General features: G+C 57.7%; 55 protein-coding genes, 2 tRNA genes and 1 riboswitch (2 of these 58 only partly in view). Of the genes, 23 read left to right on the top strand and 34 right to left on the bottom strand.

Going from position 1 to position 56,900, the window contains the following annotated elements; all coding sequences use genetic code 11:
• From AC2FLU_RS17535 to AC2FLU_RS17525, 3 genes are all read left to right on the top strand, one after another.
• Positions 1–1,172, top strand: the 3' portion of a protein-coding gene (locus AC2FLU_RS17535) for an AMP nucleosidase (RefSeq protein ID WP_480606033.1). The gene continues 292 nt to the left of window position 1, outside the view; only the last 1,172 of its 1,464 coding nucleotides appear in the window; the start codon falls outside the window, past its left edge; the stop codon is at positions 1,170–1,172.
• Between the two features lie 130 nt (positions 1,173–1,302).
• Positions 1,303–1,590 (top strand): HU family DNA-binding protein, encoded by a 288-nt coding sequence (locus AC2FLU_RS17530; protein WP_117871130.1) that lies wholly within the window; start codon positions 1,303–1,305, stop codon positions 1,588–1,590.
• 216 nt (positions 1,591–1,806) lie between these two features.
• Positions 1,807–2,280 (top strand): GNAT family N-acetyltransferase, encoded by a 474-nt coding sequence (locus AC2FLU_RS17525; RefSeq protein ID WP_496808141.1) that lies wholly within the window; start codon positions 1,807–1,809, stop codon positions 2,278–2,280.
• A gap of 80 nt (positions 2,281–2,360) precedes the next feature.
• Here AC2FLU_RS17525 and AC2FLU_RS17520 read toward each other — a convergent pair whose 3' ends face one another.
• Positions 2,361–3,557, bottom strand: a complete 1,197-nt coding sequence (locus AC2FLU_RS17520; RefSeq protein ID WP_496716181.1) for a BCCT family transporter — start codon at positions 3,555–3,557, stop codon at positions 2,361–2,363.
• Between the two features lie 182 nt (positions 3,558–3,739).
• Between AC2FLU_RS17520 and AC2FLU_RS17515 the strand changes: the two genes are divergently transcribed.
• From AC2FLU_RS17515 to msrA, 3 genes are all read left to right on the top strand, one after another.
• Positions 3,740–4,624, top strand: coding sequence for a DMT family transporter (locus AC2FLU_RS17515; RefSeq protein WP_496716173.1), 885 nt, complete (start codon positions 3,740–3,742; stop codon positions 4,622–4,624).
• A gap of 125 nt (positions 4,625–4,749) precedes the next feature.
• Positions 4,750–5,199, top strand: a complete 450-nt coding sequence (msrB, locus tag AC2FLU_RS17510) for a peptide-methionine (R)-S-oxide reductase MsrB (RefSeq protein ID WP_480474611.1) — start codon at positions 4,750–4,752, stop codon at positions 5,197–5,199.
• Positions 5,196–5,708 (top strand): peptide-methionine (S)-S-oxide reductase MsrA, encoded by a 513-nt coding sequence (gene msrA / locus AC2FLU_RS17505; RefSeq protein ID WP_496808140.1) that lies wholly within the window; start codon positions 5,196–5,198, stop codon positions 5,706–5,708. The genes msrB and msrA overlap by 4 nt, the downstream gene beginning before the upstream one ends.
• 39 nt (positions 5,709–5,747) lie before the next feature.
• On the opposite strand, the gene AC2FLU_RS17500 is transcribed toward msrA, so the two are convergent.
• The 8 genes from AC2FLU_RS17500 to AC2FLU_RS17465 all read right to left on the bottom strand — a co-directional run bounded on the left by AC2FLU_RS17500 (position 5,748) and on the right by AC2FLU_RS17465 (position 17,953).
• Entirely contained in the window at positions 5,748–7,751 is a 2,004-nt protein-coding gene (locus AC2FLU_RS17500) for a hydantoinase/oxoprolinase family protein (protein WP_496808139.1), read from the bottom strand.
• A gap of 72 nt (positions 7,752–7,823) precedes the next feature.
• Positions 7,824–8,861: a tRNA epoxyqueuosine(34) reductase QueG gene (queG, locus tag AC2FLU_RS17495; protein WP_480474605.1), complete on the bottom strand. Its 1,038-nt coding sequence runs from the start codon at positions 8,859–8,861 to the stop codon at positions 7,824–7,826.
• Between the two features lie 73 nt (positions 8,862–8,934).
• On the bottom strand, positions 8,935–9,600 hold the full coding sequence (fzlA, locus tag AC2FLU_RS17490; protein ID WP_480474603.1) for an FtsZ-binding protein FzlA: 666 nt from the start codon (positions 9,598–9,600) through the stop codon (positions 8,935–8,937).
• A 58-nt stretch (positions 9,601–9,658) separates the two neighbouring features.
• Complete coding sequence (mtgA, locus tag AC2FLU_RS17485; RefSeq protein ID WP_480519711.1) at positions 9,659–10,393, bottom strand: monofunctional biosynthetic peptidoglycan transglycosylase; 735 nt, start codon at positions 10,391–10,393, stop codon at positions 9,659–9,661.
• 39 nt (positions 10,394–10,432) lie between these two features.
• A complete protein-coding gene (locus tag AC2FLU_RS17480; RefSeq protein ID WP_480519709.1) occupies positions 10,433–11,347 on the bottom strand; it encodes a Hint domain-containing protein in 915 nt (304 codons plus the stop codon).
• Positions 11,348–11,528: 181 nt separating this feature from the next.
• On the bottom strand, positions 11,529–16,061 hold the full coding sequence (gene gltB / locus AC2FLU_RS17475) for a glutamate synthase large subunit (protein ID WP_496808138.1): 4,533 nt from the start codon (positions 16,059–16,061) through the stop codon (positions 11,529–11,531).
• Entirely contained in the window at positions 16,058–16,495 is a 438-nt protein-coding gene (locus AC2FLU_RS17470) for a GFA family protein (protein WP_480474595.1), read from the bottom strand. Before AC2FLU_RS17470 ends, gltB begins: the two co-directional genes overlap by 4 nt.
• 24 nt (positions 16,496–16,519) lie before the next feature.
• A complete protein-coding gene (locus tag AC2FLU_RS17465; protein ID WP_496716409.1) occupies positions 16,520–17,953 on the bottom strand; it encodes an NAD(P)-dependent oxidoreductase in 1,434 nt (477 codons plus the stop codon).
• Positions 17,954–18,184: 231 nt separating this feature from the next.
• On the opposite strand from AC2FLU_RS17465, the gene AC2FLU_RS17460 reads away from it, so the two are divergent.
• Positions 18,185–18,988 (top strand): undecaprenyl-diphosphate phosphatase, encoded by an 804-nt coding sequence (locus tag AC2FLU_RS17460; RefSeq protein WP_496812060.1) that lies wholly within the window; start codon positions 18,185–18,187, stop codon positions 18,986–18,988.
• Here AC2FLU_RS17460 and AC2FLU_RS17455 read toward each other — a convergent pair whose 3' ends face one another.
• Positions 18,989–19,972 carry a complex I NDUFA9 subunit family protein gene (locus AC2FLU_RS17455; protein WP_480519699.1) on the bottom strand — a complete coding sequence of 328 codons (984 nt, stop codon included), beginning with the start codon at positions 19,970–19,972 and terminating at the stop codon, positions 18,989–18,991.
• 201 nt (positions 19,973–20,173) lie between these two features.
• On the opposite strand from AC2FLU_RS17455, the gene AC2FLU_RS17450 reads away from it, so the two are divergent.
• Positions 20,174–20,260 (top strand) — tRNA-Leu (locus AC2FLU_RS17450).
• Positions 20,261–20,488: 228 nt separating this feature from the next.
• Here AC2FLU_RS17450 and dxs read toward each other — a convergent pair.
• From dxs to AC2FLU_RS17420, 6 genes are all read right to left on the bottom strand, one after another.
• The gene (gene dxs / locus AC2FLU_RS17445; protein WP_480606059.1) at positions 20,489–22,417 is read right to left on the bottom strand and encodes a 1-deoxy-D-xylulose-5-phosphate synthase; all 1,929 of its coding nucleotides are present in this window, start codon (positions 22,415–22,417) and stop codon (positions 20,489–20,491) included.
• 16 nt (positions 22,418–22,433) lie between these two features.
• Positions 22,434–23,300, bottom strand: coding sequence for a polyprenyl synthetase family protein (locus AC2FLU_RS17440; RefSeq protein WP_480555083.1), 867 nt, complete (start codon positions 23,298–23,300; stop codon positions 22,434–22,436).
• Positions 23,301–23,543 (bottom strand): exodeoxyribonuclease VII small subunit, encoded by a 243-nt coding sequence (locus AC2FLU_RS17435; RefSeq protein WP_120634800.1) that lies wholly within the window; start codon positions 23,541–23,543, stop codon positions 23,301–23,303. It abuts the gene before it with no gap.
• Positions 23,540–24,466, bottom strand: coding sequence for a histone deacetylase family protein (locus AC2FLU_RS17430; RefSeq protein WP_480474583.1), 927 nt, complete (start codon positions 24,464–24,466; stop codon positions 23,540–23,542). Before AC2FLU_RS17430 ends, AC2FLU_RS17435 begins: the two co-directional genes overlap by 4 nt.
• Before the next feature lie 67 nt (positions 24,467–24,533).
• Entirely contained in the window at positions 24,534–25,235 is a 702-nt protein-coding gene (locus tag AC2FLU_RS17425) for a response regulator (protein WP_480474581.1), read from the bottom strand.
• Positions 25,232–25,744: a MarR family winged helix-turn-helix transcriptional regulator gene (locus AC2FLU_RS17420; protein ID WP_480474579.1), complete on the bottom strand. Its 513-nt coding sequence runs from the start codon at positions 25,742–25,744 to the stop codon at positions 25,232–25,234. Before AC2FLU_RS17420 ends, AC2FLU_RS17425 begins: the two co-directional genes overlap by 4 nt.
• A gap of 159 nt (positions 25,745–25,903) precedes the next feature.
• Here AC2FLU_RS17420 and AC2FLU_RS17415 point away from each other — a divergent pair, with 159 nt between their 5' ends.
• From AC2FLU_RS17415 to AC2FLU_RS17400, 4 genes are all read left to right on the top strand, one after another.
• Positions 25,904–26,770: a branched-chain amino acid aminotransferase gene (locus tag AC2FLU_RS17415; protein ID WP_480474578.1), complete on the top strand. Its 867-nt coding sequence runs from the start codon at positions 25,904–25,906 to the stop codon at positions 26,768–26,770.
• A 109-nt stretch (positions 26,771–26,879) separates the two neighbouring features.
• On the top strand, positions 26,880–27,830 hold the full coding sequence (locus AC2FLU_RS17410; protein ID WP_209598922.1) for an AraC family transcriptional regulator: 951 nt from the start codon (positions 26,880–26,882) through the stop codon (positions 27,828–27,830).
• Positions 27,831–27,941: 111 nt separating this feature from the next.
• The gene (locus AC2FLU_RS17405; RefSeq protein WP_050604526.1) at positions 27,942–28,307 is read left to right on the top strand and encodes an SPW repeat domain-containing protein; all 366 of its coding nucleotides are present in this window, start codon (positions 27,942–27,944) and stop codon (positions 28,305–28,307) included.
• A gap of 172 nt (positions 28,308–28,479) precedes the next feature.
• A complete protein-coding gene (locus AC2FLU_RS17400) occupies positions 28,480–28,686 on the top strand; it encodes a hypothetical protein (protein ID WP_480474574.1) in 207 nt (68 codons plus the stop codon).
• A gap of 34 nt (positions 28,687–28,720) precedes the next feature.
• Here AC2FLU_RS17400 and cobO read toward each other — a convergent pair whose 3' ends face one another.
• The 5 genes from cobO to AC2FLU_RS17375 form a co-directional block, all read right to left on the bottom strand.
• The gene (gene cobO, locus AC2FLU_RS17395; RefSeq protein WP_480606073.1) at positions 28,721–29,320 is read right to left on the bottom strand and encodes a cob(I)yrinic acid a,c-diamide adenosyltransferase; all 600 of its coding nucleotides are present in this window, start codon (positions 29,318–29,320) and stop codon (positions 28,721–28,723) included.
• A 56-nt stretch (positions 29,321–29,376) separates the two neighbouring features.
• Positions 29,377–30,312, bottom strand: coding sequence for a DMT family transporter (locus tag AC2FLU_RS17390; RefSeq protein ID WP_480474571.1), 936 nt, complete (start codon positions 30,310–30,312; stop codon positions 29,377–29,379).
• Positions 30,313–30,357: 45 nt separating this feature from the next.
• Positions 30,358–31,020, bottom strand: coding sequence for an HD domain-containing protein (locus AC2FLU_RS17385; protein ID WP_480519682.1), 663 nt, complete (start codon positions 31,018–31,020; stop codon positions 30,358–30,360).
• The gene (aroC, locus tag AC2FLU_RS17380) at positions 31,004–32,104 is read right to left on the bottom strand and encodes a chorismate synthase (protein ID WP_480474567.1); all 1,101 of its coding nucleotides are present in this window, start codon (positions 32,102–32,104) and stop codon (positions 31,004–31,006) included. The genes AC2FLU_RS17385 and aroC overlap by 17 nt, the downstream gene beginning before the upstream one ends.
• Before the next feature lie 127 nt (positions 32,105–32,231).
• The gene (locus AC2FLU_RS17375) at positions 32,232–32,672 is read right to left on the bottom strand and encodes a 6,7-dimethyl-8-ribityllumazine synthase (protein WP_496812059.1); all 441 of its coding nucleotides are present in this window, start codon (positions 32,670–32,672) and stop codon (positions 32,232–32,234) included.
• Positions 32,673–32,800: 128 nt separating this feature from the next.
• Positions 32,801–32,948, bottom strand: a riboswitch (FMN riboswitch).
• A 54-nt stretch (positions 32,949–33,002) separates the two neighbouring features.
• Here AC2FLU_RS17375 and AC2FLU_RS17370 point away from each other — a divergent pair.
• Positions 33,003–33,614, top strand: a complete 612-nt coding sequence (locus AC2FLU_RS17370) for an FMN-binding negative transcriptional regulator (RefSeq protein ID WP_496714629.1) — start codon at positions 33,003–33,005, stop codon at positions 33,612–33,614.
• Between the two features lie 19 nt (positions 33,615–33,633).
• On the opposite strand, the gene AC2FLU_RS17365 is transcribed toward AC2FLU_RS17370, so the two are convergent.
• Positions 33,634–34,080, bottom strand: coding sequence for a c-type cytochrome (locus AC2FLU_RS17365; RefSeq protein ID WP_480474561.1), 447 nt, complete (start codon positions 34,078–34,080; stop codon positions 33,634–33,636).
• A gap of 460 nt (positions 34,081–34,540) precedes the next feature.
• Here AC2FLU_RS17365 and petA point away from each other — a divergent pair, with 460 nt between their 5' ends.
• From petA to AC2FLU_RS17335, 6 genes are all read left to right on the top strand, one after another.
• Entirely contained in the window at positions 34,541–35,125 is a 585-nt protein-coding gene (gene petA / locus AC2FLU_RS17360; RefSeq protein ID WP_267363183.1) for a ubiquinol-cytochrome c reductase iron-sulfur subunit, read from the top strand.
• A gap of 15 nt (positions 35,126–35,140) precedes the next feature.
• Positions 35,141–36,472, top strand: coding sequence for a cytochrome b (gene petB / locus AC2FLU_RS17355; protein ID WP_209506969.1), 1,332 nt, complete (start codon positions 35,141–35,143; stop codon positions 36,470–36,472).
• A gap of 17 nt (positions 36,473–36,489) precedes the next feature.
• Positions 36,490–37,281 carry a cytochrome c1 gene (locus AC2FLU_RS17350; protein ID WP_480474560.1) on the top strand — a complete coding sequence of 264 codons (792 nt, stop codon included), beginning with the start codon at positions 36,490–36,492 and terminating at the stop codon, positions 37,279–37,281.
• Between the two features lie 200 nt (positions 37,282–37,481).
• Positions 37,482–37,733 carry a PepSY domain-containing protein gene (locus AC2FLU_RS17345; RefSeq protein ID WP_480519674.1) on the top strand — a complete coding sequence of 84 codons (252 nt, stop codon included), beginning with the start codon at positions 37,482–37,484 and terminating at the stop codon, positions 37,731–37,733.
• 5 nt (positions 37,734–37,738) lie between these two features.
• Positions 37,739–38,314, top strand: coding sequence for a cytochrome b/b6 domain-containing protein (locus tag AC2FLU_RS17340; RefSeq protein ID WP_496808134.1), 576 nt, complete (start codon positions 37,739–37,741; stop codon positions 38,312–38,314).
• Entirely contained in the window at positions 38,311–38,856 is a 546-nt protein-coding gene (locus AC2FLU_RS17335) for a helix-turn-helix transcriptional regulator (protein WP_480519670.1), read from the top strand. The genes AC2FLU_RS17340 and AC2FLU_RS17335 overlap by 4 nt, the downstream gene beginning before the upstream one ends.
• Here the strand turns inward: AC2FLU_RS17335 and mtaB are convergent.
• Positions 38,838–40,094, bottom strand: a complete 1,257-nt coding sequence (gene mtaB, locus AC2FLU_RS17330; protein ID WP_496808133.1) for a tRNA (N(6)-L-threonylcarbamoyladenosine(37)-C(2))-methylthiotransferase MtaB — start codon at positions 40,092–40,094, stop codon at positions 38,838–38,840. The genes AC2FLU_RS17335 and mtaB overlap by 19 nt on opposite strands.
• Entirely contained in the window at positions 40,091–40,924 is an 834-nt protein-coding gene (dapF, locus tag AC2FLU_RS17325) for a diaminopimelate epimerase (RefSeq protein ID WP_480519666.1), read from the bottom strand. Before dapF ends, mtaB begins: the two co-directional genes overlap by 4 nt.
• Before the next feature lie 220 nt (positions 40,925–41,144).
• On the opposite strand from dapF, the gene AC2FLU_RS17320 reads away from it, so the two are divergent.
• Positions 41,145–41,220: transfer RNA gene (locus AC2FLU_RS17320), tRNA-Lys, on the top strand.
• A 444-nt stretch (positions 41,221–41,664) separates the two neighbouring features.
• On the opposite strand, the gene AC2FLU_RS17315 is transcribed toward AC2FLU_RS17320, so the two are convergent.
• Genes AC2FLU_RS17315 through AC2FLU_RS17300 form a run of 4 tightly spaced genes read right to left on the bottom strand, consistent with a single transcriptional unit; the run spans position 41,665 to position 46,503 of the window.
• Positions 41,665–43,116 carry an aldehyde dehydrogenase family protein gene (locus AC2FLU_RS17315; RefSeq protein WP_496808132.1) on the bottom strand — a complete coding sequence of 484 codons (1,452 nt, stop codon included), beginning with the start codon at positions 43,114–43,116 and terminating at the stop codon, positions 41,665–41,667.
• Positions 43,117–43,148: 32 nt separating this feature from the next.
• Positions 43,149–44,747: an ABC transporter ATP-binding protein gene (locus AC2FLU_RS17310; RefSeq protein ID WP_496808131.1), complete on the bottom strand. Its 1,599-nt coding sequence runs from the start codon at positions 44,745–44,747 to the stop codon at positions 43,149–43,151.
• Positions 44,744–45,559: an ABC transporter permease gene (locus tag AC2FLU_RS17305; RefSeq protein ID WP_480606098.1), complete on the bottom strand. Its 816-nt coding sequence runs from the start codon at positions 45,557–45,559 to the stop codon at positions 44,744–44,746. The genes AC2FLU_RS17310 and AC2FLU_RS17305 overlap by 4 nt, the downstream gene beginning before the upstream one ends.
• Positions 45,556–46,503: an ABC transporter permease gene (locus AC2FLU_RS17300; protein WP_480560124.1), complete on the bottom strand. Its 948-nt coding sequence runs from the start codon at positions 46,501–46,503 to the stop codon at positions 45,556–45,558. Before AC2FLU_RS17300 ends, AC2FLU_RS17305 begins: the two co-directional genes overlap by 4 nt.
• A gap of 263 nt (positions 46,504–46,766) precedes the next feature.
• On the opposite strand from AC2FLU_RS17300, the gene AC2FLU_RS17295 reads away from it, so the two are divergent.
• Positions 46,767–47,771: a GlxA family transcriptional regulator gene (locus AC2FLU_RS17295; protein WP_496714624.1), complete on the top strand. Its 1,005-nt coding sequence runs from the start codon at positions 46,767–46,769 to the stop codon at positions 47,769–47,771.
• 8 nt (positions 47,772–47,779) lie between these two features.
• On the opposite strand, the gene AC2FLU_RS17290 is transcribed toward AC2FLU_RS17295, so the two are convergent.
• From AC2FLU_RS17290 to AC2FLU_RS17265, 6 genes are all read right to left on the bottom strand, one after another.
• On the bottom strand, positions 47,780–48,340 hold the full coding sequence (locus AC2FLU_RS17290) for a sarcosine oxidase subunit gamma (RefSeq protein ID WP_496714623.1): 561 nt from the start codon (positions 48,338–48,340) through the stop codon (positions 47,780–47,782).
• Positions 48,333–51,278, bottom strand: a complete 2,946-nt coding sequence (locus AC2FLU_RS17285) for a sarcosine oxidase subunit alpha family protein (RefSeq protein WP_496808130.1) — start codon at positions 51,276–51,278, stop codon at positions 48,333–48,335. The genes AC2FLU_RS17290 and AC2FLU_RS17285 overlap by 8 nt, the downstream gene beginning before the upstream one ends.
• Positions 51,275–51,562: a sarcosine oxidase subunit delta gene (locus AC2FLU_RS17280; RefSeq protein ID WP_480474536.1), complete on the bottom strand. Its 288-nt coding sequence runs from the start codon at positions 51,560–51,562 to the stop codon at positions 51,275–51,277. The genes AC2FLU_RS17285 and AC2FLU_RS17280 overlap by 4 nt, the downstream gene beginning before the upstream one ends.
• Before the next feature lie 13 nt (positions 51,563–51,575).
• Positions 51,576–52,826: a sarcosine oxidase subunit beta family protein gene (locus AC2FLU_RS17275; RefSeq protein WP_480519599.1), complete on the bottom strand. Its 1,251-nt coding sequence runs from the start codon at positions 52,824–52,826 to the stop codon at positions 51,576–51,578.
• Positions 52,827–53,070: 244 nt separating this feature from the next.
• Positions 53,071–54,150 carry a ligand-gated ion channel gene (locus AC2FLU_RS17270; RefSeq protein ID WP_496808129.1) on the bottom strand — a complete coding sequence of 360 codons (1,080 nt, stop codon included), beginning with the start codon at positions 54,148–54,150 and terminating at the stop codon, positions 53,071–53,073.
• Positions 54,151–54,198: 48 nt separating this feature from the next.
• Positions 54,199–55,686: an ABC transporter substrate-binding protein gene (locus AC2FLU_RS17265; protein WP_480519595.1), complete on the bottom strand. Its 1,488-nt coding sequence runs from the start codon at positions 55,684–55,686 to the stop codon at positions 54,199–54,201.
• Between the two features lie 168 nt (positions 55,687–55,854).
• On the opposite strand from AC2FLU_RS17265, the gene panB reads away from it, so the two are divergent.
• Complete coding sequence (gene panB / locus AC2FLU_RS17260; RefSeq protein ID WP_496808128.1) at positions 55,855–56,694, top strand: 3-methyl-2-oxobutanoate hydroxymethyltransferase; 840 nt, start codon at positions 55,855–55,857, stop codon at positions 56,692–56,694.
• Positions 56,691–56,900, top strand: the start of a protein-coding gene (gene panC, locus AC2FLU_RS17255) for a pantoate--beta-alanine ligase (RefSeq protein ID WP_496808127.1). Its footprint extends 642 nt past the window's final position; the window shows 210 of its 852 coding nt (coding positions 1–210); the start codon lies at positions 56,691–56,693; the stop codon falls past the right edge of the window. Before panB ends, panC begins: the two co-directional genes overlap by 4 nt.

Raw genomic sequence — 56,900 nt, 5'->3', positions numbered from 1 at the left:
ACCTGACCCAGCAGATTGCCCTGTTGATCAAGAATCACGACCAACCGGTGACGATTGCAGCGTCGGACACACCTATTCCGGTGCATTTTGCCGTGGCGAATACGTCAGGTCTGGTTGTGCCGCATCAGGGGGCGGCTGCTTTCACCCTGCGCGATGTGTTTGACGTGCCGGATCTGACCACCACGAATGACGACATCGTTAACGGCGTGCACGATCATGAAGACGCCGTCGGGCCCTTGTCATTGTTTACTGCCCAGCGCGTCGATTATTCACTTGCGCGACTGGCACATTACACAGCGACAGATGCCCGGCATTTTCAGAACCACGTTCTGTTCACGAACTATCAGTTCTATGTTTCGGAATTCGAGAACTACGCCCGTGAGCAGTTGGCTGATCCCAGCAGCGGGTATACCAGCTTTGTCTCGACCGGGAATGTTGAGATCACGGAGCCGGACGCAGAAATCGAGCAACCGCTGAAACTGCCGCAAATGCCAACCTATCATCTGAAGCGTGAAGATGGTTCGGGTCTTACTTTGGTGAACATCGGTGTCGGCCCCTCGAATGCGAAAACTGCGACCGACCATATCGCGGTTCTGCGCCCGCACGCGTGGTTGATGGTTGGCCATTGCGCCGGATTGCGCAACACGCAGGCATTGGGCGATTTCGTTCTGGCCCATGCATATCTACGTGATGACAAGGTTCTGGATGATGACCTGCCGGTCTGGGTGCCCATCCCGCCCCTGGCCGAAGTTCAGGTCGCGCTGGAACGCGCCGTGGCCGAGGTGACCGAGCTGGAAGGGTATGAACTGAAGCGGATCATGCGGACGGGAACAGTTGCATCGGTCGACAATCGCAACTGGGAACTGCGCGATCAATCCGGGCCGGTTCAGCGCCTCAGCCAGTCGCGGGCCATCGCGCTGGATATGGAAAGCGCCACCATCGCCGCGAACGGCTATCGCTTCCGCGTTCCTTACGGCACATTGTTGTGCGTTTCGGACAAACCCCTGCACGGCGAACTAAAGCTGCCGGGCATGGCGTCGTCCTTTTATACCACCCAGGTCAGCCGTCATTTGATGATCGGGATACGCGCCATGGAGCACCTGCGTGGCATGCCGTTAGAGCGTTTGCACAGCCGGAAATTGCGTTCCTTCGACGAAACTGCCTTCCTCTGACGCAAAAAAGCAACGTTTTCCCCATATTTTTAGGGGTTTCTGCGCTACTATTCGTTGTGTTTGGCCACAATATCCCGTTACAGTTACGCGGTGAGGCCCTATAGATCGGGCACGTTAAGGAGACCAAGAAATGGCAAAACCTATGACAAAGACTCAGCTGGTTGCTGCTCTCGCTGAGGAAATGGGAACCGATAAGAAATCCGCGAACTCTGCGCTTGAGGCCATCACCGGCCTGATCACGCGCGAAGTTTCCGCAGGTGGTGCAGTGACCCTGCCTGGCGTCGGCAAAATCTACTGCCGCGAACGCCCTGAGCGTCAGGTCCGCAACCCGGCAACCGGTGAAACCTTCACCAAAGAAGCCGACAAGGTTGTGAAAATGACCATCGCGAAAGCACTGAAAGACAGCGTGAACGGCTGATCTCAAGCGCTTGGAACCATATAAAGGGGTGGCGGTTACGCGGCCCCTTTTTTGTGCCTGAGCTTCACAATTTAAAGCCTGCGCACATGTGTCCTAAGGCATCAGCGTTCTTATTCAGACTGTAAATATGGGCTACAATCCAACACCGGATGTCCTTGGCACGTTTTTTACGGACAACCCTTTGAATTCCTGCTTGGCCCGCTAAATCCCAGTTCTATGGAACAGGATATTACATTCACGCGACTGCCCCTCGTCTCAGCACCTGAGATACTGGCGCATATGAGAAATCCAATTCTTGCCGAACACATGCCTCTCCTGACGCAGGATTGGGATGAGGAAACAGTCGCCAGTTTCGTTAATGCGAAAGAGTCGTGTTGGGCGCGGGACGGCCTAGGTCATTGGGCAATTCTGCACCGCGGACAATATGTGGGATGGGGCGGTTTTCAAAAAGAAGGTGAAGAGTGGGATTTCGGGCTGGTCCTGAAGCCCAGTGCATTTGGACTGGGTGCCAAAATAGCGCGTCAGGCCATCGCATTCGCAAAGCAGGACAATCGTATTCCGTTCGTGACATTCTTGCTGCCGCCTTCACGCACGAAACTGCGCGCAATGACTAAACTCGGCGCGTATTTTGTTGGGCAAGTAGACTACTCTGGCCACAGCTTCCTCAAATATCGTCTCGACACGGAATGAGGCGCGAACCGGGCAGCGCCAAAACACGGCTGCGGGCCCCGATGTCGAGGCCCGCTTTTGTTTTGGTAGGTTAGAAACAATCAGTGAATCGTCTCAACCTTGTGGAAGTCCAGATCACGATCTTCCGGCATGGCGTCGATACTCATCACCTCTTTGCGCTTGGTTACAAGGATATAGACCACGCAAGCCAGGTAGAGACCGACTACGACGGCTCCGATCCATTGGATTTGCAGCCACTGGCTCTGGAACAGCAGGGTCAGGACAAACAGCAGCGCGACGTTGCCGGCGACATAGGTCGCCTTGCCAAACCGCTCGGCGGTCATGTTCAGGTTGTCCGTATAGAGCCTAATCAGAGAGTCCAGCGAGTTGATCACAAAGGTCACGCCCACGATTACCATCGCGATATTGGTGATCCCTGCGGTGCTGATACCGTTCAGATGATAGTAGTAGAGAACGGTGAACCAGATCCCCAGCGGGATCGACGGGAAGATCAGCAACGCCGCCAGCAACTGCCAGGTCTTCAACCCGCCCACAAAGCGCGAAGTAAACTGGCCAATCATGATTGACCACGCAAACCACCAGAACAGGTAGAAGGCATGGTAGTCAGTCAGCGGCAGGACAAATTTGTGCATATTGGTGAAATAGGCGCCAATGTTACTGCCGGTTTCGACAAACCCGGTCATTCCCATACCAGCGGCCGCCCACATTCCCAGGATCAGGGCCATGAACAGGAAGGTCGAGCCCACCGACAGGATCCGCACATATTTCAGGTCGGTCGACGAGTATGCCGCCGCCAATATGACCACAAACACGATGACGTAGAAGGTGGTAACGACAGATTCGCCATCTCCGACCTCTGGCAGGTAGCCAGGCAGGTAGATCAGGAACAGGCTGGCGGTAAAGGCGCAGGTGCCAATAATGACCACGTTGTTGATCAGTTTGACCAGCGGGATCTCAAAGAATTTCACGCGCGGTTCGATCACGCAGAAATAGAAGGCTGTCAGGAAGTAAAACGCCCAGATCAGAAAACCCCAGAAACCGAATTCGATCGCCAGTGGATTAGCAAAGGCATATGCCGGATCTTCGGCATACCCACCAAATTCTGTCAACGGGAACATGATCAGGCCAACATCCAGACCGGACGTAAACAGGATCGCGATGAATGTGAAAAGGTGAACAGGTGTCACGCCAACGCAGCGCAGGTTCCACCATTTCACGACGAAGAACGCGACCAGGCCCAACGCCAGTAGGACGCCAAAAGATAGAATGTATTCCAGAAGCACCGACAACCCTCCCTTGATATGTCAGATCCCGGAGCTGATAGCTTTAATTGGTCAGTCAATCAACGAAAACATAAGGGCGACTTTCCTGTCATCACATATGCGTCTTTTATGACGCGCAGCGCTTGCGACCGATCACAAAATCGGGGACAGTCCGCGCAAAGTGACAGGGGGTCTCCATGGATCTGCGCGCCATAGCCATGGGGCTGACATTTGCCCTGATCTGGTCGTCCGCCTTTACCTCGGCGCGGATCATAGTGGCAGACGCCTCTCCTTTGTTTTCGCTGGCTCTGCGGTTTTTGATCTCAGGGGTTCTGGGGGTTCTGATTGCCCGGGCGATGGGGCAAAGCTGGCACCTGACTCGGAACCAATGGCGGGCGACAATTCTGTTCGGTATCTGCCAAAATGCCCTGTATTTGGGTCTGAATTTTTACGCGATGCAAACGGTCGAGGCTTCGGTTGCGGCGATTATCGCGTCCACAATGCCCTTGCTGGTGGCACTGGCAGGGTGGCTTATTTTTGGCGAGAAACTGCGCCCTCTCGGTATTTTGGGTTTGTTTACCGGATTCACCGGCGTCGCCCTGATCATGAGCAGCCGGATCAGTTCTGGTGTCGACATGTTCGGCGTCGCGCTATGCGGCATCGGAGCTTTGGCGCTGACCTTTGCCACCCTCGCGGTTCGCGGCGCAACCTCAGGCGGCAATTTCATGATGGTCGTGGGCCTGCAGATGCTTGTAGGTTCCGCCACGTTGTTCGTGGCCGCTCCGATCTTTGAGACCATTTACATCCACCCGACGCTGCCACTGGCATTGGCGTTCACTTACACAACCCTGTTTCCTGGGCTGCTGGCCACGCTGATCTGGTTCCTTCTTCTGGATCGCATCGGCGCGATCCGCGCAGCCACGTTCCACTTTTTGAACCCGGTATTTGGTGTCACGATTGCGGCCATATTATTGGGCGAAAAACTGGGCGCGATGGACGCAATTGGCGTTACCGTCACGACGCTGGGTATTCTTGCGGTTCAGCTGTCACGCCAACCTTCTGGCAAAACGGCTTCGGCCTAAAGCAAGGACCCAAATGTTTGCGTCTGACCGACTGCACGACTGTGAGAGCTGTTTGAAATATCGCTTTGCTTTCTACCCTGCAGCCCCCAGATAATGGCTCAAACGTCAAATCAGCCGGAGGATCCATGACACGCTACACCAAAGACCCCACGGTTATCGCGGCGCTTTCGCCCGAAGAATTTCATGTCACCCAACGCAACGGCACCGAACGACCGGGGACAGGCAAGTATTTGGGGAACAAGGAACCGGGCATCTACGTGGACATCGTGTCAGGCGAGCCGCTGTTTGCTTCGACCCACAAATACGAATCCGGATGTGGCTGGCCCAGCTTCACCAAGCCGATCCTCCATGAGCATGTGGAGGAGTTTCGCGATACGACGTATGGTATGATCCGGACCGAGGTTCGCTCGAAACACGGCGACAGCCATCTGGGGCATGTCTTCCCCGACGGCCCGCGAGAACATGGTGGCCTGCGGTATTGCATCAACTCGGCCTCGCTCAGGTTCATCCATCGGGATGAGATGGAGGCTGAAGGTTACGCCGAATTCCTGATCCACGTGGAGGAAATCCAATGACTGAACAACGTGCTGTACTGGCCGGAGGCTGCTTTTGGGGTATGCAGGACCTGATCCGCAAGCTGCCGGGCGTCTTGCGAACCCGGGTGGGCTACACCGGAGGCGATGTGCCCAACGCAACCTATCGCAACCATGGCACCCACGCCGAAGGGATCGAGATCTGGTTTGACCCGTCGCAGATCAGTTACCGCGACCTGCTGGAATTTTTCTTCCAGATTCACGACCCGACCACGGTGAACCGGCAAGGCAACGACCGAGGCATGAGCTATCGTTCCGCGATTTACCACGTCGATGAAGCCCAAAGAGCAACTGCGCTGGATACTATCGCAGATGTGAATGCCAGCGGCATGTGGCCGGGAAAAGTCGTAACCGAAGTCGAACCCGTCGGCGATTTCTGGGAGGCCGAACCCGAGCATCAGGATTATCTTGAGCGCATCCCGAACGGATATACCTGCCACTTCCCGCGCCAGGACTGGGTTCTTCCCAAACGTGCCAGCGCCGCAGAATAATGCACCACCTGCCCGGCCCCTCTGTACAAGTCAGAGGGGCTAGCCCGCCGCAACCCGCGGTCGCCCGCTTGCCTCGACCGTGATCATTGCTTCGACAAACACATCATTGGCCTCGACCCGCGCGGTTTTGATGTCGCGATCCACGATCACGCGGATATCTTCTGCACCGGCTTCGCGCACCGCACCTTCAGCTTCCGACCTCAGAACATTTTCCAGCAAATCCAACGCGTCTTCTGATGCGGAAAAATCCTTGGGCCCGCCCTTGAGATGTACACGATACCGCCCTTCGGCAGGGCTTGTCACCGTGCCCGATCGCCGTAAGGTCAACCGTCCCACGACGGCGCCAATCGCATTGGCTACGCCCGCATGTTCCGGCAGGATCATCCGGCAGTGCAGCCGTTCACCAACCGCCCGGTAATAGCTGGGGGCTGATGCCCCAAGCCCCACAACATCAACGTTTAGAGCTGCGGTCAGCGACAACAAACCGCGATGCCGCGCCAATCCGCGCTGTGTCAGGACATGCCGCGCCAACTCCTGTGGCGGCAGCCCGAAACTGTCCGGTTCCTCATCAAAAACAGCCTCTAACAAGATCAAACTGGTCTGTTCCGTCAACTGGTCCACGATCATTTGCGCCAGCGCCTCGGCGGAATTTGCCAACATATCCCCGGACCCGACCCGTTTGCGCGCAACCAGTTCTAGTGCCTTACGGGCGGCTTCAGCATCCCAGGCATCCACCCGCCCCAGTACATGGCTGGCATCCGACGGCGTCACGCCCGAGATCTGAACGATCCCGCGATCCACCAACCGGGTCAATGCGCCGCTCTCCATTCGGGACCTAAGCAAGGAACCAATCGGCAGAACCTGATCTCCCAACCGCTCCAACAGGGCTTCTTCGCGCACATCTATACCGTCGTCACGTATTCCCGGCACGCGTCGGGCAAAGCGCGTATCGTGCTCACCCACCGTCGTGGCCCGCAATTGCTCGTCCAGAACGGCATGAACGATCTCGGGCGCTTCCGAGGCGATCAGGGACACCGGAAGAACGCGGCGCGGCCCCAGAAAAACACCGCCCTGCAACCCCTCGGTCACGACATGCACCTGACTGTCACCTCCAAGGCCATGGGTGCGCATCGCAACTGCCTCGACCATTGTGCGGAACCCGCCCACCTGTGCCCCTGCCGTGTCGATCGCGGGCTTACCGTCACGGATCAACGCCACGTCAGTTGTCGTACCGCCAATATCCGACACCAACGCATTCTCTGCGCCAGTCAACCAGCGCGCGCCGACAATTGACGCGGCAGGTCCGCTCAGGATCGTTTCAATGGGGCGTTCACGCGCCTGTTCAGCACTCATCAACGCCCCATCACCGCGAACAACCATCATCGGGGCCATAATCCCCAACTCGCGCAGCCGGTCCTGCGCCCGCCCGATCAAACGGTCGATCATCCCGATCAGCCGCGCGTTCAACACTGCCGTCACGGCGCGTTTCGGCCCATTCAGCTTTGCCGACAAGTGATGCGAACATGTTACCGGAGCCCCGGTTCTTTCCGAAACGATTCGCGCGGCTTCAAGTTCATGCGCGGGATTACGGGTGGCAAACTGAGCGGCTATGGCAAAGCCTGAAATCCCCTTGTGAGTGTCTAAAAACTGCTCCAGCGCGGCAACATCCAATGGTGCAGCTTCGCTGCCAGAATGGGAATGCCCACCAGACATAACCAGGGCCGGGTCCCCTTTTAACGCGTCCTTCAAACCGTGCTTTTCAAGGTCGCTGTCTTTGAACCCGATATAGATCAATGCAACGCGCCCGCCCTGCCCTTCGACCAAGGCATTTGTCGCCAATGTAGTGGACAAAGAGGCCATTGAAATCTGATCCGGCGCAACTTTTGCCTGCTCCAAAACGGCAGAAATCGCCTTGCCTACACCAATTGCCAGATCCGCACGTGTGGTCAGGGACTTGGCCGAGGCTATTACCTCTTTTTCATCCCGGATCAGTACCGCATCGGTATAGGTTCCACCCGTATCCACCCCCAAAGCCAGCGCCATCGGGTTCTCCTTACTGTTCGCTGCAGATTGGTGTAGCGATTGGGGCCGACACGTCCAGCCTGTTTGCGGCAATTATGAAAGTTGTTCCACCGCCCAGCGCGCTGCGTCGGCCACGGTTTCATCTGGGTCATCTGTCAAACTTTGGGCCGCGGCCCTCAGTTTCGACTGCCCCGAGTTTCCAATGGCATAAAGCACGTTGCGCACAAACCGGTCGCGCCCGATCCGTTTGATGGGTGAGCCCGAGAATTTCGCTCGGAACGAAGTATCATCAAGCGCCACCAGCTCTTCCAGCGCAGGCGCCGCCAGATCTTCGCGCGCTGCATAGCGCAGGTCGCTTGCGGCAACCGCAAACTTGTTCCACGGGCAAGCCGCAAGGCAATCGTCACAGCCGTAGATTCGATTGCCCAGCTTTCTGCGAAGCTCAGGCTTCACAGGGCCTTTATGCTCGATTGTCAGATAGGAAATGCACCGCCGTGCGTCCAACTGATACGGGCCCGGAAAGGCGTCCGTGGGGCAGCTGTCCAAACAGGCCCGACAAGACCCGCAGCGATCAATCTCAGCGGGATCCGCGGGTATATCCAAAGTTGAAAAAACAGACCCTATAAAGGCCCAATTACCCCACTCCCTGCTGACCAGATTCGTGTGTTTCCCCTGCCAGCCCAACCCGGCGGCCTGCCCCAAAGCTTTCTCCGGCACGGGTGCAGTGTCAACAAACACCTTAACCTCGCCGCCCGCCTCGGCAATCAGCCACCGCGCCAGGCGCTTCAGTCGCTTTTTGACCAGATCATGATAGTCTTTGTTCTGCGCATAGACAGAAATCGCCCCGTGGCCGCGTTGCTTCAAGACGTCTGTAGGATCATGTTCCGGCGTGTAACTCTCGGCCAGCATGATCACTGATCGCGCCTCGGGCCAAAGGGCCGCAGGATCACCGCGCCAATGCGTCCGCTCGGCCATCCATCCCATCTGCCCATGATACCCTGCGTCCAGGAACGCTGCCAAACGCTCGGGAACTTTTGGAACATCCCAGGGGCGGCAGACACGGCACGCAACAAACCCCTCTTCAAGGGCCTGCTGTACCAGCTTTTCCTTCAAATCTGATCCGCTCTTCATCTGGCCCAAAATATCCTCGGGGGGAATCGCGCAGATGCCCGATGGGGGGAGACAGCCCCGCTGGCACACACTATCAGAAATCCAGATCTGCGTAATGGGGCGGCGGCCGGAAACCCGGCACCTGATCCGCCAGAATAGAGCGAAAAGCAGGGCGCGATTTGATTTTCGCATACCAGTCCTTGACCACCTGACTGCGGTTCCAATCCACATCCGAGATATAGTCCAGCGACGACAGGTGCGCCGCTGCCGCGAAATCAGCCAGTGTCATCTGATCACCGGCCAACCACCGGCGGTGATCCAACAGCCATGCCATATAATCCAGATGGTACTTGATCGCTTTGGCACCCTGTTTGACGTTCTTGCTGTCAGGATAGCCCTGACCCGTCACTTTTTTGTTCACCCGTTCGTACAGCAGCTTCGACGTCACCTCATGATGGAATTTGTCGTCAAACCAGCCGACAAGGCGCCGTACTTCGTATCGGGCTTCGGGACTTTTTGGCATTAATGATGGTTCGGGGCGGGTTTCCTCAATATATTCGCAGATCGCCGCGCTTTCCGACATCATTTGTCCGTCCAGACGCAATACTGGTACTTTACCCGCAGGGTTTCGGCGCAAAAAGTCGGGATCCTGCTCCCAGTATCGCTCTTCGACAAGCTCAACCTCGATCTTCTTTTCCGCCAAAGACAGCCGAACCTTGCGGCAATACGGAGAGAGGGGAACATGAAACAAACGCGCCATGGGCTTCCAATCGAACCAGTGAGTACCCGACAGATTTAGCCTTGGCAGGCGACGGGTTTCAATCCTCGAAACAATCTGCGCGACCATCTGCGCGGATGGTGGCCGCCCCATCCAGAATAGATGCCGCCCGTCTGCGCGTACGCGCCGTCGGATCTGTGACTGACCTGTTGCGCGGTGACGGCAGAATGGCGGCAATCCGCGCTGCCTGAACTGGGGTCAGTTTCGATGCGCTGGTGTTGAAATACTGTTGCGCGGCAGCCTCGACCCCAAAAACGCCATTCCCGGTTTCGGCAACGTTCAGATAGACCTCAAGGATGCGCCGCTTGCTCCAGAAAATCTCGACCACAGGTGTGATCGAAGTTTCCAGCGCCTTGCGTATCCAACTGCGCCCCTGCCAAAGGAATACGTTCTTTACCACTTGCTGTGTAATGGTCGAGGCACCGCGATTTCCGCCATCCTCAAGCGCATCTCGAATGGCCTCTACATCAAATCCCCAATGCAGGCAGAAATTCGCATCCTCTGCTGCCACAACCGATCGCGCCATGATCGGGGCCATGTCCTCGATCGGTACCCATTCACGCTCAACCTTTCCCAATCGGCGCCATTCTGACCAGATCGTATGGGTTAAAGGTGGGTTCACAACCGAATACAACAGGATTATCGCAAGCAAAGCTCCTGCAATTGCCGCAACCGCACGAGTCAGCCAACGGCGTATCTGACGCACCGTTGGTGATTTCCTGCTGGATGCCTTGTTTTTCTTACCGCTTGATTTGCGGGCTGCTTTCTTCGCCATACTTCAGCTATACGACGCGCGGTCCGGGTTTGAAACGGCCTAAATTGCGAAGGCGCGCGCTTCGCGCGGGTGAACAACCGGGCGTGCGGTTTCTACCGACATCGGATCATGACCTGCCAGTTCAGGGAACAGATGCAGGACCTCGCTCTGCGTTTCGCGGTCCGAGGCCGACAACGCATGCCCCGGATAATAGCTTTCGCTTTTGGCACCATTGGCGATGACGATCTCGTGCTGCTTGAACAAAAGGTGGAAATACTCCACCTCACCGCCTTCCACGCGGGTCACCGTTTTTCCATTGACCAGAGCATGTGCCGGAATCAGCGCTTCAGCGTGCCCGGACAGATACGAGGCTCGCCAGTCTTCAATCAGCATCCTATGCTGAGGCGAAACAAGCAGCGGACGATCCAGGTCGAACACTCCGGCCTCAAACCGGATCGGGGCCAGCTTTCCTTCGGCGGCTACCACTGTACGCCCAACCCAGATCAAAGGCTGAGGGCCATGATCCACGGTCGTGACCAGATCACCGACCTTAAGATCTTCCACCGTGCGTTCCCCATCCGGGGTCATTATCATGGTGCCCGGCGTGAAACAGGGCGGACCCAAATTGCCGACATTCAGCGGCCCCTGTGTGTTGACGAAGGTGGCTGAAACAAACGTTCCCGGCTGCAAGACCTGGCCGTCTGTCGGTGTAAAAACCCGAGATCCATCAGCCAGATAAAACGTGGTGCCGGTATAGGTTACATTCCCGACGCCCGCGACGTTGATGGTAACAGTGTCTCCCGGCCAGGAATTCGTAACGTCCTGGCCATTGACTGTATCACCACTCGGTGCATCAATTTCGTTGTCATCATCTGCATCGATCAAAGTGAAACTGCTAACCGCGACAGCCGTTCCCGCAGGCGGCGGGTTTGCTGGATCGAAAGTATAAAACTGATCCTGATACGGTGTTGGCATCCGGTTGCCCCTGTCTGCTTATCATCTGGTGCCTAGATCGGCCCATGATTATCGCCTGAGTGTGAAGAAAGATTGGCGATTTTCGGATAAACGGGCAAGACCAGCACTGAAACGTCGTTAATATACGAACCCCGCGTGGTGCAAATGACACGCGGGGTTTCGAGAGGCAAAAAGTTTCGGCTTATTCCGCCGGAACTGCTTTGGCTTCAACACTCAGTGGGTGGCTAAGTTTGTTCAGCATTTCCTTCGGGCAAACCTGCAGGAAGTTGCCTTTTTCCACATCCCAATGCTGAAGAATATCAGCAGCCTTGCGGCTTTGTGATTCAGCAGCGTGACGCATGATAAGCGTTTTTAACTGATCTTCCCAGTGATCCACAGTGACCCGGCAAGTGACCAGCGTTTCCCTGTTCATCAGCGCCTCGGCCTTGCCTTCGGGATCATACAGATAGGCCATTCCGCCTGTCATGCCCGCACCAAAGTTGGCTCCGATCGTTCCAAGGATAACGGCGACACCGCCGGTCATGTATTCACACCCGTTGGAACCGCACCCCTCGACAACAACCTTGGCGCCAGAGTTCCGCACCGCGAACCGTTCACCGGCGCGACCGGCGGCAAACAGATACCCATCAGTGGCCCCATAGAGAACCGTGTTACCAATGATCGTATTGTCATCTGCTTTCAGCGGGCTGACTTGCGGTGGGCGCACGACGATCATACCCCCGGACAGGCCCTTACCGACATAGTCATTGGCATCGCCCGACACTTCCAGCTTCAGACCCGGGGCCGCAAAAGCTCCCAGCGATTGCCCGGCAGAGCCTTGCAACTTCACATGCAGATGGTCGTCCTGAAAGGTGTTCCGCATCCCGAAATTCTGCACAATATGGCTGGACACACGGGTTCCAACGGTCCGGTGCGTGTTCTGCACGGCATAAGACAGCTGCATCTTTTCACCATCCTTCAGGAACCGCGCCGCATCACGAACGATTTCGGCGTCCAGCGTATCCGGCACCGCGTTGCGCTCTTTGTCGCGGTTGTAGACGATGTTATGTGCCCCATCGACAGTGATCAGCAGCGGATTGAGGTCCAGATCGTCCAGATTCGCCGATCCCCGGCTGACCTGAGCCAACAGGTCGGCTCGGCCGATGATCTCGTCAACCGAGCGCGCACCGAGGCTGGCCAGCAACTCTCGCACTTCCTGGGCATAGAAAGTGATCAGGTTCACCACTTTATCCGCATTGCCGGTGAACTTGGCGCGCAGGGATTCATCCTGCGTACACACGCCCACCGGACAAGTGTTCGACTGACACTGACGCACCATGATACAACCCATGGCGATCAGCGCGGCGGTACCGATGCCGTATTCCTCGGCCCCCATCATCGCGGCCATGACAATGTCGCGACCGGTACGCAGACCACCGTCGGTCCGCAGGGTGACGCGATCCCGCAGGTTGTTCATCGCAAGAACCTGATGCGCCTCGGTCAGGCCCATCTCCCACGGCAAACCGGCATATTTGATCGAGGTCGCAGGCGACGCGCCTGTACCGCCATTGTGACCCGAAATAAGGATAATATCCGCTTTCGCTTTGGCTACACCGGCAGCAATCGTGCCAACGCCCGAGGACGCTACCAGCTTGACCGTCACCTTGCAGCGCGGGTTGATCTGCTTCAGATCGTAGATCAGCTGCGCCAGATCCTCGATCGAATAGATATCGTGGTGCGGCGGCGGCGAGATCAGCGTCACGCCCTTGGTCGAATGGCGCAGGCGCGCGATCAGGTCGGTGACCTTCATACCTGGCAACTGACCACCTTCGCCGGGTTTTGCACCCTGAGCGACCTTGATCTCAAGCTCTTCACACTGGTTGAGGTATTCCGCAGTCACGCCAAACCGGCCCGAAGCCACCTGTTTGATCTTGGCCGAAGGGTTGTCGCCATTGGGTTCAGGCACGAAATGTGCCGGATCTTCGCCACCTTCGCCACTGTCGGATTTCGCACCGATCCGGTTCATCGCCACGTTCAGTGTTTTATGCGCTTCGGGCGACAATGCACCCAGCGACATACCTGGCGTGACAAAGCGTTTGCGGATCGAGGTGATCGATTCCACCTCTTCGATCGGCACCGGCTTGCCCAACGGTTTGAAATCCATCAGATCGCGCAAATGAATTGGCGGGTTCGACTGCATCTTGGCCGAATACTGCTTCCACAGCTCATACGAAGCCTTGTTGCAGGCCATCTGCATCATGTGCATCGAGGTCGCTTCCCACGCGTGGGTCTCACCTGACTTACGCGCCTTGTAGAAACCACCGATGGGCAGTACATCCAGACCGCTATTCCAACCCTTGGCATGGATTTCTTCGGCCTTGGCCTGAATACCTTTGATACCGATACCGGAAATTCGGCTCGTCATACCGGGGAAATACTCGGCCACCATGGCACGGCTGAGGCCAACGGCCTCAAAGTTCAGACCACCGCGATAGGACGAAATGACCGAGATGCCCATCTTGGCCATGATCTTCAACAGACCCTGATCGATCGCCTCGCGATAGCGCGCGACGTTTTCTGTCAGGGTTCCGTCCAGCAAACCGCGGTCGATGCGGTCGGCCAAAGAATCTTCGGCCAGGTAGGCGTTCACCACAGTCGCGCCACATCCGATCAGAACGGCAAAGTAATGCGGATCCACACATTCGGCCGAACGAACGTTCAACGAACAGAAGGTCCGCAAACCCTGACGCGTCAAATGGGAATGCACAGCGCTGGTCGCGAGAATCATTGGTATCGCAATCCGATCCTCGCCCGACCGCATATCAGACAGGACAATATGCCCGGCACCAGATCGCACCGCCTCTTCGGATTCGGCTCTGATACGGGCCAAAGCTGCGCTCAATGCGCCTTGACCAGCCTCGAAGCTACAGTCGATTTCCGCTAGCGGCGCATCAAAGTTCTCAACCAGTTTGTCCCATTGCGCGTTGCCGACAAAGGGGCTTTCCAGAACCACGATCTCGGTCTGGCTGCTGTCTTCGTCCAGCACGTTCTTGAGGTTGGCAAACCGGGTTTTCAGCGACATCACGCGGTATTCACGCAGGCTGTCGATCGGCGGGTTGGTCACCTGGCTGAAGTTCTGACGGAAAAAATGGCTCAGCGGGCGGTATTGTTTTGACAAAACGGCCGAGGGCGTATCATCCCCCATGGATGCCAAGGCTTCCTTGCCATCCTCCGCCATCGGAGCAAGGATTTGTTCCAACTCTTCTACCGAGTATCCCGCAGCAATCTGGCGCTTGCGCAACTCGCCACCCGCAAAGATCGGAGCTTCGGTCACACCCGCAAGCGTTTCGTCCAGGTCGTTTATCTTGCCAACCCATTCGCCGAATGGAAGCGCGCTGGCCAGTTTGTTCTTGATTTGGGTGTCGCGGTACAGCTTGCCTTTTTTCATGTCGACCGCCAGCATCTGACCCGGCCCCAATGCGCCTTTTTCGGTCGCGGTGGCTTCGTTGATCGGCACCATTCCGGCCTCCGACCCTGCGATGACAAGGCCATCACCGGTCACGACGTACCGCATGGGGCGCAGCCCGTTCCGGTCCAGACCAGCGCAAACCCAGCGTCCATCGGTCATCGCCAGCGCGGCCGGACCATCCCATGGCTCCATCACCGAGTTGCAGTAGGAATACATGTCGCACCACGCTTGCGGCAGCTCGACCGCCTGCTTGGACCAGCTTTCCGGAACCAGCATGGTTTTCGCCATCGGGGCCGACCGCCCCGCACGCACCAACACCTCGAAAACCGAGTCTAATGCGGCGGAATCTGACGAACCACCAGCGATGATCGGCTTGATGTCTTCGGCATAGTCACCAAAAGTTCCGCTAGCCATCCGGATTTCATGGCTTTTCATCCAGTTGACGTTGCCCTTGAGGGTGTTGATCTCGCCGTTATGGGCCAGCATGCGGAATGGTTGTGCCAGCCACCATTGCGGGAAGGTGTTCGTGGAATACCGCTGGTGGTAAATCGCAAACGCCGATTCAAAGCGGTCATCCATCAGATCGGGATAGAATACAGCGACCTGTTCAGCCAGCATCATGCCCTTGTAGATGATCGACCGGCAGGACAGCGACGCAAGATAAAGGCCCGAAATGCCCGACGCCAAGGCCGCTTTTTCGATGCGGCGACGGATGACATAGAGTTCGCGCTCAAAAGTTTCTTCGTCCACACCCTTGGAGTTCGAGATCAGGATCTGCTCAATCTCGGGGCGGGTCGCGTTGGCCTTTTCCCCCAGGCAAGTCACATCGACAGGCACGTGTCGCCAGCCATAGATGTAATACCCCATACGCAGAACTTCGCTTTCGACGATGGTCCGGCACCGCTCCTGTGCGCCAAAATCGGTGCGGGGCAGGAAGACCTGACCAACTGCAATCAGTTCATTCAGCTTGGGTTCGTGGCCTGTGCGGCGGATCTGATCATAGAAGAAGGGAACTGGAATCTGCACATGGATGCCCGCGCCGTCGCCGGTCTTGCCATCCGCGTCCACGGCTCCGCGATGCCAGATCGCTTTCAGGGCATCAATCCCGGCATCCACCACCTTGCGAGACCGTTTGCCATCAACGGACACAACAAGGCCCACACCGCACGAAGAATGCTCTTCTGCCTCGGAGTAGAGGCCATTTTCGGCCATCCACTTGCGTTTTGCTTCTTCTGCCCGCACCCAATCGGCATCATATTTGGTCATTGGCTGTCTCCTTCGTCAGAGAGGGAATACATGGCTTCGACCTCGGCTTTGGTCATTTGCCGACGTTCGCCTGCGAACGCGTATCCCTCGGGCTTTTTGTCGATATAAAGTTCAAGTTTCAGCGGGTTGCCTGTTGCATTTTCAAACAGGCCAGCCGCCATTTGTGTCTGTCCGTGCATCTCACCCGGTAGCGTGATCCGGTACCAGAGCGAGGATCCGCATTCGTCGCAAAAGGCACGTTCTGCCCAGTCGGACGAGGTAAATGTCTTGACCGGGCCTAGCGCGGCATAGCCTTCTTTCGCCTGAAACGTCACCAGCATCGAACTGGTCCACCGACGGCATTGGTCACAGTGACACGCCCCCAGCGCATCCCGCGCCGGTGTAGCAGTTACAGTGACCGCACCACACATGCATTGGCCTTGAAGTTCCGACATTTCGAACCCTCCTGAAAGCTGGGGTTATTCCGCTGCGACGGCAGTCTTGGCATTAAACCGGTCGATGATCGCGTCGGCGCAGTCGCGCCCGTCACGGATCGCCCATACAACCAGCGAAGCACCGCGCACGATGTCGCCAATTGCGTACACACCTTCCATTTCGGTTTCCCCGGTCTGGAATGCTGCCCGGACCGTTCCCCATCGGGTGACGGGCAAGTCGGGCTGCCCGAACAGCGTTGGCAGGTCTTCGGGCTCAAAACCCAGCGCCTTGATCACCAGATCGGCGTCCTCGACATAATCCGCGCCTTCGATCACTTCGGGGGCCTGGCGACCAGATGCATCGGGTTGCCCCAGGCGCATTTTCTGCACCATCACGCCGGAAACCTTGTCGTCGCCCGTGAACCCCTTGGGTGCACTGAGCCATTCGAATACCACGCCTTCTTCCTCGGCATTCTGTGTCTCGCGCTGCGAACCCGGCATGTTTGCCCGGTCACGACGGTACAGGCATTTGACTGACGTCGCGCCCTGGCGGATCGACGTGCGCACACAATCCATCGCAGTGTCGCCACCACCGATCACGACAACCTTCTTGCCCTCGGCATTCAGCCGTCCGTTGTCGAAATCCTCAACAACGTCACCAAAGCTTTTACGGTTTGATGCGGTCAGGAAATCGATTGCCTTCTCGATCCCGGCAAGACCACTGCCCGGCATGGACAGATCCCGCGACTTGTAAACGCCCGTCGCGATGATGACCGCGTCATGCTTGGCGTGAATTTCCGCGAATTTGGCAGCGTCCACGTCGCAGTTCAAAACGAACTCGACACCGCCGTCAGCCAACAGGTCGTTGCGCCGCTGGACGACTTCTTTTTCAAGCTTGAAGCCCGGAATGCCATACATCAGCAACCCACCCGCACGGTCGTAGCGGTCATAGACCGTGACCTGAATACCGGCCCGACGCAGCATGTCTGCCGCGGCAAGACCGCCCGGCCCGCCACCGATGATGCCGACGCTTTCACGGCGCTCTGCCGCAGGGACCACTGGCTTGACCCAGCCTTTTTCCCACGCCGTGTCGGTAATGTACTTTTCGATCGTTCCGATGGTGACCGTTCCATGACCGGATTGTTCGATCACGCAATTTCCTTCGCACAAACGGTCCTGCGGGCAGATGCGGCCGCAAATCTCGGGGAAGGTGTTTGTCGCCTGGCTGGTTTCGTAAGCTTCTTCCAACCGTCCGGTTGCAGTCAGCCGCAACCAGTCGGGAATGTTGTTATACAGCGGGCAGTGCGATTGGCAGTAAGGCACACCGCATTGACTGCAACGGCTGGCCTGTTCTGCTGCTTTCTCGGCAGCGAATTCTGCATAGATCTCGTTAAAGTCTTCTCTGCGGTCATTGGCGGCACGCTTTTCCGGCATGACGCGGTCGATCTGCACAAATTTCAGCATCGGTTGCTTGGCCACGGGTCAGACTCCATGAATTGGCTTGGTTCGGTTTCTTTATGCGATGCGCAAACGGATGAAAAGTCATATACACTGACCTATTATGAGAATTTTTCGCCCTTCCACTCGAAATCGGCAAATTATGGAGGGAATTTTAGGTACGATCCGGACCTATATGAAGACTTTCCTTTTCTCCACTGCCCTTATAGCCATACACCACAAGAAAATCGTGGCGACAGCACGGCAGGGCAGATGAGTCTTTTCCACCTGATTCTCGTGGCAATCATTCAGGGAATAACTGAGTTTTTGCCCATTTCGTCTTCGGGTCACCTGATCCTGCTGCCGAATTTGTCAGGCCTTCAGGATCAGGGTCAAGCCATAGACATCGCGGTGCACGTCGGAACCCTCGGAGCGGTCGTTCTGTATTTCTGGACGGATGTGAAGCAGGCCCTTGCCGGGTTGCCGCGCGCCTTGAACGGCCGGACAGATACGCCGCAGGCCCGTTTGGCTCTGGGCCTCATCATTGCAACAATTCCAACCGTGATTGCAGGTCTGATCCTACATCTGACCGGGTTAAGCGAGGCCATGCGTTCGATCGCTGTAATCGGATGGACAATGCTGGGCTTTGGCCTGCTGCTTTATTGGATTGACCAGAAAGGCCCCCAGACGAAAGGTGTGTCTGATTGGGGTGTGCGCGATGCTTTCATCATGGGGCTGTGGCAGGTTCTTGCGCTGATCCCCGGAACATCGCGATCCGGGATCACCATTACAGGAGCACGTCAACTGGGCTATACCCGAGCAGACGGCGCACGGATTGCCATGCTTATGTCAATCCCAACCATTCTGGCCTCAGGCACACTGCTGGCACTGGATGTGATACGCGACGCTGATGCGCAACTGGCACGGGACGGGGCCATTGCCGCGGCATTTGCTTTTGTCTCGGCACTTCTGGCGCTTAGCCTTATGATGCGACTGCTGCGCAGTGTCAGCTTCACGCCCTATGTGATCTACCGCGTCATACTGGGCGCGGCATTGTTGTTCATGGCCTACAGCTGATCAGATACGCAGGTTCTTCGCCGAGTTCTGAATGTCGTCATACTGCCCCGATGGGCGGAATTTCCAAAGATATTCCGGCAGCACCGATTCCAGAGTGGTCGGCGCAATGCCAAGATCCGCAAAGGACTTGGCCCCGTCAGATACCACGTTGTCATGACGCAGATTCCTGACCTGGTCGCGGGTCAGAATGTTGTTCGGGAACAGCTGGAAGCTGACGAATTTCGCAATATCCAGCACGCCCGCCATAATCCGGGCAGCAAAAAACGGAAGACCGACAATGATGCGCCGCCGGTGGATCACTTCAAGCATCTGTTGCATCAGGGCGCGGAAGGTTTTCACTTCCGGCCCGCCAAGCTCGTACACGCCCGGCTCAGCCTGCCCCAGAATACCTTTGACCGCTGCCTGGGCCACGTCGTCCACGTAGACGGGTTGGAATTTGGTCTCAGCACCAACCACCGGCAGGAACGGACCCATGCGGGTCATCCCGGCAAATCGGTTAAAGAACTGATCCTCGGTACCGAAGATCACAGATGGGCGAAGGATCACTACATCCGGCATGTGCTTCAGCACACCCGCCTCGCCCAGCGCTTTGGTCCGGGCATAATCGCTGGCCGCGTTTGCATCTGCACCTATAGCCGAGATATGCACCATTCGACCAATGCCCTGCTGTGCGGCCAAGCGCGCAATACGCTCGGCCCCTTCGGTCTGAACGGCATCAAACGCGTTCTTGCCCAGTTCATTCAGCACACCCACACAGTTCACCACGACATCGGCGCTCTGCATTGCCAGCGCGACCGAGGCGTCATCGCGGATATTGCACAGCACAGGCTCAACCTGTCCCACGGCGCCGTAGGGTTTCACGAACATGGCTTCGTTCGGGCGTCGTACAGCCACCCGCACACGCCACCCCTCTCTCGCCATGCGCCGCGCGATGTAGCGACCGACAAATCCCGATCCGCCATAAATCGTCACCAGTTTCGACATGAGAGGGCTCCTGCTGAGAAATTGCGCCCTAGAACTAACGCCCGCAGGCCAGCCAAACAAGGCACTAATTCGCCGCGCCGGTCATGAAATAATAAGGCCAAAACTTCAGTTCGAAAACCGAACTTAAAAAACTTTCAAAATTCATTCAGAATCCGGTTGACGCCCCACGCCAGTCAGCTTAAACGCCGCTCCACGACACCTGCCCAGGTGGCGGAATTGGTAGACGCGCTAGCTTCAGGTGCTAGTGTCCGTATGGACGTGGAGGTTCGAGTCCTCTCCTGGGCACCATTTCTTCCCAAAGAAAATATGGAAGCAGCCGCCTAATGAGCTGGTGATGTCTGAATCGGTGTCTTATCGCTTCAAATCATCTTTGAAACAGCGGCGATTCTGTCATGACAAGATAAACCGCAATAAAGGTTCTCGTGGCGCTATGTATACCCGCTTGGTTCTGGGTCGCCTATCGCCTCCTGCTTTTGGTAAGCGGCAAAGCCAAAGAAGGGTAAGGCAGCGCCGGTATTACGCGCGCTTTTCACTGATCGAGGTTACGCCCAGAACATCCAGCACCCTGGCTTCGATCTGCTCTGCATTCATACCCGCAACGGCATACATATCCGCAGGACTGGCCTGATCAATGAAGATGTCGGGCAAGACCATCGAGCGGTATTTCAAGCCCCGGTCAAAAACACCCTCATCCGCCAGAAGCTGTGCTACATGGCTGCCAAATCCGCCAACAGCGCCTTCTTCGATGGTGATCAACGCCTCATGATCCGCAGCCAGATCTAGGATAAGGTCCCGATCCAGCGGCTTGGCAAAGCGGGCGTCGGCGATGGTTGGGTTGATGCCTTTGGCGGTCAGAGACTCGGCTGCTTTCTGAACTTCAGCCAGCCGCGTGCCAAAAGACAAAAGTGCGACGCGCGCGCCTTTTCGGATCATGCGGCCTTTGCCGATCTCCAGTACCTCACCACGTTCGGGCAGGTCCACTCCGACACCTTCGCCGCGCGGATAGCGGAAGGCAATCGGCCCTTCATCATGCGCAACAGCGGTTGCCACCATGTGCATCAATTCCGCCTCATCCGCAGCGGCCATGACGACCATGCCCGGTAGATTGGCCAAATAGGCAATATCGAACGACCCGGCATGGGTGGCACCGTCAGCGCCCACCAAACCTGCGCGATCAATGGCAAACCGAACGGGCAAGCGCTGAATTGCGACGTCATGCACAACCTGGTCGTAACCCCGCTGCAAAAAGGTCGAATACATGGCGCAGAATGGCTTCATCCCTCCTGCCGCCAACGCCGCTGAGAAGGTCACGCCGTGCTGCTCGGCAATCGCCACATCGAAACAGCGCGACGGGTACCGTTCGGCAAACAGGCCCAACCCGGTGCCATCTGGCATCGCGGCAGTCACTGCGACGATCTTGTCATCGTGCGTGGCCGCATCCACCAGAGCCTTGCCAAAGACAGACGTGTAAGAAGGCGCGTTTGACGGAGCCTTTTTCTGCTCACCCGTGACCACATCGAATTTGGCAGTCGCGTGGCCTTTGTCGCGGGCCTGTTCGGCTGGTGCGTACCCTTTGCCCTTCTTGGTCAAGACGTGGATCAGGATCGGCCCGGTTGCCCGCGCCTTGACGGTGCGCAGAACCGGCAGCAGCTGATCCAGGTCATGCCCATCAATGGGCCCGAGATAGGAAAACCCGAGCTCTTCGAACAGGGTTCCGCCGACGGCCATACCCTTGAGCATTTCCTTGGCGCGCTTGGCCCCTTCGCGGAACGGTTCGGGCAACAGTGAAACAGCGCCCTTGGCGGCGGCTTTCAGATCGTGGAACGGCGCCTCGGCGTACATTCGGGACAGATAGCTGGACAAGGCACCTACCGGGGGGGCGATGCTCATCTCATTGTCATTCAGAATGACGATCAGGCGTTTTTTCAAGTGACCTGCGTTATTCATCGCCTCAAAGGCCATACCTGCCGACATCGATCCATCACCGATCACGGCAATGGCGTCGCCCAACCCTTCCGGAGTCACACCGCCCAGATCACGCGCAACGGCAAAACCCAAAGCGGCGCTGATGGACGTACTGGAATGCGCGGCGCCAAACGGGTCATAGGGGCTTTCGCTGCGCTTGGTGAAACCGCTCAGGCCGTCTTTCATACGCAACGTGCGAATGCGGTCGCGCCGTTCGGTCAGGATTTTATGCGGATAGCACTGATGGCCTACATCCCAGATGATCTTGTCGCGCGGTGTTTCGAAAACTGCGTGCAGCGCGGTCGTCAGCTCCACAACGCCCAGACCCGCGCCCAGATGCCCCCCGGTTACGGAAACCGCCGAAATCGTCTCGGCCCGCAATTCCTGCGCAACCTGATGCAGCTGCGCGTCCGAGAACCGCTTGAGATCGGCGGGGCGGTTCACAAGGTCCAGCAGAGGCGTTTTGGGGCGGTCAGACATTTGGCGCGTTCCTGGCTTAGCTGTCCCGGGCAATAACGAAGCGAGCGGCTTCCTTCAAGGTTTCTGCCGTCGGGCCATACCCGTCCAGTGCGGCACAGGCCTGATCAACAAGTTCACTGGCACGGGTTCTGGCAGCATCCAAACCCAGAAGAGATACGAAAGTGGCCTTTCCCGCATCCGCATCTTTCTGAAGACGTTTGCCTGCCTTTGACGCATCACCTTCAACATCAAGGATGTCGTCTGCAATCTGAAAAGCAAGACCAAGGGCCCGGGCATATTGGCGCAAGGGCTCTGGATCCGCTTTTGCCAGACGCGCACCCGCACAGGCGGACCATTCGATCAAAGCGCCCGTTTTGCCGCCCTGAAGCAGTGTTATCGCATTCAGCGTCAAAGGTTCAGAAGCGGTTTCCGCCGCGATATCAAGCGCCTGCCCCAAAACCATACCTTGCGCACCGCTTGCCCTGGCCAGTGTCAGTGCCAGATCAGCGCGAACGTCTGCATCTCCAACCTCGGGCCGGGTGCACAGTTCAAAGGCCAGTGTCTGCAGCGCGTCCCCGGCAAGTACGGCCGTGCCTTCGTCCCATTTCACATGAACCGTGGGGCGTCCGCGCCGAAGATCGTCGTCATCCATACAAGGCAGATCGTCGTGAACTAGAGAATAGGCGTGAAGGGCCTCGATTGCGGTCGCGGGCCAGATCGCGCGGGACTCGTTGATTTGGTGCAGGCGCGCACTTTCCAGAACCAGAAAGCCGCGCAGCCGTTTACCGCCACGGGTGGCATAGGCCATTGCCCGTGTCACATCCAGATCGGCCAGCGCGCCCATTGTCAGGTCAAAATGATCCTGAAGACACGCCGCGTCCTGCGCCAGTCTTTCCTGAAACATTTACTGACCTTCGACAGGTGTTGTCCCGGTCGGTTGGCCATTCGCGTCCAGAGTGATCGCGGCCACTTTTTCCTCGGCCCGCTTCAACTCGTCCTCGCAACGCTTTTTCAAAGCGGCCCCGCGTTCATACAGCGCAATCGACTGATCCAGCGCCACGTCGCCGCGCTCAAGCTGGCCAACCACGGCCTCAAGCTCTTTCATGGCCTGCTCGAATGTCATCTGTTCAACTGGGGTATCGGTCATCGTGCTGCCTTCATCAGTTCTTCCACATGGGCGCGTGCCGCCTCGGCCAGTGCGTTCAGATCATACCCGCCCTCCAGAGTCGAGACGATACGGCCCTGACACACCTCATCGGCTATCCCGCACAGCTCTGCCGTGATCCAAGCAAAATCGCCGGTCGACCAGTTCAGGTTGGCCAGAGGGTCGTCCTGATGCGCATCGAACCCGGCCGAGATGATGATCAGTTCCGGCCGGAACGCCCGCAAGCGTGGAAAGGCCTGCGTTTCATAGGCGGATCGCATCTCAGCCCCGCCGGTGCCCGGGGCAAGCGGGATGTTCAGAACGTTATCGTAAGCGCCTGTCTCGTCCGGGCGGCCCGATCCTGGCCATAACGGCATCTGCTGGCTCGTGATTACCAGGGCCCGATCTTCATCCCACAGCAGGTCCTGCGTGCCGTTGCCATGATGAACGTCGAAATCGACCACTGCGACCCGCTTCAGCCCGTGGTAATCCAGCGCATGTTTCGCAGCCAGCGCCGCATTGCCAAACAGGCAGAACCCCATAGCTTTCTCGGCTTCGGCGTGGTGCCCCGGTGGGCGAATGGCACAAAAGGCGTTCGGCGCCTCACCGCCCAAAACCAGATCAACGGCCCGTACCGCCGCACCAGCCGCACGATAGGCCGCATCCACGGAACCCGGTGACATGAAGGTGTCCCCGTCGATTTGCGCAAACCCGTCAGTAGGGCGTGACGATCTGATGTCTCGGATATGGCTTTCGGGATGAACACGCAGCAAATCATCGTCTGCCGCCAGTGGAGCGGTCACGCGCTTCAGGTCAAGTCCTTCAAGCGCGTGCAGGATATGCTCCAGCCGCGCCACCTGTTCCGGATGACCTTGCGGTGTGACATGTCCAAGGCAATCGGCATGTGTCAAAAGGGCGGTTTTCATCGGGATCCCATCTTCATCTGGCTAAAATATCCTCGCCGAAGGCTTAAATCGCCGCACAGCGGCTCATTCAATCGGGCGCCAGCATATAGCCCGCGCCCCGGACTGTCTGCAGATACCGGGGCTGTTTCGGGTCCTGTTCGATCTTCCGGCGCAGGCGGGTGATCTGCACGTCCACCGCACGTTCCTGTGCCTGTCCTTTATCCCGGCCCAGATCTTCCACCAGTTTTGCGCGGCTGATTGGCTCACCAGGTTGGGCCGAAAAGATTTTCATCAGCTGGCTTTCGGTCGCGGTCAGGCGGACTGGCCTTTCGCCCTGCCACATTTCACCGCGTTCAATGTCATACCGGATGGGGCCGAGATGCAGGATCTTCGCCGCTGTTTCCTCGGCCGGGGTTTCCGGCATCCGGCGCAGAATCGCATTGATCCGCAGTAGCAGCTCTTTCGGCTCGAAAGGTTTGGCGAGATAATCATCCGCCCCGGCTTCAAGCCCTGCAATCCGATGCTCGGTCTCGCCCTTGGCGGTTAGTAACAGGATCGGCGTCGTATGAGTGTCACGCAGCGACCTGGTCAGACTGACGCCATCTTCGCCCGGCATCATCACATCCATGACGATCATGTCGAAATCCAACCCCGACAGAACCCGCCGCGCATGGGCCGCATCCCGTGCCGCCGTCACCAGAAACCCGTTTCGCATCAGGAACTTCTTGAGTAGATCGCGAATGCGTTCGTCATCATCAACAATCAGCAAATGTGCATCTATTTCGCTCATGATGTCGTATCCCGCAATTTCGTATAGGCATGACGCATATCAGCATCCATCATTGCTTCAAGCACTTTGCGAAACCCGGCCACGGCCTCGGGACCGGCATCCTTGAAGGCCGCGCGCATTCTTGTTCGTTGCGCATCTGACAACGTGGCCTCCAACGTTTCGCCCTTTTCCGTCAGAAATAGATGCCGTTCGCGTTTGTCCACGGTTCCGACCCGGCTTTCCACCAGACCATCCTCGATCAACGTCCGAAGGACCCTGTTCAGAGACTGTTTTGTAACCCCGAGGATCGCCAGCAAGTTGTTCACCGTGGTGCCCGGGGCGCGATTGATAAAATGGATCGCGCGGTGATGGGCGCGGCCATAGGCCATTTCGGACAGGATACGATCGGGATCCGCGGTAAAGCCGCGATAGGCGAAGAACATTGCCTCGATCCCCTGCCGCAATTGTTCATCCGTCAAAAACAACAGGCTTTCGCCCCCATATCGCGGGGCCGGGCGGATTTCGGACATATCATGCCTCATTCGTTACTCGGGTTCGACTTTATGTCAGCGTTATTGACATTCCAAGGGCAGAGAGGTATCGAATCGCAGTTTTTGCGCAACATTGTGTCCGCATCGGACCTAAGTAGCGCAACAATCGGAAATTTAACCCGGTTCAGGAGGTTTCGCATGGCAGGGTATGATGATCGTGACGGTGTCATCTGGATGGATGGCAAGCTGGTGCCCTGGCGCGATGCCAATGTGCATATTCTGACCCACGCGATGCACTATGCCTCATCCGTGTTCGAGGGGGAACGCGCTTATAGCGGCAAGATCTTCAAAAGCCGCGAACATTCCGAACGTCTTATCGCCAGCGCCGAGGCACTGGACATGCCGATGCCTTATTCTGTCGATCAGATTGAAGCAGCCAAGGAAGAGACCCTGAAAGCCAGTGGCCTTCAGGATGCCTATGTCCGCGCATTGGTCTGGCGCGGGTCTGGCGAAGACATGGGCGTGGCGTCGGCCCGCAACCCGGTACGGATGGCCGTCGCGGTCTGGCCTTGGGGTGCCTACTATGGCGACGCCAAGATGCAGGGCGCAAAACTGGACATCGCCGAATGGAAACGCCCCAGCCCGGAAACCATCCCGGTTCACGCCAAGGCTGCGGGCCTTTACATGATCTGCACCATTTCCAAGCACAAGGCCGAAGCCAAGGGATGCTCGGACGCGCTGTTCATGGACTGGCGTGGTTATGTGGCCGAAGCAACAGGTGCCAACGTGTTCTTCGTCAAGGATGGAGAGGTTCACACCCCGCTGGCGGATTGCTTCCTGAACGGTATCACCCGCCAAACCGTCATTCAGATGCTGAAGGATAAAGGCATCACTGTGCATGAGCGGCGCATCAAGCCCGAAGAAATGGCTGATTTCGAACAGTGCTGGCTGACCGGAACCGCGGCCGAGGTCACTCCGGTCGGGCAAATCGGCGATTACACTTTCGAAGTCGGCGACCTGACCCGCGAAATCGCAGAAGATTACGAAAAGCTGGTCCGCTCGTAATAACTTGCAAAACCCCGCTTCGGCGGGGTTTTTGTTGCAGATCGTGCAAATTGTCGTGCAAAGCGTTCCGTGATCTGGACGATCGGGTCAATTCCCGTATCTTCGACACATGTTGGATTTACTCAGCGATATTCTCACCCGTCTGTCCCTGCGTGGCACGTTCTACTTCCGCACCTCGTTCACACCACCATTTGGTATTCAGGTGCCGGAATTCGAAAACGTCGCGCGGTTTCATTTTGTCCAACGGGGTGAACTCAAGGTCCATGTCTCATCCACCGGGGAAACGTTGCGGCTGCGGCAGGGGGATCTGATCCTGATCCCTCATGGGGCGCCACATGCGTTGTTGTGTGCCGAGGTCAGGCCACTGGATGCGCTTCCTCTGGAACAGGTTCTTGAGATTGCCGGCTACAAGGGCGATGGCGTTCTTGTCTATGGCGGTGCAGACGAGGACCGGGACACACAACTGATCTGCGGTCATTTTTCATTCACCGGCCCAGCAGGACGAAAAGGCACCGGGCATATGCTGATCGACCGCCTGCCGCCCTACATCCTGATCGAGAATTATGGCGAAGAGGCCGGATCGTGGATGGAATCGACCCTGCGCATGATCGGATCCGAAGTTTCCGGGGCCCGTATTGGCGGCGATCTGATTGCCCTGAAGCTGTCCGAAGTTCTGTTTGCGCAGGCGATCCGAACCTACCTGGAACGGCAAAGCCCTCAGGACACTGCCCTTGCGGGCTTTGCGGATACACGCATCTCACGCGCATTGACGGCGTTCCACCAAGCGCCAGCGCAAGACTGGAGTGTTGCGACACTGGCACGCGAATCCGGCATGTCGCGCACGGCCTTTTCTCAGTTGTTTGCCCAGAAGATGGGCACGACGCCGATGCAATACCTCACCGACTGGCGCATGCAGATTGCGTGCCATGGCCTTACAGAGGCACGATGGAACGTCGCAGATGCAGCAGCCGAAGTTGGATATGCCTCTGAGGCCGCGTTTTCCCGCGTTTTCAAGAAGCAGGTCGGCTTGTCACCAGCCGCATACAGGTCCATGCACTAATACGCCGAATATTCTGTACGATCTGCAAGATTTTTGAAACGATCAAGAATTCAGCGTTCGGGTCAGGCTTTCTATCTTTCTTTCATCACTGATTGAAAAGAGGAGAATCTTATGTCCCTGCGTTTCGTTACCCGCTCTGTCCACGCGTATCTGGACTACCCGGTTGCCATTGCCCTGATGACACTGCCATTCCTGCTGGGATTGGGTCAGTCCAACCCGCTGGCGCTGTGGCTTTCGGTTGTCACTGGCGTCGCCGCCTTTGTCCTGACGGTTCTGACCGACCATCATTTGGGAATTTGGCGCGTTCTACCCTACAAATTTCACCTGGCCGTGGACCTTATTGTCGGCATCACCTTTCTGTTTGCACCTAGTGTACTGGGGTTTTCAGGATTGGATGCGGCGTTCTACTGGCTGAACGGTGCGGCTGTGGTTCTCGTCATCTCGCTCAGCGCGCCCGAGCAGGAAGTCGCTGCCTGAGCGCTGTGCCTCTGCATTGGCAACTTTGTCCAAATACTGCCGAAAAAGCTGAGCTGCCAGTTTTAGAAATCGGCGGCTCAGAGCAGAGAAGTGTATCGACCGGTCGGGAGAATTTACTTGAAAAAGCTGACTGAATTCATCAGATTTATCCCAGTGCGGGGTGAGGTCACAGATGACAGACACGCTTGACGAAATCATGGCCCGACATGATGCGCTAGTTGCGTGCGGGTGCAACTGTTGCGAAGGCGACTATTGTGCCTATGCTGATCGCCAGAACCGGGACACCGCAACCGCAGAAGAAGCCCGGGCACAAGGCACCGTCCGTCAACGCAAGTCGTTGCGATATATCTTTGAAACTGTGCTAAGCGGCAGAGGATAACTGCGCAGCAATACGGGCTGCGCTGTTGCAAGGTTCAGAAATCCACCCCGCGCTGGGCCTTGATTCCCGCCTGGAACGGATGCTTTTCTTCGGTCATCTCGGTGACCAGATCTGCATAATCACGCAGCGCCAGCGGTGCGTCGCGGCCTGTCAGGAACACACTCGTCTTGTCCGAACGCGCGTTCAGCCCGTCTATCACCTGCTCGACCGAGAGATATCCATAGCGAAGTGCGATGTTGATCTCGTCCAGAACCACCAGATCGTATTCGCCACTTGCCATAAGGGCGCAAGCCTTGTCGAAGGCGGCATTGGCAGCTGCAATGTCGCGCTCACGATCCTGTGTATCCCAGGTAAACCCCTCACCCATCGTGTGCCAAGTGACCAGATCACGTTCTTCGAAGAAACGACGCTCGCCGGTTTTCCACTTGCCCTTGATGAACTGAACCACGGCAACCTTCTGACCCCAACCAAGCGCGCGGATGACAACGCCAAAGGCCGCAGATGACTTGCCTTTGCCCTTCCCGGTATTGATCAGAACAAGGCCGCGTTCGGGATCAACGGCCTCGGACACTTTCTTGCGGTGCTGGGCCTGCACCTTTTGCATCTTTTCCTTGTGATCCTGTGCGTCGCTCATTGGGGAACCTCATTGATTGTCCGGCCCAACCTAGGGAAAGAATGCAAAAGGTAAAGTCACGCTTTGGGGTCTGTGACAGAACGCGCCTTGCCACGCTCAAGCCCCAGCTGGTGTTCGCGCCAGATCACAACAACATTGCCTGCGATCACCAATGCGGCCCCGATCAGGATCGCAACGGTTGGCAATTCATCAAACACGAAATAACCGATCACAATCGCAAAGAGCATTGTTGCATAGTCATAAGGTGCCAGCATCGATGCCTGTCCAAAGCGATACGAGGACGTGACCAAAATCTGCGCAACTCCGCCAATTAACCCCATGGTGATCAGTATTAGAGCCTGAGTCAGAGTTGGCATTGTCCATCCCCAGATCGCCGTCAGGGCCGAAAGCAACGTCGCGGTCAGCGAGAAATAGAACACGATTGCAGCAGGGTGATCGACCTTGACCAGTTGGCGGATGTGGATCTGCACAAAGGCCCGGGCAAAAGTCGCGCCCAGTACGCACAGAGCTCCGATAGTTGCAGCCGTTTCCATCTGAGTGCTGCCAAGCCTGGGCCAGATCATGATCATCACGCCCAGCAGCCCAAGTGCCACGGCACCGATGCGAATCATGCGGATGCGCTCGCCCAGCATCACTGCGGCCAAAATCAGGGTGAAAATCGGGGTGGCATAACCGATTGCGGTAACTTCGGGCAGAGGCAACAGGCTAAGGCCAGTGAATGTCAACCCCATGGCGCTGGTCCCCAGAACACCGCGCCAGAAATGACCCATGGGTTTCTTGACGACAAAGCCTTGCGCCAGCTCTCGGCGCGCGATCAGCCACAGAATGATGACCGGAATAGCAAATAGGGACCGGAAGAACACCAATTGGCCCGGTGGGAATTCGTCAGATAAGGCTTTGACTAAGGCTGACATCGACGTGAACAGGAACAGCGCGCCAAGCTTCAGCGCTACAGCCAGCAAAGGTCGATGCGATGTTAAGGGTTTTGTCATCGGCGCGACCCTGCGCCTTTGCAGAAAAAAGATCAACGGGGTGGATCAGGTGATGGTCCACGAGTTCGGTACCGATGCGCCGATTTCCGCTGCAAAAGCCTCAAGGAACTGAAACATTCGGCCCGCCCTTGCTTGCGCGATCTGCTTGCCTGCATCCGTCAGCATGTCGTCCGGCAGGGTCAGCAGTTTGACCTTCCAGTGATCAATCGAATACCGCAGATCGTCCAGCGGGCGCGCCTCTGCGAATGGATCAGCCGGATCATAGAGAACACGCCCCAAAGCACCCGATACAGAAAATGTGCGCGCAATCCCGATGGCACCCAAGGCGTCAAGGCGATCCGCATCCCGCAGAATCCGGGCCTCCAGCGTTTCGGGTGGGATGTTGGCCGAGAAGCTATGGGCCGCGATCGCATGTTGCGCGGCCTGAACCTGATCGTCGGAAAAGCCCAGTTTTGCCAGAATAGGCCCTGATTCAGTCGCTGACTGACGTGAGGCAAACTGTCGTTTCGGGTCATTCTTGGGTAGGTTGACCAGATCATGAAGATAACAGGCTGCCAACAGGACGGGGATGTCCGCCTGAGCGCCTGCAATGGCCTGAGCATTGGTCCAAACACGATCCAGATGGGCCAGGTCATGGGCCGGATCAGTTTCCATGCGTTGCGCGACAACAGCACGCAAACGCGCGCGCAGATCAGCCGATCCGTCCACGGTTTTCTCCGATCTGACCACGGTGCAGCAGCAAGTGATCTAGGATAACACAGGCCATCATCGCCTCACCGACAGGGACAGCGCGGATGCCAACACAGGGGTCATGACGGCCCTTTGTGATGATCTCGGTCTCTTCACCGGATTTTGTAATGGTCTTGCGGGTGGTCAGGATCGAAGAGGTCGGCTTGACCGCAAAGCGCACGACAATGTCCTGCCCGGTCGAGATGCCGCCCAGAATCCCGCCTGCGTGGTTTGAACTGTATTGCGGGCCATCCTGACCCATGAAGATTTCGTCGGCATTGGCTTCACCAGTCAGTTCGGCGGCAGCCATGCCTTCGCCGATCTCGACGCCTTTGACAGCGTTGATCGACATCATCGCGGCCGCAAGATCAGTGTCCAACTTGGCGTATATCGGCGCCCCAAGCCCTGCCGGGACACCGCGTGCCACAACCTCGACCACGGCACCGACCGAGTTGCCGGATTTGCGCAGATCATCCAGATAGATGGCCCAATCCCCGGCCGCCTGTTCATCAGGCGTCCAGAACGGGTTCTGTTCAATCTGCGCCCAGTCGAATTTGGAGCGGTCGATCTTGTGCGGACCGATCTGGGTCATGTAGCCGGTGATCTGCACATTGGGCGCAATCTGTTTGATGGCCTCGCGCGCCAGTCCACCCGCGGCCACACGCGACGCGGTTTCCCGGGCTGAACTGCGCCCACCCCCGCGATAATCGCGGATGCCGTATTTCTGCCAGTAGGTGATATCGGCATGGCCCGGACGGAACTTGTCCATGATGTCGCCGTAATCTTTCGAGCGCTGATCGGTGTTTTCGATCATCAGTTGCACGGGCGTGCCTGTAGTTTGGCCTTCGAACACGCCAGAAAGGATCTTGACCTGATCCGGTTCGCGCCGCTGCGTTGTGAACTTGTTTTGCCCCGGTTTGCGCTTGTCCAGCCAGTGCTGGATCATCGCCTCGTCAATCGCAACGCCCGGCGGGCAACCGTCGACAGTGGCGCCCAAGGCGGGCCCATGGCTTTCACCCCAGGTGGTGACGCGGAAAAGATGGCCAAAGCTGTTCATCGACATGGGGCGTGCTCCTTTGCGGATCGTGATTAGCGGGCAAGGCCCCCGGCCTCAAGCGGATTTGGCCGTTGATGGTTTGAACGCCGCCCGTCGGGCGGCGCATTTTTGAGTATTTTCGAAAAGATGAAGATCAGGCGGCCTGCGCGATTTTCGCACGGATTTCCGAGATCATCAGCGCGGCCTGAGCCGCTTCGCGCCCTTTTTGTACGAAATGGTCGCGATAGATCGTATTGTGATGTTTGGTTTCCAGATATTGGTGCGGGGTCAGCGAGACCGACAGGACAGGAACCCCTGTATCAAGCCCGGCGCGCATCAGACCATCGACCACGGCCTGCGCAACGAAGTCGTGCCTGTAGATGCCGCCATCAACGACAAAGGCAGCGCAGGCGACGGCGGCATAGCGCCCGGTCCGGGCCAGATCACGGGCCAGCAGGGGCATCTCGAACGCGCCGGGAACGTCATAGACATCGACTTGTTCCGAGGGGACGAGTTCGAGGAAGCCGTCGAGCGCGCGGTCAACAATATCGGAATGCCAGTTGGCTTTGACAAAAGCATAGCGGGTGTGTGTCATCATGATCTCCTTTCAGTTTGGTGGCCTGCCGGCAGTCGCGAGAACCAGATCCCATTTCGCTGCCAGCCCGGCATGACACGTCACCCAAGGCGATCACGAGCAGGCGCGCCGGTTCACCGGCGCGGCTTGCACGTTCTCTTTCATCCGGACTGTAACCGTCGGCTCTGGTATCTCACCAGATCTGCTGACACCCCGAAAGCCGGGGCCGCTCGCGGGCTTGCGGGCCGTGGCCTGCATACCGCCGGTGGGGAATTCCGCCCCGCCCTGAGAACGAGGCGGACCTTGCCAAGAACTGTCCGACGCTGCAAGAGAATTGACAGGAGGACATTCATGCACCCTAACCCCGCTTTTCGCGCCGAGGATCGAGCCCGGCATGTTGAATTCGCCCGCGACCGGGCGTTCGGCGTTCTGGCACTCTCTGCCGAAGAGGCCCCGCTATTAAGCCACGTCCCGTTTCTGCTGTCCGAAGACGGTTCACTGGCTGACCTGCATCTTGTGCGCTCGAACCCTATTGTACGAGCGCTGCGCGAGCCGCAGCACGCGAAGATCGCGGTGCAGGGGCCGGATGCTTATATTTCGCCGGATTGGTACGGTGTCGAAGATCAGGTTCCGACTTGGAATTATGTCGCCGTGCACCTGATCGGAAAACTTGAGCTGCGCCCGCAGGACGAGTTACGTGACGTGCTTGACCGCCAATCGGCGTTCTACGAAAAGCGGCTGCTGCCCAAGGCCCCATGGGGCACGGGAAAAATGTCCTCTGACGCGCTGAACAAGATGATGCGCATGATCATACCGTGCCGCATGCGCATTGAAGATATTCAGGGCACCTGGAAGCTTGGTCAGAACAAACCCGAGGGTGCGCGAAATGCTGCTGCTGATCAGGTATCCACTGGCTTTGGCAGTGAAATCGCCCGGCTGGCCGCCTTGATGCACAAGGCGTAGCCAGCACCGGGCGCCGGGTTTACTGGGGGCTGAAAGTCGCCAGATAGGCGGCAATATCGTCCGCACCGCTCTTGAGTTTGACGCTCATGTTCGGACGGGCAGTTTCGTCATCCAGAAATTCCTTGATGAAGCCGATAGGATCCTGCGCATAGGCAACGATGTTTTCCTCGGTCCAGACCAGACCTTCCTCGCCGGCACGGATCATGTCGTCCGTGAACATACCAATCGGCAGGCGCTCGCTTCCATAGCGATAATCGTTTTCGGACCCGGCCACGCGACCGATGACGCCGTACAGATTCGGGCCGGTGATTCCACCTTTGACCAGAACTTCACCATCCTTGATGATCGCATGACACGAAGAACAACGGTTATATATCGCCTCACCTTTTGCGGGATCGCCCGCGGCAAGGGTCTGAGTGGGAAGGGCCATTGTGCACAGGGCAGCGGCCAGAACGATCTTTGACATTGGGGTCTCCTTGCGGGAGTTCGCACGCCTTTTGCGCTGTCCTTTATTCGCGCGGAAAGTGCAACAGGTGGGGCGCGTGCAATTTATAATTTAAATCATCTATTTAGCGAGTATGTTTTTGCTGAAAACAATCCCCGTTCCGAGGTCTTGATTATGTACTTTGGGGCGCAAATCAGTGGTCCACGAGACAGGCTCCAGATACCTGATCCAGGTGACGGAAGACAGGGTGGGTAAGCGAATCAATGGCGCATGAATCGAAGTTGCCGACAAAGTCGCACGCGAGATTCACCAAAAAACACCGTCCGCAGCTGCTGGAAACGACACATGCGGCGTATTGCGCGTTTATGAACGCTGGACGAACACTATTCTCCCCGATAGTAAGCGCGGTTAAGACACCGCATTCGTGCGGTGCGCGAGCTATTTGCCCGTCCGCGGGCGCCAGACAATCGGAGATAACCTCGTGTCCCACGCAGAAGACCACGAAGGCACCCGCAGAGATTTCCTGTACTACGTCGCTGGCGGCGCAGGTGTCGTTGCAACGGGTGCAGCCGTATGGCCCCTGATCAACCAAATGAACCCATCGGCAGACGTTCAGGCGCTGTCCTCGATCCGTGTGGATGTGAGCGGTGTTGAGCCGGGTACGCAGCTGACCGTCAAATGGTTGGGAAAACCCGTCTTTGTCCGTCACCGCACCGGTGCAGAGATTCAGGAAGCTCAGAAACAGGACGCCGAAGGTGTTGATGCGCTGCCCGATCCGCTGGCCCGCAACTTTAACCTGAGCGCCGATGCCCCTGCGACCGACGCAAACCGGGTGATGCCGTCGCCGGAAGGCGAAGCGCCGGGTGCATGGGTCGTCCAGATGGGTGTTTGTACGCACCTCGGTTGTGTGCCTCTGGGTGATGCAGGCGACTTTGGTGGCTGGTTCTGCCCCTGCCACGGTTCACACTACGACCTTGCCGGTCGTATCCGCAAAGGCCCCGCGCCTGAGAACTTGCCCATTCCGCCCGCAGAGTGGGTGGACAACGGCACAATCAAACTCGGCTAAGGGAGACCCAAACTTATGTCCGGAATTCCCCACGATCATTACGAGCCGAAGACAAACGGCGAGAAATGGCTGAACAGCCGCCTGCCTATTGTTGGCCTGCTGTATGACACCCTCATGATCCCAACCCCCAAGAACCTGAACTGGTGGTGGATCTGGGGCATCGTTCTGGCGTTCTGCCTGGCGCTGCAAATTGTCACCGGTATCATTCTGGTGATGCACTATACGCCGCATGTTGATCTGGCGTTTGCCAGCATCGAACACATCATGCGTAACGTAAATGGCGGTTACTTCATCCGTTACCTGCACATGAACGGCGCATCGCTGTTCTTTGTTGCGGTCTACATCCACATCTTCCGCGGCTTGTTCTATGGCTCATACAAAGCCCCGCGCGAGATCACGTGGATCGTCGGTATGCTGATCTACCTGATGATGATGGGCACGGCCTTTATGGGCTATGTTCTGCCATGGGGTCAGATGTCTTTCTGGGGTGCGACTGTGATCACCGGCCTGTTTGGCGCCATTCCGTTTGTGGGCGATGCCATCCAGACCTGGCTGCTGGGCGGACCTGCGGTGGACAACGCCACGCTGAACCGCTTCTTCTCGCTGCACTATTTGCTGCCGTTCATCATCGCGGCTCTGGTCGTGGTGCACATCTGGGCGTTCCACACTACCGGCAACAACAACCCCACAGGTGTTGAAGTGCGTCGCGGCTCGAAAGACGAGGCGAAGAAAGACACGCTGCCGTTCTGGCCGTATTTCGTGATCAAGGACCTGTTCGCGCTGGCCGTGATCCTGGTCGTGTTCTGGGCTGTTGTCGGTTTCATGCCGAACTATCTGGGTCACCCGGACAACTATATCGAAGCCAACCCGCTGGTTACGCCTGCTCACATCGTGCCTGAATGGTACTTCCTGCCGTTCTACGCGATCCTGCGTGCCTTTACCGGTGAGGTCTGGGTTGTACAGTTCGCGAGCTTCATCACCGGTGGCATCGTTGACGCCAAGTTCTTTGGTGTTCTGGCGATGTTTGGTGCGATCCTGGCCATGGCGCTGGCGCCTTGGCTGGACACGTCGAGCGTGCGTTCGGGCAAGTACCGTCCGATGTTGAAATGGTGGTTCTACCTGCTGATTATCGACTTCTTTGCCCTGATGTGGCTGGGTGCGATGCCTGCGGAAGAACCCTATGCGACCTTCTCGCTGATCGCATCGGCCTACTGGTTCGCCTATTTCTTCGTGATCCTGCCGATCCTCGGCGTGATCGAAAAACCTCTGGCCCAGCCCGAGACCATCGAAGAAGACTTCAACGCGCATTATGGCAAGGCTGACGCCGACGCCACGCCGGCCGAGTAAGAAGAGGGACCGGAAACATGTTCAAGAAACTTGCAATCGGCGCCGCGTTTGCTCTGGCCCTGACCCCTGCTGCTTCCATTGCAGCAGGCGGTGGTGAGCAGCATATCGAAGATTTCGCCTTCTCGTTCGAAGGCCCGTTCGGCACCTGGGACCAGCATCAGCTGCAACGTGGCCTGCAGATCTATACCGAGGTCTGCGCGGCTTGCCACGGTCTGCAATATGTGCCGCTGCGCGATCTGAAAGCGCTGGGTTACTCGGAAGAAGAAGTCATCGCATACGCGGCTGGCAACTTCGAAGTCTTCGACCCCGAGCTGGACGATTTCCGTCCGGCGATTCCCACCGACCACTTCCCGGCCAATACCGGCGTCGGCGCACCTGACCTGAGCCTGATGGCCAAGGCCCGTGCCGGATTCCATGGGCCTTATGGCCTGGGCATCAACCAGCTGGTCAAAGGCATGGGTGGACCGGAATACATCGCGTCTTTGCTGCATGGCTACACCGGCCACGAAAAAGAAGAGGCGGGTGCGGTGCTCTATGAAAACACTGCCTTCCCCGGCGGCTGGATTTCGATGGCGCCTCCGCTGGCTGATGAGCAGGTCGAGTTCGCAGACGGGCACTCGAACACGGTCGAGCATATGGCCGAGGACGTTGCCGCATTCCTGATGTGGGCAGCCGAGCCAAAGCTGACAGACCGCAAGAACGCAGGCTTTGTCGGTGTGATCTTCCTGACCGTTCTGTCGGTGCTGCTGTACCTGGTCAACAAGCGTCTATGGGCGCCGCACAAGGGCAAACTCCGCAAGGAAGATTGATCCGATCCGTCCTACCGGATTTTACTAAATCAGCCCCCCGCGCCGTCAGGTTGCGGGGGTTTTCTTTTGCCAAGCCGCCATCAGCGCGCGCTTATTTGGTCGAAATAAGCGCCGGGTCAATGGATTGGACAGCTTCACAGGCGCACATCAGCCACAACGGCTGATCAATTGCCGTTTGTCTGAAACACGGAGTCACGACAATGAAACTTCCTATTCTTTTTGCCTCAATTCTATTTGCAACGCCGGTATTGGCGCTGGATCTTGCACCCAATGCGGAACTTGGAAAATCCGAGGCCGAAATTCGGCAAACGCTGACGGGCATGGGATTCGATGTCCGCAAAATCGAGACGGAAGATGGCAAGATCGAAGCCTATGTCGTCAAGGATGGTCAATTGGCCGAGGTTTATGTCGACCCCGCAAGCGGCAAAGTCGTCAAGATTGAGGACCAGTAACCGGAATGTCTGAAACAGAATTGATGCATCGTGGGCGCACAGGCGCCCACGAAGTTCAGGTTTGGGATCCACTGGTCCGGCTGGTTCACTGGATCGTAGCCCTGTGCGTTCTGATCAATGGGGCGATTTCCAATCCCGAGGGCGCGTTCCACGAGTATGTGGGCTATGTTGTCCTGGCTTTGGTCTTGTTGCGGTTGCTTTGGGGGTTAACGGGTCCGGCTTTTGCCAGGTTCACCGCCTTTCCTTTCAGCCCCCGTGCGGCCCTTAATCACCTGCGGGACATGGGGCGGGGTGATCAAAGCGTGCACCTTTCACACAACCCTCTGGGGGCCCTTATGGTCTATAACCTCTGGGCGACGCTGCTGGCTTTGTGTGTGACAGGAATCATGATGGGAACAGTTCGATTCTTTGGCGTCGAATGGGTCGAAGACCTGCACGGACTGGCCTTCAACTGGCTGATGCTATCTGTTCTGCTGCATGTTGCCGGGGTTGTCATCGATCAGTGGCGAACAGGTGTCGCTTTGGCAAAGGCTATGATAACAGGGCGGAAGAATATACCTGAGGACTGGTCAATCAAATGATCAAATGGATCAGAAGCTATTGGCGGCCCGGCGATGCAGACGCTCACCGGGCTGTACTTATGTCGATAATGATCGTTGTTCAGGTACTTTGCGTGGTGTTTTACCTTGGCGACGTCGCCCTGGATTTGAAGGAAGGCGAGGGACCTTCTCATGTAAGTCTTGAGGCTTTTGTCGCATTTGTTCTGCTTGCCGGAATTGTTTTTTTCATGATTGAACTTCGACGCCTGCTGGCAAGGGTGGAACAGACCAAGCTTGGCCTACAGGCCGCGCAGGGTGAAATGAGCGTGGTCATCAACACGTTTTTCGACCGTTGGGGGCTCACCGCTGCCGAGCGAGACGTGGGTCTTTTGGTTCTGAAAGGGCTGGATAACGAAAACATCGCGCGCATCCGGGGGCGGGCCGTAGGAACCGTGCGCGCGCAGACCGCCTCGATCTATGCCAAAGCCGGGGTTGATGGGCGTGCGCAACTGATAAGCGTATTCATGGAAGAATTGTTTGCCGCAGATGGTGAGGCTGCAGACCTTCAGACAACCAAACTGTGATCATTCGCCCCGATGGCTCGGGCGGTTACGATCTGACCTTCGGGCTGAGGTGTATTGAACGTAACTTCGGTGAATTGTTCGGTCCGCCCCATATGCGGGTTCTCCATCAGGATCCGATGGGTTTTGCCGATCTGTTCTGACAGGTGTTTCCTGACCTGAACGTCCCCAGCCGCACGCAGGCGGGCGGCGCGATCCTTGATTAGATTCCCGTTCACCTGCTGCGGGATGCGGGCTGCTGGAGTGCCTTCGCGTTTCGAATATGGGAAGACATGCAGCCAGGTCAGTTCGCAATCGGTAACCAGTTTCAGCGAGTTCTCGAAATGCGCTTCGGTCTCGGTCGGGAAACCTGCGATGATGTCGGCACCAAAGGTCATGTCGGGGCGCAGTTTCCGGGCCTCTTCGGTAAATCGAATGGCATCGTCGCGCAGGTGGCGACGTTTCATGCGCTTCAGGATCAGATCGTCGCCATGCTGAAGCGACAGGTGTAGATGCGGCATCAGGCGTGGTTCGGTTGCTATGGCCTGCATCAGATTCTCGTCCACTTCGATCGAGTCGATCGAACTGATCCTCAGGCGAGCCAAGTCCGGCACCAGTTTTAGAATACGCATCACCAGATCGCCCAGTTTCGGCTGCGCAGGCAGATCGGCCCCCCATGAGGTCAGGTCAACGCCGGTTAGCACCACCTCATGATAGCCCCGATCCACCAGCCGCTTGATCTGATCCACCACAACACCGGCAGGCACGCTGCGCGAATTGCCCCGGCCATAGGGAATGATGCAGAAGGTGCAGCGATGGTCACACCCGTTCTGAACCTGCACATAAGCGCGTGAGCGTGTGCCGAACCCGTCGATCAGGTGCCCGGCCGTTTCGGTGACAGACATGATGTCATCGACCTGAACGGCCTCGGTCTCGCCGATAAAGTCGGCGGCCATGCCTTTCCAGGTTTCTGGCCGCATCTTTTCCGTGTTGCCGATCACCGCATCGACCTCGGCCATCTGCGCGAAGGTGTTGGGTTCTGTCTGGGCAGCGCACCCGGTGACAATCAGCCGGGCGTTCGGATTTTCACGTCGAAGTTTCCGGATCTCCTGCCGTGCCTTGCGCACAGCCTCAGCCGTGACGGCACAGGTGTTTATCACCACGGCATCCGTCAGTCCGGCTTGTTGCGACAGCTCTTTCATCGCCTCGGTTTCATAGGCGTTCAGGCGGCAACCCAATGTGGTGAATTTAGGCGGGTTCATCCCAGCGTCCCTAGAAACTCGGGCGACAACGTGCCCGAGAAGACGTGACAGGTTGACCCGGTCATCCAGACGCCATCCTCGCGCCAGTCAACCCAAAGGGTTCCGCCATCAAGATCAATCTGCACCTTTCGCCCTGTCAGCCCACGCCGCGCCGCAGCCACCGCGGTTGCACAGGATGACGACCCTGATGCCAGGGTAATGCCCACGCCACGTTCCCACACCCGCATGCGGATGTGATCCGGACCCACGACCTGAGCCACCTGCACATTGGTGCGCTCGGGATACAAAGGATGGTGTTCATAGCGGGCGCCGAACTCGGCCAGCGGAATCGCCTCGGCGTTTTCAACAAAGAATGTGCAGTGCGGATTGCCCATACCCGTCGCTGTAGGGGCACCCTCGATTGGCAGTTCCAACGTGTCCATCTCTTCAGCCAACGGAATTTCGTGCCATTCCAACTGAGGAAGACCCATATTGACCGAGGTCAGCCCATCACCTGCGTCCTGCGCAACAAGCGTTCCACGTTCGGTTGTCAGCGTCAGTTGGGTTTTGCCCGTCTCATCCATCAACATTCGCGCGATGCATCTTGTGGCGTTGCCACACGCCGCCGAAGTTGATCCATCCGAATTGTAGAACACCAGATGCGCGTCAGCCGCACCGTTTTCGATTACGGCCAGCTGATCGAATCCCACACCAAAATGCCGATGTCCGATTCCTCGGGCCAGTGCCGGGGTAATCAGAGCATCCCGCGCACGCGCATCAATAATGACGAAGTCATTGCCCAACCCGTGCATCTTAACAAATGGCAAACTGATATCGCGTTTCTGTTGCATGGCGGCGATATAACGTCGGTCGGAACATGAATCCACCCTGTCGCGTAGAATCGTGAAAAAAGGGGTTGACCCCCCTGCGCCACCTGCCTAATTAGGCCGCCTATCGGGTCGCTGGAAACACAGATTGTTTCAGCGAAACGAGGCGCAAAATAAGGGCTTGAACCCGGTTGGGAAATTGCCGTAAAGAGCGCCACGGATCGAGAAGATCCAACAAAAGAGTGGGCCGTTAGCTCAGTTGGTAGAGCAACTGACTTTTAATCAGTGGGTCGCAGGTTCGAATCCTGCACGGCTCACCACTTTTTAACAAACAAATATATTGCGATGCGCATGCCATTGCTTTGCGGATAAGTACGTCCGGTTTTTCGAACTAATCACGGGCGACACCGATGCGACGGGCCAGTATCACTTTGCTTACCGCTTTCTCCGGTGTCGGTTGGGGCTGCGCAATCCTCCTTGGAATGCTCAGAGCGAACCAGATCCATCCAGTGTTGGGGGTGGGGGTACCTCGTTGGTAGGAGTTCCGTTTACGGATTCATCTCCTATGCCTTCAGACCGTGCGAAACCGTTTCTCAAAATTGCTGTCCTCGTGCTGAGTCACCCGCGCTTTGGTGATTTCACCGCGGGTTACAAACTTACGCGTAGTCTCGCCACCTTCAGCGGTTCCACACCTTGCGAATTCATCAACAAATCTGGGGCGCGCATGCGCCAAAGAAACGATGATCTGACAGGTCGGGCGCTTGTTACCCGTGATAGGCGGCCACTGTCTTGAGTTGTGAAAAGCCATAAAGCGCCTCAAAGCCTTTCTCGCGGCCGTGGCCGGATTTGCCCACGCCGCCAAAAGGCAGTTCAACGCCGCCACCTGCCCCATAGTTGTTGAGGAAGACTTGACCCGCGTGCAGCCCTTTCGCCAACCGCATCTGCCGCGCACCGTCGCGTGTCCAGACGCTGGCGACAAGGCCGTAGTCTGTGCTGTTGGCAATGATTAGAGCCTGTTCCTCGGTGTCAAAGGGGATCAGAACCTGGACCGGGCCGAAGATTTCATCGCGGGCGAGCGGGTGATCCGGTGGCACATCAGCGAACAAGGTGGGCCGGACATATGCCCCGGTTTCTGGCGCATCCTGTGTGATCGTCCCTTCTGCCGCAATGGTCAGATCGGCGCATTTGTCCAGAAAGCTGTTTACGATATGCTTTTGCCGCTCGGAAATCAGCGGCCCAACGCGAAGATCCTGCATCGCGGGCCCAACGCTAAGCTGTTCATAGGCCGCGGTCATGCGGGATTTGACCTGATCATAGACACCGCGCTGTACCAGAATGCGGGAGGAGGCCGAGCAGGTCTGCCCCGCGTTTTGAATGCCCGCATTCACCAGAAATGGCAGAGCGGCATCCAGATCGGCATCGTCAAACACCAACTGCGGGGATTTTCCGCCCAGCTCCAGCGTCACAGGCACAACGTTTCGCCCCGCAGCCTGTTGCACCAGGCCCCCCGTGGCGACCGAACCAGTGAACGAGATATGGTTGACCCCCGGATGCCCGGACAGTGCGGCTCCGGCCTCGGCCCCCAGACCGGGCACAACATTCAGTGCACCTGCTGGCAGACCCGCTTGCTGTGCGAGATGGGCAAAGGCCAGCGCGGTCAGGCAGGCCTCCTCTGCCGGTTTCAGAACACAGGCGTTGCCCATGGCCAACGCCGCCCCGACCGAACGCCCGATAATCTGCATCGGATAGTTCCACGGCACGATGTGGCCCGTCACCCCATGGGGTTCGCGCAGGGTATAGACGGTATAGCCATCGAGATAGGGGATGGTCTCACCCATCACCTTATCCGCTGCACCGCCGTAGAATTCACAATAGCGCGCCAGCGCAATGGCATCGGCGCGAGCCTGCGTCAGGGGCTTACCCACATCCATCGCCTCAAGCCGCGCCAGATCGTCCACGCGCTCCAACACCAATTGTCCCAGCCGGGTCAGGATGCGACCACGCTCCAAGGCCGCCTTGCGCCCCCAGTCGCCCTTTAACGCAGATCTGGCGGCGGCGACCGCCGCGTCAATATCCACGCCCGAGCCGCGTGCAATCCTGCATATCTCGATCCCGTCTGACGGGTTGGTCAAAGCCAATGAGTCGCCTGATGTCGCAGGTATCCAGTTTCCACCAATCAGGCACAGGGTGGGATCAAACCAGAGTGGTTGGGTCATTTTGGCCTCCGTTCAGGCTCTAATAAAGGGTTTTACGCCGATAACTTCCCGATTTCAGGCAATTGGGGCGCGGCGGCGATCAGGGTTTGCGTGTAGGAATGCTGCGGGTCCGAGAATACCTGTTCGGTCTTGCCTTGTTCGACAATTCGCCCAGATTGCATCACCAGAACATGATCGGTGATGGTGCGCACCACGCTCAGATCGTGGCTGATGAACAGGTAAGTCAGATCATATGCCTCGCAGAGTTCGGCAAGCAGATCGAGGATTTGAGCGCGCACCGATACGTCGAGCGCTGAAACCGCCTCATCGAACAGGATCAGTTCCGGCCGAATGATCAGAGCGCGGGCGATGGCGATCCGCTGGCGTTGCCCGCCCGAAAACTCGTGAATGTATTTGCCCGCATCATCAGGGCCAAGGCCCACTGCCGTCAGCATCTCTGCAATCCGGTCCTGGCGTTCGGACCCCTTTGGTGGCGTCTCCAACAGGTGAAAAGGTTCAGTAATCAGGCGCGCGACACGGTGGCGGGGATTGAAGCTGCCATAGGGGTCCTGAAACACGACCTGCATCTTGCGACGTACCGCAATGTTGGGCCTGTGGCCGGTGAAAACCGGCTGACCATCCAGCATAATCTGACCGGATTGGATCTCTTCCAACCCTAAAATAGCCCGTGTTAGGGTCGATTTTCCGCAACCGGACTCGCCCACCAGCCCTAAACGCTCCCCTCGGTTGAGGGTAAAGCTGACACCATCCACCGCGCGGTGGTGACGCGGCGGTTCCAGCAGACCTTTGCGGGGAAGGCGGTAATCCCGGACGACCTGCGAAACCTCCAGAAGCGGGCGTTGCTGTGTAGGTTCAGGCAGTGTGACCTGATGACCCGAAGCTTCGAACAACATGCGGGTATAGGGGTGCTGCATATCTCGAAACAGGTTTCGGGTCGCGCCACTTTCGACGACCTCGCCGTGACGCATGATGACAATCTGATCGGCCATGTCCGAGACCACAGCCAGATCATGGGTGATCATCAGCAAGCCCATATCATATTCGCGAACCAGCCCTTTCAGCAGATCAAGGATTTGCGCCTGCGTTGTGACATCCAGTGCCGTCGTCGGCTCATCCGCGATCAAAAGCCTAGGGCGCAATGCGATGGCCATTGCAATGACCACACGCTGACGCTGCCCGCCCGACAGCTCATGCGGATACCGCGACAGAGGGAACCTGTCGGGCGGCAGGCCAACCCGGGTCAAAACCTCTGTGGCACGGGTCCGAGCCTGAGCAGGAGGCATTGCCTTGTGGATCAGGATGGTCTCCATCACCTGATCGCCGATGGTTTTCACCGGGTTGAGTGCCGTCATCGGTTCCTGAAACACCATCCCGATAGACGCGCCACGCAAGGCGCACATCTCGGCCTCGGATTGGGTCAGCAGGTCAGTGCCGTCCAGTCGGATCGCGCCGTCTGCCGTTGCCCCGTTTGGCAGAAGCTGCATCACAGCCAGTGCTGTCATGGATTTGCCCGAACCACTTTCACCTGTCACCGCCACGATCTGGCCTGGATCGATAGACAGGTTCACCCGTTTCAGGATCGGCACCCCGTGGATCGACAGGGACAGGTTTTCGACTTGCAGCAACGTCATGCCCGCGCCACCCTGATCCTTGGATCCAACCAGTCGCGCAGACCATCACCCAGCAGGTTCAAACCCAGCACGGTGACAATGATGGCCATGCCCGGAATCAGAGCCAAATGCGGAGCAAAACTGACCATTGTCTGCGCGTCCGCAAGCATACGGCCCCAACTGGGTGTCGGCGGCTGCGCACCCAAACCGACATAGGACAGACCCGCCTCGGCCAGTATGCCCAATGAAAATTGGATGGTACCCTGAACGATCAGCAGGTTGGCAACATTGGGCAGGATATGTTCGGCTGAAATCCGTGCTGCGCCTTTGCCCGACACACGGGCGGCAAGTATGAACTCGCGCTCCCACAGCGACAATGCGGCCCCGCGGGTGATGCGGGCGAAGACGGGGATGTTGAAAATACCGATCGCAATGATCGCGTTGATGGCACCGGCACCGAACACAGCCGTGATCAGGATGGCGATGACCAGCGAGGGAAAGGCAAAGACCAGATCGTTGCCACGCATGATCACCTCATCCAACCACGATCCTTTGCGCGCGGCGGCTGTCAGGCCAAGGGGTACGCCCAGCGCCATGCCGATCCCCACAGCCACCAGAGCCACCGCAATCGACGTGCGTGCACCGACCATGATCATCGAGAGCATGTCGCGGCCGAAGTGATCCGTCCCGAACCAGTGCCGTGCATCGGGCGTCTGAAGTTTGTTGGGGATATCCAGCGCGGCATAGTCGTAGGGTGTCCAGACAAACGAGGCCAGCGCCGCCAGCACCACCAGCGACGACAGCGCCGCGCCCAGAATCAGGTTGCGGCTCATGACCGGCTCCTTAGCCTTGGGTCAACGGCTGCATAGGCCAGATCCACCAGAAAATTCACGGTGATCACCGCAAAGACCAGCAGCATCACCACCGATTCAACCACGATCAGATCGCGGGCCGAAATGGCCTGAAACACCAACCGCCCGAGGCCCGGCAGGTAGAACACCTGTTCGATGATGATCGACCCGGCCAGCAGGAAGGAAAACTGCAAGCCGATGATCGTCAGCACGGGGATCAGCGCGTTTCGCACCCCATGCCGCCACAGAGCCTGACGACGCGACAATCCCTTAGCCCGCGCGGTGCGCATAAAATCCTCGCCCAGAATATCCAGCAGCGCGGATCGCATGACGCGGGCCAGGATCGCGGCCTGAGGAAGGGCTAACGCAATGGCGGGCAAAGTCAGCGAACGCAGCCCTGCCCAAAGGCCCTCGCCCCAGCCAACAAACCCACCGGCATTGAACCAGCGTAGGTTTATGGCAAAGATCAGCACCAGCATCATCGCGAACCAGAAATTCGGCACCGCGATACCAAGCTGTGTCGCCCCCATCACCGCCAGATCCCCGGGCTTGCCCCGACGTGCGGCGGCATAGATCCCGGCGGGAAAGGCGATCAGTGTGGACAGCGTGAGCGCATATAGCGCCAAAGGCAACGATACCCACAGCCGGTCCGCAATCATCTGCGACACCGGTGTGCGGTAGGTGTACGAGGTGCCGAAATCCCCGGCCACCATCCCCCCGACCCAGTTGAAATACCGCTGTACCCTTGATCCATCCAGACCCAGTTCAGCCCGCAGCGCGGCCAACGTATCCTCCTGCGCGTTGACACCCAGCATGAACGAGGCCGGGTCCCCCGGCGCGACCTCGATCACGGCAAAGATAACCACCGAGGCGATAGCAAGGCTGGCAAGCAATGAGATCAGTCGTTTAAGGGTATAGCGAAGCATTGAGGCCACGTTAGGGTCTCAGCCGTCACGGGTCCAGCATCTACGGCATCGCCAGACCGGCAAATGGCGCTGCGCAACCTTTGTCCCTTTCAGCCTGTCAATCCGAATGAGGCCCCTGACCCCGATTTTCGCCATGTTTGTTGCGTGTTTTTTCGATTTCGCACGTTCCGTGTTTTGCTACACTTGTTCGAACCGTTTCCGCAGGCCAGAGCGGCCAAGGAGCAATCCGGGCCGAACCAGGATTTACTGATAGTGTAGCGCTCATGCTGACAGAAAATAGAATTGAGATCGGGTTTCTGCTGTTCGATGGCTTTCCGATGGCTTGCCTGACCTCGGTCATCGAACCGCTGCGCGCTGCAAATGAGATCGCCGGGCAAGAGGCATTTCGCTGGTCTCTTGTGGCGGAAAACGGGGGAAAGGTCAGCTCCAGCGCTCATGTGCGTTTTGAGGCTGAACGCAACCTCTCAGACTGCCAGCCGATTGATATTCTGTTCCTGCTCAGCAGTCCGACCTCGGACTTCAGAAACCCGACCCAGGGGAATGGTGCGTTGCGGGCCTTGTCACGACACGGGACAATTCTGGGCGGTATCAGCGGCGGCGTTTTCCCGCTCGTGCGCTCGGGGGTCATGACCGGCCATCCGGTATCGGTGCACTGGTGTTACGAGGCTGCATTTCTGGCCGAGTTTCCCCAGATAGATGCGCGGCGCGAAGTGATCGTGTCGGATGCCACGCGGTATACTGCGGCCGGCGCGGCGGCCGCGTTTGATCTGGCCCTGCATCTGATTCAGGACCGGTTGGGCGGCGAAGTCGCACATGAGGTGGCCTGCTGGTTCCAGCATCCGATGATGAGAGGGGAGGGTGTTCAGCAACAGGTGCCCAGTGCAAGCAAACCTGCCACGGGTGAAAAGCTGCCGCCGCTTGTGGCGCGATGTGTCGACCTGTTCGCAAGCCGTATCGGCAATCCGATCTCGATCGCGGACATAGCGGATCAAACGGGCGTCACCTCCCGCCAGATCGAGCGCGCCTTCAAACAGGCCACGGGGCAAAGCCCCAGCCATTATTTCCGGTCCATGCGGATGAAGGCGGCCCGTCAGATGGTTGTCTATACCAAGGACCCTATTGCCGACATCGCTGCGGCCATCGGATACAGCTCGGTCACGCCTTTGGTGACACACTATCGGTCCGCCTTTGGTTTAAGCCCCAGCGAGGACCGGCGACGGATCAACCGGTTTCGGGTCGAAGACAACGCCCCGCTGCCCTCAAGCTGACCTTGCCTTCAAAGCGCCGATTTCATTGCGGCCACAATCGCATGATGCAGTGACCCGGCAGACGATCTTGGCCCGTAGACACTGAACGAACCAGAAGCACGGCACAGGACGAAACATCCCAGGTGATGGATTGACGTGCGGGATGCGGCACCGACCGCCATTTTTCGGCAATCCAGACTGCTTAGCAATTCCAGCACTGCCAACACGCCCTCTCCGTCCAGATCAAACCTGACCCATGCGTCTGTCTGTTCGGAAACCGATGCGTTATCCCCAGTGCTTTCTTTCACCAGATGCGCCAGATCTTCATGCGTCACAAAGGGCGCTTCTATCATCCATTGATCAGGCCCGGTCCAGAAGGCTACGATCGGCCCGCCGGTAAACTTACCAACGCCAGGCGTTTCCACTCCGATCAATTGGGATACGACGTTTCGGGTCTTGTTTTCCCGACCCAGCCGAGCGGCGACCGAGGCCAGCGCCACACCCGGAGTTTCGGTACAGGTCACGCTTCCGACCCTGTCGATCTTGGGTTCGGTTTCACCCAGCGCGGTTATTGCTTCAAGATCATGCACGGAGCCGTTCTCCCTCGGGGTCGACGAAATGGGCCGAGACGATTTCAACCTCGACCGTGAGATCGGTCACTGGCGACACAAGGCGCATCTTTTCGCCCTGACGTGTGATGCCGTTTTTCAAAAAGCCAAGGCCGATATGGCTGTCCAGCGACGGCGAATATGCTGCCGATGTGACATAGCCCTGATCATGGGCAGCATCCACGGGACCCGTGGCATTCATCAGATGCCCTCCGGCGGTTACCTTGTCGCCAGCGTTCACAGGCTTGATGCCAACCATCATCAAAGCATCTGGTTCGTTCAGCCCTTCACGCTCGGACAGGACTGAGCCGATGCTGTCTTTCTTCTTGGAGACCATCCGACCCATTCCAAGGTTCAGGGCGGTGGTGGTTCCGTTCAACTCGTTGCCTGCGGCGTGACCCTTTTCGATCCGCATGACGCCCAGCGCTTCGGTGCCGTAGGGTACGACATCGAACTCTTCACCTTCCTGCATCAAACGCCGCATCAGCGCGTCGCCGTATCGCGATGGCACCGCGATTTCAAAGGCCAATTCGCCCGAGAAGGAAATACGGAACAACCGCGCGCGCAACCCGCCGCATACGGTGATGTTGCCGCAAGCCATGAACGGGAAGCCTTCATTCGAGATGTCGAACTCGGGATCCACGATCTTTTGTAGAAGTTTGCGCGAATTGGGCCCGGCTACCGCATATTGTGCCCAGGCTTCGGTGGTCGAGATCAGTTGTACATCCATGTCCGGGAACAGGCATTGCCGGACAAATTCCATATGCTGGTAGACCTTGACCGCATTGGCGGTTGTGGTGGTGACCACGAAATGATCCTCGGCCAGACGCGCGGCGGTACCGTCATCCATCGCAATTCCATCCTCGCGCAACATCAGCCCATAGCGAGTTTTGCCGACGGTCAGTTTGGCAAATCCGTTGCAATATAGCCTATTCAGGAAATCCGCCGCATCCGCACCCTGAACATCAATCTTTCCAAGCGTGGTGCAGTCGCACACCCCGACCGAGGCGCGGGTCTGGCGCACTTCACGGTCCACGGATTCCCGCCAATGGGTTTCACCGGGCAGCGGGAACCACTGTGCACGCAGCCAATTGCCGACCTCGACAAACACCGCGCCGCGTTCCTTGGCCCAGTAATGTGACGGGGTCAGGCGGGTTGGATGAAACTCCTTGCCTTTCACCCGGCCAGCAAAGGTTGCAATCGGAACGGGCGTATAGGGCGGGCGGAAGATCGTTGTGCCGGTTTCCGGAATGGACTTACCCGCAAGCTCGGCCATGATCGCAAGCCCGCCCATGTTCGATGTCTTGCCCTGATCGGTGGCCATGCCCAACGTGGTATAGCGTTTCAAATGCTCGACCGAGCGGAACCCTTCCTGATGGCTGAGCTTCACATCCTTGACGGTCACGTCATTCTGCTGATCCAGCCACGCGCGGCTGCAACCCTGAACATACCAGAACGGTGTCTGCGAGATCGGGGTATCCTCGGCCTTAGGCAGATCGGGCAGCGGACCTTTCAGGCCCAGCGCCTGCGCCGCGCCTTCTGCCCCGGATTGCAGGGCGCCATGGGTGGACATCACACCATTCGCCGCCCCTGCGACGGACAGCCCAGGCGGCAAGTCCGCGCCGGGCACGAAAGCCGCCAGATCTTCGTTCCACGCGGGACGCCCCCGTTGATGGCAGGTCAAATGCACGTTGGGGTTCCAGCCACCCGAGACGCCAAGCGCGCCGCAGTCCAGCGTGCGCGACGACCCGTCTGCCAGCTCGACCTCGACAAAGGTCAGCCCCAGTCGGCCTTTGGTGTCCCTAACCTGCGCGCCGCGCAGAACTTCATAGTCATGGCTGGTCGGGGCGTCGTCACGGACGTCGACGACAGCAGTAATCCTGACACCCTTTGCGTGCAGGTCCGCAGCGGTGCGGTGGCCGTCATCGTTGTTCGTAAATATGGCGACACGTTGCGCCGCCGTGGTTGCAAACCGATTTGCATAGCTGCGCAACGCACTTGCCAGCATGATGCCGGGCCTGTCGTTGTTTTCAAACGCGATGGGCCGCTCGGTCGCGCCAGCGCATAACAAGGCGCGTTTGGCGTAGATGCGCCAGAGGATCTGCCGCGGTTTACCGGAAGGCAGAGAAGCAAGATGATCGCCCGTCCGCTCAACTGCGCCATAAATGCCGTGATCAAAGGCACCGATCACGGTCGTGCGCGACATCATGCGAACGTTTGGCATTGCAGAAAGTTCAGCGACACTCTGTTTAACCCAATCGGTCGCATCGCTGTCGTTCAGCCAAAAGGATTCGCTGTTGAGCCGCCCGCCAAGTGCGAAATCCTCATCCGCAAGAATGATCTCGGAACCGGCCCGGCCCGCCGTCAGTGCCGCCATCAGCCCGGCTGGACCCGCGCCGATAATCAGCAGATCGCAATGTCGAAACCCCTTGTCATACTCATCGGGGTCTTCCTGCATCGACAATGACCCAAGACCTGCGGCGCGACGGATCATCGGCTCGTACAGCTTTTCCCAGAACGCGGCAGGCCACATGAAGGTTTTGTAGTAGAACCCCGCCGTCAGAAAGGTCGAAAACCTGTCGTTGATTGCCAGAGCGTCAAATCTCAGGCTGGGCCATCGGTTTTGGGAATGGGCCTCAAGCCCCTCGAACATCTCAACGGTCGTGGCACGAGTGTTGGGTTCCTGACGGCTGCCCGTGCGCAGCTCGACAATGGAGTTGGGTTCTTCCGAACCGGCAGTCAGCACGCCACGCGGGCGGTGGTACTTGAACGACCGGCCCATCAGGCGCACGCCATTGGCCAGAAGGGCCGAGGCCAGCGTATCGCCCGGATGTGCATGGTAACTGCGATTATCGAATTTGAAATTCAGGGTTTTGGTGCGGTCGATCTGACCGCCACTCAGCCTATTGTCTTGAGTCATTTGGAACGCCCCTGTGCCCGGGCCACGTCACGGGCCAGTTCCACTTTGGAAATCTCATGTGTCGCGGTGTTGCGAGTAACAACCAGCCAAGATCGGTCGCCCCCCTCGTGGAACCACAACTCGCGGTGTTCGCCGGCTGGATTGTCGCGCAGATAGGCGTAGTCATAAAACGCTTCGGCCGCGTCTTCGGCCAGCCAATCGGGCCTGTTGATCAACGAAGCGTCTCCCAGATAGACGAATTCGGAACTGTCGCGCGGGCCCAGCAAGGGATGATGGATGATCATGGTGCTGCTCCCCTCAGTGCAGGTTGGGCTGGTTGCCCATACCTTTTTCGTCGATCATGCGGCCCGTGCGGAACCGGTCGAACCGATAGGCGGTGGCTGTCGGGTGCGGTTCATCCTTTGCCAGCAGATGCGCAAAGCAATACCCCGACGCCGGAGTTGCCTTGAACCCGCCGTAACACCAGCCGCCATTGAAATAGAGGCCATCGATGCCGGTCCGGTCGATGATGGGCGATCCATCCATGGACATATCCATGATCCCGCCCCACATCCGCAGAAGACGCGCGCGACCGATCATCGGCATCAGGGCCATGCCGCCCTCGCAGACATCTTCGACCACCGGCAGGTTGCCGCGTTGTGCGTACGAATTGTACCCGTCGATATCGCCGCCAAAGACCAGCCCGCCCTTATCGGACTGGCTGACATAGAAATGTCCCGCGCCAAAGGTGATCACGCCGGGCAGAACCGGCTTAAGACCTTCTGAAACGAAGGCTTGCAGGACATGGCTTTCGATTGGCAGCCGCATACCCGCCATGCCCATGACACGTCCCGAATTCCCGGCCACGGCACAGCCAACCTTGCCTGCGCCAATGAACCCTTTCGAAGTTTCAACGCCCAGACATTTTCCGTTTTCGATACGGAAACCGGTCACTTCGCAGTTTTGGATGATATCGACACCGTGGCTGTCTGCCGACCGGGCATATCCCCAGGCCACCGCGTCGTGCCGAACCGTGCCGCCGCGCCGCTGGGCAAGCCCGCCCTTGATCGGGAACCGGGCATCGTTGAAGTTCAGGAACGGGTATTCCTTGCGCACCTGTTCGGCATCCAGCAACTCGGCATCCGCGCCATTCAGGATCATGGCGTTGCCACGTCGCGTAAAGGCGTCGCGCTGGGCGTCTGTGTGGATCAGGTTGATGATCCCGCGCTGGCTGACCATCGCGTTGTAGTTTACGTCCTGCTCAAGACCTTCCCACAGTTTCAGCGAGAACTCGTAGAAAGGTTCGTTGCCGTCCAGCAGGTAATTGGAGCGGATGATGGTTGTATTGCGCCCGACATTGCCGCCACCAATCCAACCTTTTTCAATCACCGCCACATTGCGGAGGCCAAATACCTTGGACAGGTAATGCGCCGTAGAAAGGCCATGACCGCCACCGCCGATGACGACGATGTCGTAATGTGGCTTGGGCTCTGGCTCGCGCCAGGCCGGTGTCCATCCTTTGTGCCCGGTAAGAGCCTCTTTGATGACCTTGAAACCAGAGTATCGCATGAATCGGACCTTTTTTTTCAGAATTCGCGAAAAAACGGGTTTTGGATACTCTTGAATCCGACATCTGTTGCGTTGAATCAGACACCACGGCAATCAGCAGGGCATGGTTAATCTTGCGATTTTCGCTGTCGCTGGCAGCGCGGTGTCCGCCACCCTGCCCTGCAACGCCGACAAGGGTCAGAAAAGCCGGTAGCCAAGGATATATACGCGATTTCAGAACTACATAGAATGTAGGATTCAGCGCCTAAGACGTCATCAGAAAGGCAAAGACGGCATAGCCGATGATGGCTGCATACCCCAACGGGTAAATCCATTTGATCGCGTAATTGTCGAGCTTTTTGGCCGTCTCTTCCCGACCGGAGGTCTTCAATTTGCGCAGCATCACGCTGAAGACGATAATCGTTCCAGTCATCAGGAACATGCATTGCAGAATGAAATCCAGAAACGTCAGATAGCCAAGCTTGGGTAAGTCAGCGGAAATGGCCCAGTTGAAGGCCACAAAGACCAACAGGTTGCCGCCTGCGATCTCGATCCGTTTTCGGTATTCATCCAGAAAGAAAAGCGCCCATCCCACTGTGATCAGCACCAGCATCGGCAGGAATATGCGGATGGTGTAATAAGTCAGGTGCCGGGTGCCTTCAAAGACAAGTTCGACCCGGTCGCTTTCGTCGCCCGACAAACCGGTCGTCGTTGAAGTCAGAGCCCTGGCATTGCCGAGTTTCCATTCTTCTTCGCCAAGCATGTCACCCAGACCGGAGTATTCATCAAGCGAGTGATAATGAACGAACTGCGAAGGAAACACCGATACGACTTCGAAGTGAAATTCCTGTGTATCGAAAGGATATTTGCGAAAGTTGAAATGCGGAGCCTGCAAGGTTAGCGAGGATTTTTCGACAAAAGTCACGTGACCATCATGACGCACGGCAACTGCGGATTCATGAATCCATCGATTGGACTGTTGGTTGTGGATAACAAAAGCCGGGGTTACCACATCCAGCTCAGCGGCGTATTTCACGAAAGCGGGCGGTTCAAAAACCCGAAAATCACGACCAAGGCTTTCCGCATCAAACGCCAGCTCCGGGTCTGTCCATTCGAACCGCAAAACAACCACGGCACCATAGTTTTCCGATTGCTGATCGACGCTGGTAATCTGGTCGATCTTGATACCAACCCCGACTTGCAGCGGGTTGTCCGGGGTTCCCACAAGCGTGTCCTGCTGCCCTTGGAACAAGCCCTGCGCAAAACCTGCGCCGGGAAGGACAGACGCGAAAAGAAAAAGAAGGATTCCGGCAACAAAGCTATTCATGATCGTTAAGAAACGCATTTCGCAATGGTGAGGCTGGGCCCGTCAAACAGGCCCAGCCAACTGGTGTCATTCCGACCAGGAAATGGCAGTCAGGTCGATAGCCGCAGTTGGAGCGTTCTCCCACAGGCCCTGAACACCTGCCTTGGCGACGCCCAGCTTGGCCAGCTGGAACAGGTACCCGTTGACATAATCGTTCGAGATGAGGCGCTGTGCCTCACCCAGAAGACGGGTCCGTGCCTCGGGGTCGGTGGTGGTATTCAGCGTCTCCATCAGCGTCTGAAAGTCGATGCTGTCATACTGGAAGTAATAGTCGGGCCGCGCATAGATGCCGATATCCATCGGTTCGGTGTGGCTGACGATGGTCAGGCCAAACTCTTTGCCTTTGAACACCGATTCCAGCCACTGGGCCCATTCCACATTGATGATTTCAGCCGTGATGCCGACCTCGGCCAGCTGTGCGGCGATAATTTCACCGCCCCGGCGCGCATAAGATGGCGGTGGCAAGTGCAGAGTTGTCTCGAACCCGTTTTCAAATCCCGCCTCTGCCAGCAAAGTCCTGGCCTTTTCGGGATCGTAAGAAGACTGGCCCGTCAGATCGACATAAGCGGGGTTGTGTGGCGCGAAGTGTGTCCCGATCGGGGTGCCGTATCCGAACATGGCGCCGTCGATTATGGCCTGCCGGTCAATTGCATGGGCCAACGCCTGCCGGACACGAATATCATTGAATGGCGGCTGTTTGTTGTTGGTGGACAGGATCGTTTCACCCTCGGTCGATCCAACCAGAACCTGAAACCGCGGGTCAGCTTCAAACTGGGGCAGGTTTTCCGGTGCCGGGAAGTTGTCGAACACGTCCACATCTTCGGCCATCATGGCCGCAAAAGCGGCTGTCGGGTCTGAGATGAATTTGAACGTCGCAGTCTCTAAAGCGGGTTGATCGCCCCAATAATTGGGGTTGCGGTTCAGTGTTATGCTGTCGCCCTGAACCCAGTCACCAAAGGTGTAAGCGCCGGTACCAACCGGGCTTGTCTTGATGGTCTCGATGCTTTCAGGCGCGACGATCACCGCGTCACCCCAGGCAAGATTGAACAGGAAGTTACCGTTCGGATCGGCCAGGGTGATCCTGACTGTCAGCGGATCCACGGCCTCGACGCTTTCGATCCCTGCAAACAATGCTTTCTGCGCGTTGGCGCTGTCCTCGGCCGTGGCCCGGTCAAGGCTGAATTTGACATCCTCGGCATCCATGGTCGTGCCGTCATGGAAGGTCACGCCATCGCGCAGTTTGAAGGTATAAGTTTTGCCGTCTTCGGAAATCTCCCAGCTTTCCGCAAGGCCGGGCACGACCGAACCGTCGCCCATGAAACGGGTCAGACCTTCGAAAATGTTGGTGTAGACAACCGAATCGATGGCCTGAGCTGCTGCGCTGGTCGGATCTAGATGCGGGGGTTCCAGCTGCATGGCGATGGTGATGTCGGATTTGGCCAAAACCTGCGTTGCCAACAGGCTGGCGCCGATCGCCACGGTCGACGCGAATGTCCGAAGCACGTGTTTTGTCATGTGAACTCTCCCAACTGAAAATCTGCGCCCATGTTTTCCGGGCCGTTTTATCGGCAGTGTTCCTTTAAACCTGAGGTCAATCAAGGGAATGTTCGCGCAACCGGGGTTTCTTTGGCCCCGGCCGATCTGCTATGCCGCACTGCAACATAAGCCCTGCAGGAGCCAACCATGAGCGCCACCGCCCGCAAAAAGGCCCCGAACGCCGAAGATATTCGAGCCCGAAAAGGCGGCGTGCCTCTGGTCTCGCTGACCGCATACACGACGCCTATGGCGCGCCTGATGGACACGCATTGTGACTTTGTTCTTGTGGGGGACAGCGTCGGGATGGTTTTGCACGGGCTGGAATCCACCCTTGGTGTCACGATGGAGATGATGATCCTGCACGGTCAGGCCGTCGCACGCGGGCTGAGCACGGCGATGATGGTTATCGACATGCCGTTTGGCAGCTATGAGGAAAGCCCGGCACAAGCGTTTCGCAACGCGGCGCGGCTGATGGCGGAAACAGGTGCGGGGGCAGTCAAGCTGGAAGGCGGTGTCGAGATGGCCGAAACCATCCGCTTTCTGGTCAGGCGCGGCATCCCGGTGATGGCCCATATCGGTCTGACGCCGCAATCGATCAACACACTGGGCGGCTACAAGGTGCAGGGGCGTGACGAGCAGGCCGAAACCGTCATGGCAGACGCCCGCGCCGTGACCGAGGCTGGCGCGTTTTCCGTGGTGCTTGAGAAAGTGCCGCAAGGTCTGGCCGACAGGATCACCGAACAGGTTGCCATCCCCACCATCGGAATCGGAGCGTCCGCCGGTTGTGACGGTCAGATTCTGGTCGTCGATGACATGGTCGGCTTTTTCACCGCCTTCAAACCCAAATTCGTCAAACGCTATGCCGAGCTTGGCCCGTTGGCCGAAGCCGCCATCGCAGAATACGCGGCCGAAGTGCGTGCGCGGACATTTCCGGCGGACGAACATGTCTTTGCTGATCAGGCTCCGGCGAAAGGACCAAAGACGTGACCGCGCCGATCCTGCGCTCGCTGGCGGAACTGCGAACCAAGACGACAGAATGGCACCGCGCAGGTGACGTTATCGGCGTTGTACCGACAATGGGCGCACTGCACGAAGGGCATTTGTCGCTGGCGCAGGCCGCAAAGGAAAACTGTGACCGGGTGATCGTGACGATCTTTGTGAACCCCAAGCAGTTCAACAACCCCGAAGATCTG

The sequence above is a fragment of the Ruegeria sp. SAZD013 genome (genome assembly GCF_059612525.1).
This window is presented reverse-complemented; position numbering and strand designations above follow the sequence as displayed.

Bases quoted from the DNA above. Each gene is read 5' to 3' on its own strand.
- AC2FLU_RS17530 (WP_117871130.1), top strand. From the start codon at position 1,303: ATGGCAAAACCTATGACAAAGACTCAGCTGGTTGCTGCTCTCGCTGAG.
- AC2FLU_RS17525 (WP_496808141.1), top strand. From the start codon at position 1,807: ATGGAACAGGATATTACATTCACGCGACTGCCCCTCGTCTCAGCACCT.
- AC2FLU_RS17515 (WP_496716173.1), top strand. From the start codon at position 3,740: ATGGATCTGCGCGCCATAGCCATGGGGCTGACATTTGCCCTGATCTGG.
- msrB (WP_480474611.1), top strand. From the start codon at position 4,750: ATGACACGCTACACCAAAGACCCCACGGTTATCGCGGCGCTTTCGCCC.
- msrA (WP_496808140.1), top strand. From the start codon at position 5,196: ATGACTGAACAACGTGCTGTACTGGCCGGAGGCTGCTTTTGGGGTATG.
- AC2FLU_RS17500 (WP_496808139.1), bottom strand. From the start codon at position 7,751: ATGGCGCTGGCTTTGGGGGTGGATACGGGTGGAACCTATACCGATGCG.
- queG (WP_480474605.1), bottom strand. From the start codon at position 8,861: ATGAAGAGCGGATCAGATTTGAAGGAAAAGCTGGTACAGCAGGCCCTT.
- fzlA (WP_480474603.1), bottom strand. From the start codon at position 9,600: ATGGCGCGTTTGTTTCATGTTCCCCTCTCTCCGTATTGCCGCAAGGTT.
- mtgA (WP_480519711.1), bottom strand. From the start codon at position 10,393: ATGGCGAAGAAAGCAGCCCGCAAATCAAGCGGTAAGAAAAACAAGGCA.
- AC2FLU_RS17480 (WP_480519709.1), bottom strand. From the start codon at position 11,347: ATGCCAACACCGTATCAGGATCAGTTTTATACTTTCGATCCAGCAAAC.
- gltB (WP_496808138.1), bottom strand. From the start codon at position 16,061: ATGACCAAATATGATGCCGATTGGGTGCGGGCAGAAGAAGCAAAACGC.
- AC2FLU_RS17470 (WP_480474595.1), bottom strand. From the start codon at position 16,495: ATGTCGGAACTTCAAGGCCAATGCATGTGTGGTGCGGTCACTGTAACT.
- AC2FLU_RS17460 (WP_496812060.1), top strand. From the start codon at position 18,185: ATGAGTCTTTTCCACCTGATTCTCGTGGCAATCATTCAGGGAATAACT.
- AC2FLU_RS17455 (WP_480519699.1), bottom strand. From the start codon at position 19,972: ATGTCGAAACTGGTGACGATTTATGGCGGATCGGGATTTGTCGGTCGC.
- dxs (WP_480606059.1), bottom strand. From the start codon at position 22,417: ATGTCTGACCGCCCCAAAACGCCTCTGCTGGACCTTGTGAACCGCCCC.
- AC2FLU_RS17440 (WP_480555083.1), bottom strand. From the start codon at position 23,300: ATGTTTCAGGAAAGACTGGCGCAGGACGCGGCGTGTCTTCAGGATCAT.
- AC2FLU_RS17435 (WP_120634800.1), bottom strand. From the start codon at position 23,543: ATGACCGATACCCCAGTTGAACAGATGACATTCGAGCAGGCCATGAAA.
- AC2FLU_RS17430 (WP_480474583.1), bottom strand. From the start codon at position 24,466: ATGAAAACCGCCCTTTTGACACATGCCGATTGCCTTGGACATGTCACA.
- AC2FLU_RS17425 (WP_480474581.1), bottom strand. From the start codon at position 25,235: ATGAGCGAAATAGATGCACATTTGCTGATTGTTGATGATGACGAACGC.
- AC2FLU_RS17420 (WP_480474579.1), bottom strand. From the start codon at position 25,744: ATGTCCGAAATCCGCCCGGCCCCGCGATATGGGGGCGAAAGCCTGTTG.
- AC2FLU_RS17415 (WP_480474578.1), top strand. From the start codon at position 25,904: ATGGCAGGGTATGATGATCGTGACGGTGTCATCTGGATGGATGGCAAG.
- AC2FLU_RS17410 (WP_209598922.1), top strand. From the start codon at position 26,880: ATGTTGGATTTACTCAGCGATATTCTCACCCGTCTGTCCCTGCGTGGC.
- AC2FLU_RS17405 (WP_050604526.1), top strand. From the start codon at position 27,942: ATGTCCCTGCGTTTCGTTACCCGCTCTGTCCACGCGTATCTGGACTAC.
- AC2FLU_RS17400 (WP_480474574.1), top strand. From the start codon at position 28,480: ATGACAGACACGCTTGACGAAATCATGGCCCGACATGATGCGCTAGTT.
- cobO (WP_480606073.1), bottom strand. From the start codon at position 29,320: ATGAGCGACGCACAGGATCACAAGGAAAAGATGCAAAAGGTGCAGGCC.
- AC2FLU_RS17390 (WP_480474571.1), bottom strand. From the start codon at position 30,312: ATGACAAAACCCTTAACATCGCATCGACCTTTGCTGGCTGTAGCGCTG.
- aroC (WP_480474567.1), bottom strand. From the start codon at position 32,104: ATGTCGATGAACAGCTTTGGCCATCTTTTCCGCGTCACCACCTGGGGT.
- AC2FLU_RS17375 (WP_496812059.1), bottom strand. From the start codon at position 32,672: ATGACACACACCCGCTATGCTTTTGTCAAAGCCAACTGGCATTCCGAT.
- AC2FLU_RS17370 (WP_496714629.1), top strand. From the start codon at position 33,003: ATGCACCCTAACCCCGCTTTTCGCGCCGAGGATCGAGCCCGGCATGTT.
- AC2FLU_RS17365 (WP_480474561.1), bottom strand. From the start codon at position 34,080: ATGTCAAAGATCGTTCTGGCCGCTGCCCTGTGCACAATGGCCCTTCCC.
- petB (WP_209506969.1), top strand. From the start codon at position 35,141: ATGTCCGGAATTCCCCACGATCATTACGAGCCGAAGACAAACGGCGAG.
- AC2FLU_RS17350 (WP_480474560.1), top strand. From the start codon at position 36,490: ATGTTCAAGAAACTTGCAATCGGCGCCGCGTTTGCTCTGGCCCTGACC.
- AC2FLU_RS17345 (WP_480519674.1), top strand. From the start codon at position 37,482: ATGAAACTTCCTATTCTTTTTGCCTCAATTCTATTTGCAACGCCGGTA.
- AC2FLU_RS17340 (WP_496808134.1), top strand. From the start codon at position 37,739: ATGTCTGAAACAGAATTGATGCATCGTGGGCGCACAGGCGCCCACGAA.
- AC2FLU_RS17335 (WP_480519670.1), top strand. From the start codon at position 38,311: ATGATCAAATGGATCAGAAGCTATTGGCGGCCCGGCGATGCAGACGCT.
- mtaB (WP_496808133.1), bottom strand. From the start codon at position 40,094: ATGAACCCGCCTAAATTCACCACATTGGGTTGCCGCCTGAACGCCTAT.
- dapF (WP_480519666.1), bottom strand. From the start codon at position 40,924: ATGCAACAGAAACGCGATATCAGTTTGCCATTTGTTAAGATGCACGGG.
- AC2FLU_RS17315 (WP_496808132.1), bottom strand. From the start codon at position 43,116: ATGACCCAACCACTCTGGTTTGATCCCACCCTGTGCCTGATTGGTGGA.
- AC2FLU_RS17310 (WP_496808131.1), bottom strand. From the start codon at position 44,747: ATGACGTTGCTGCAAGTCGAAAACCTGTCCCTGTCGATCCACGGGGTG.
- AC2FLU_RS17305 (WP_480606098.1), bottom strand. From the start codon at position 45,559: ATGAGCCGCAACCTGATTCTGGGCGCGGCGCTGTCGTCGCTGGTGGTG.
- AC2FLU_RS17300 (WP_480560124.1), bottom strand. From the start codon at position 46,503: ATGCTTCGCTATACCCTTAAACGACTGATCTCATTGCTTGCCAGCCTT.
- AC2FLU_RS17295 (WP_496714624.1), top strand. From the start codon at position 46,767: ATGCTGACAGAAAATAGAATTGAGATCGGGTTTCTGCTGTTCGATGGC.
- AC2FLU_RS17285 (WP_496808130.1), bottom strand. From the start codon at position 51,278: ATGACTCAAGACAATAGGCTGAGTGGCGGTCAGATCGACCGCACCAAA.
- AC2FLU_RS17280 (WP_480474536.1), bottom strand. From the start codon at position 51,562: ATGATCATCCATCATCCCTTGCTGGGCCCGCGCGACAGTTCCGAATTC.
- AC2FLU_RS17275 (WP_480519599.1), bottom strand. From the start codon at position 52,826: ATGCGATACTCTGGTTTCAAGGTCATCAAAGAGGCTCTTACCGGGCAC.
- AC2FLU_RS17270 (WP_496808129.1), bottom strand. From the start codon at position 54,150: ATGCGTTTCTTAACGATCATGAATAGCTTTGTTGCCGGAATCCTTCTT.
- AC2FLU_RS17265 (WP_480519595.1), bottom strand. From the start codon at position 55,686: ATGACAAAACACGTGCTTCGGACATTCGCGTCGACCGTGGCGATCGGC.
- panB (WP_496808128.1), top strand. From the start codon at position 55,855: ATGAGCGCCACCGCCCGCAAAAAGGCCCCGAACGCCGAAGATATTCGA.